This is a genomic window from Microbacterium sp. Root61, assembly GCF_001427525.1.
Lineage (GTDB): Bacteria > Actinomycetota > Actinomycetes > Actinomycetales > Microbacteriaceae > Microbacterium.
In genome coordinates this window covers 1,015,415-1,071,041 of sequence record NZ_LMGU01000001.1, presented here as the reverse complement: position 1 = coordinate 1,071,041, position 55,627 = coordinate 1,015,415, and the positions used below count along the sequence as shown (strand labels likewise).

The 55,627-nt window shown below is 69.6% G+C and carries 61 protein-coding genes and 1 tRNA gene (2 of these 62 cut by a window edge); 39 read left to right on the top strand and 23 right to left on the bottom strand.

Annotation, left to right across the window (positions count from 1 at the left end):
- A protein-coding gene (locus ASD65_RS05265) for a gamma carbonic anhydrase family protein (protein WP_056219434.1) crosses the window boundary here: on the top strand, positions 1-257 show its end. The gene continues 343 nt to the left of window position 1, outside the view; the window shows 257 of its 600 coding nt (coding positions 344-600); its start codon lies off the left edge, out of view; its stop codon occupies positions 255-257.
- Between the two features lie 61 nt (positions 258-318).
- Here the strand turns inward: ASD65_RS05265 and gdhA are convergent, their stop codons facing one another.
- Together gdhA and ASD65_RS05255 are read right to left on the bottom strand one after the other, a co-directional pair.
- A complete protein-coding gene (gene gdhA, locus ASD65_RS05260) occupies positions 319-1,668 on the bottom strand; it encodes an NADP-specific glutamate dehydrogenase (protein ID WP_056224503.1) in 1,350 nt (449 codons plus the stop codon).
- 109 nt (positions 1,669-1,777) lie between these two features.
- On the bottom strand, positions 1,778-4,450 hold the full coding sequence (locus tag ASD65_RS05255; protein WP_056219431.1) for a phosphoenolpyruvate carboxylase: 2,673 nt from the start codon (positions 4,448-4,450) through the stop codon (positions 1,778-1,780).
- A gap of 157 nt (positions 4,451-4,607) precedes the next feature.
- On the opposite strand from ASD65_RS05255, the gene ASD65_RS05250 reads away from it, so the two are divergent.
- The 3 genes from ASD65_RS05250 to hisS all read left to right on the top strand — a co-directional run bounded on the left by ASD65_RS05250 (position 4,608) and on the right by hisS (position 7,817).
- On the top strand, positions 4,608-5,771 hold the full coding sequence (locus tag ASD65_RS05250) for a Na+/H+ antiporter NhaA (protein ID WP_056219428.1): 1,164 nt from the start codon (positions 4,608-4,610) through the stop codon (positions 5,769-5,771).
- The gene (locus ASD65_RS05245; protein WP_056219425.1) at positions 5,768-6,460 is read left to right on the top strand and encodes a MazG family protein; all 693 of its coding nucleotides are present in this window, start codon (positions 5,768-5,770) and stop codon (positions 6,458-6,460) included. Before ASD65_RS05250 ends, ASD65_RS05245 begins: the two co-directional genes overlap by 4 nt.
- A 91-nt stretch (positions 6,461-6,551) precedes the next feature.
- Positions 6,552-7,817, top strand: a complete 1,266-nt coding sequence (gene hisS / locus ASD65_RS05240; RefSeq protein ID WP_056224501.1) for a histidine--tRNA ligase — start codon at positions 6,552-6,554, stop codon at positions 7,815-7,817.
- Between the two features lie 112 nt (positions 7,818-7,929).
- On the opposite strand, the gene ASD65_RS05235 is transcribed toward hisS, so the two are convergent.
- Positions 7,930-8,433 carry a VOC family protein gene (locus ASD65_RS05235; protein ID WP_056219421.1) on the bottom strand — a complete coding sequence of 168 codons (504 nt, stop codon included), beginning with the start codon at positions 8,431-8,433 and terminating at the stop codon, positions 7,930-7,932.
- A gap of 88 nt (positions 8,434-8,521) precedes the next feature.
- Between ASD65_RS05235 and ASD65_RS05230 the strand changes: the two genes are divergently transcribed.
- A complete protein-coding gene (locus ASD65_RS05230; RefSeq protein ID WP_056224500.1) occupies positions 8,522-9,298 on the top strand; it encodes a helix-turn-helix domain-containing protein in 777 nt (258 codons plus the stop codon).
- 12 nt (positions 9,299-9,310) lie between these two features.
- Here the strand turns inward: ASD65_RS05230 and ASD65_RS05225 are convergent, their stop codons facing one another.
- On the bottom strand, positions 9,311-9,781 hold the full coding sequence (locus ASD65_RS05225) for a PaaI family thioesterase (RefSeq protein WP_056219418.1): 471 nt from the start codon (positions 9,779-9,781) through the stop codon (positions 9,311-9,313).
- Positions 9,782-9,895: 114 nt separating this feature from the next.
- Here ASD65_RS05225 and ASD65_RS05220 point away from each other — a divergent pair, with 114 nt between their 5' ends.
- The 9 genes from ASD65_RS05220 to ASD65_RS05180 all read left to right on the top strand — a co-directional run bounded on the left by ASD65_RS05220 (position 9,896) and on the right by ASD65_RS05180 (position 17,505).
- Complete coding sequence (locus ASD65_RS05220; protein ID WP_056219415.1) at positions 9,896-10,246, top strand: GntR family transcriptional regulator; 351 nt, start codon at positions 9,896-9,898, stop codon at positions 10,244-10,246.
- Entirely contained in the window at positions 10,243-11,244 is a 1,002-nt protein-coding gene (locus ASD65_RS05215; protein ID WP_056219412.1) for a DUF1648 domain-containing protein, read from the top strand. The genes ASD65_RS05220 and ASD65_RS05215 overlap by 4 nt, the downstream gene beginning before the upstream one ends.
- Positions 11,245-11,303: 59 nt before the next feature.
- The gene (locus tag ASD65_RS05210) at positions 11,304-12,044 is read left to right on the top strand and encodes an O-methyltransferase (RefSeq protein ID WP_056219410.1); all 741 of its coding nucleotides are present in this window, start codon (positions 11,304-11,306) and stop codon (positions 12,042-12,044) included.
- 97 nt (positions 12,045-12,141) lie between these two features.
- The gene (eno, locus tag ASD65_RS05205) at positions 12,142-13,422 is read left to right on the top strand and encodes a phosphopyruvate hydratase (protein ID WP_056219408.1); all 1,281 of its coding nucleotides are present in this window, start codon (positions 12,142-12,144) and stop codon (positions 13,420-13,422) included.
- 45 nt (positions 13,423-13,467) lie between these two features.
- Positions 13,468-14,004, top strand: coding sequence for a septum formation initiator family protein (locus ASD65_RS05200; RefSeq protein WP_235566609.1), 537 nt, complete (start codon positions 13,468-13,470; stop codon positions 14,002-14,004).
- A 52-nt stretch (positions 14,005-14,056) separates the two neighbouring features.
- Positions 14,057-14,575 (top strand): DUF501 domain-containing protein, encoded by a 519-nt coding sequence (locus ASD65_RS05195; RefSeq protein WP_056224498.1) that lies wholly within the window; start codon positions 14,057-14,059, stop codon positions 14,573-14,575.
- A complete protein-coding gene (locus ASD65_RS05190; RefSeq protein WP_235566608.1) occupies positions 14,572-15,885 on the top strand; it encodes a S8 family serine peptidase in 1,314 nt (437 codons plus the stop codon). The genes ASD65_RS05195 and ASD65_RS05190 overlap by 4 nt, the downstream gene beginning before the upstream one ends.
- A gap of 20 nt (positions 15,886-15,905) precedes the next feature.
- A complete protein-coding gene (locus ASD65_RS05185) occupies positions 15,906-17,303 on the top strand; it encodes an NAD(P)/FAD-dependent oxidoreductase (RefSeq protein ID WP_056224493.1) in 1,398 nt (465 codons plus the stop codon).
- A gap of 128 nt (positions 17,304-17,431) precedes the next feature.
- Positions 17,432-17,505, top strand: a tRNA-Leu gene (locus ASD65_RS05180).
- Positions 17,506-17,507: 2 nt separating this feature from the next.
- Here ASD65_RS05180 and ASD65_RS05175 read toward each other — a convergent pair.
- Entirely contained in the window at positions 17,508-17,951 is a 444-nt protein-coding gene (locus ASD65_RS05175) for an ester cyclase (protein ID WP_056219402.1), read from the bottom strand.
- Positions 17,952-18,034: 83 nt separating this feature from the next.
- Between ASD65_RS05175 and ASD65_RS05170 the strand changes: the two genes are divergently transcribed.
- The 6 genes from ASD65_RS05170 (at position 18,035) to ASD65_RS05145 (ending at position 23,945) form a co-directional block, all read left to right on the top strand.
- A complete protein-coding gene (locus tag ASD65_RS05170; protein WP_056224491.1) occupies positions 18,035-18,646 on the top strand; it encodes a TetR/AcrR family transcriptional regulator in 612 nt (203 codons plus the stop codon).
- 61 nt (positions 18,647-18,707) lie between these two features.
- Entirely contained in the window at positions 18,708-19,943 is a 1,236-nt protein-coding gene (locus ASD65_RS05165; protein ID WP_056219400.1) for an amino acid deaminase/aldolase, read from the top strand.
- Positions 19,940-21,253, top strand: a complete 1,314-nt coding sequence (locus ASD65_RS05160) for a D-arabinono-1,4-lactone oxidase (protein ID WP_056219397.1) — start codon at positions 19,940-19,942, stop codon at positions 21,251-21,253. Before ASD65_RS05165 ends, ASD65_RS05160 begins: the two co-directional genes overlap by 4 nt.
- A gap of 82 nt (positions 21,254-21,335) precedes the next feature.
- Positions 21,336-21,905 (top strand): LemA family protein, encoded by a 570-nt coding sequence (locus ASD65_RS05155; RefSeq protein WP_056219392.1) that lies wholly within the window; start codon positions 21,336-21,338, stop codon positions 21,903-21,905.
- 8 nt (positions 21,906-21,913) lie between these two features.
- The gene (locus ASD65_RS05150; RefSeq protein WP_056219391.1) at positions 21,914-22,804 is read left to right on the top strand and encodes a M48 family metalloprotease; all 891 of its coding nucleotides are present in this window, start codon (positions 21,914-21,916) and stop codon (positions 22,802-22,804) included.
- Positions 22,805-22,853: 49 nt separating this feature from the next.
- Positions 22,854-23,945, top strand: a complete 1,092-nt coding sequence (locus ASD65_RS05145) for a DNA glycosylase AlkZ-like family protein (RefSeq protein ID WP_056219388.1) — start codon at positions 22,854-22,856, stop codon at positions 23,943-23,945.
- Positions 23,946-23,947: 2 nt separating this feature from the next.
- Here the strand turns inward: ASD65_RS05145 and ASD65_RS05140 are convergent, their stop codons facing one another.
- Both ASD65_RS05140 and ASD65_RS05135 read right to left on the bottom strand, forming a co-directional pair.
- A complete protein-coding gene (locus ASD65_RS05140) occupies positions 23,948-24,865 on the bottom strand; it encodes a hypothetical protein (RefSeq protein ID WP_056219385.1) in 918 nt (305 codons plus the stop codon).
- Complete coding sequence (locus tag ASD65_RS05135) at positions 24,862-26,154, bottom strand: winged helix-turn-helix domain-containing protein (RefSeq protein ID WP_056219382.1); 1,293 nt, start codon at positions 26,152-26,154, stop codon at positions 24,862-24,864. Before ASD65_RS05135 ends, ASD65_RS05140 begins: the two co-directional genes overlap by 4 nt.
- Positions 26,155-26,228: 74 nt before the next feature.
- Here ASD65_RS05135 and ASD65_RS05130 point away from each other — a divergent pair, with 74 nt between their 5' ends.
- Positions 26,229-27,416 carry an AI-2E family transporter gene (locus tag ASD65_RS05130; protein ID WP_056219380.1) on the top strand — a complete coding sequence of 396 codons (1,188 nt, stop codon included), beginning with the start codon at positions 26,229-26,231 and terminating at the stop codon, positions 27,414-27,416.
- On the top strand, positions 27,413-28,639 hold the full coding sequence (gene ilvA, locus ASD65_RS05125) for a threonine ammonia-lyase (RefSeq protein WP_056219377.1): 1,227 nt from the start codon (positions 27,413-27,415) through the stop codon (positions 28,637-28,639). The genes ASD65_RS05130 and ilvA overlap by 4 nt, the downstream gene beginning before the upstream one ends.
- A gap of 72 nt (positions 28,640-28,711) precedes the next feature.
- On the opposite strand, the gene greA is transcribed toward ilvA, so the two are convergent.
- Both greA and ASD65_RS05115 read right to left on the bottom strand, forming a co-directional pair.
- The gene (gene greA, locus ASD65_RS05120; protein ID WP_056219373.1) at positions 28,712-29,200 is read right to left on the bottom strand and encodes a transcription elongation factor GreA; all 489 of its coding nucleotides are present in this window, start codon (positions 29,198-29,200) and stop codon (positions 28,712-28,714) included.
- A gap of 88 nt (positions 29,201-29,288) precedes the next feature.
- The gene (locus ASD65_RS05115; RefSeq protein ID WP_056219370.1) at positions 29,289-29,681 is read right to left on the bottom strand and encodes a DUF4307 domain-containing protein; all 393 of its coding nucleotides are present in this window, start codon (positions 29,679-29,681) and stop codon (positions 29,289-29,291) included.
- A gap of 85 nt (positions 29,682-29,766) precedes the next feature.
- Here ASD65_RS05115 and ASD65_RS05110 point away from each other — a divergent pair, with 85 nt between their 5' ends.
- Positions 29,767-30,090, top strand: coding sequence for a hypothetical protein (locus ASD65_RS05110; RefSeq protein ID WP_056219366.1), 324 nt, complete (start codon positions 29,767-29,769; stop codon positions 30,088-30,090).
- 11 nt (positions 30,091-30,101) lie between these two features.
- Here ASD65_RS05110 and trhA read toward each other — a convergent pair whose 3' ends face one another.
- Complete coding sequence (gene trhA / locus ASD65_RS05105) at positions 30,102-30,806, bottom strand: PAQR family membrane homeostasis protein TrhA (protein ID WP_056219363.1); 705 nt, start codon at positions 30,804-30,806, stop codon at positions 30,102-30,104.
- Positions 30,807-30,931: 125 nt separating this feature from the next.
- Here trhA and ASD65_RS05100 point away from each other — a divergent pair, with 125 nt between their 5' ends.
- From ASD65_RS05100 to ASD65_RS05085, 4 genes are all read left to right on the top strand, one after another.
- Positions 30,932-31,717, top strand: a complete 786-nt coding sequence (locus ASD65_RS05100) for an isoprenyl transferase (protein ID WP_056219361.1) — start codon at positions 30,932-30,934, stop codon at positions 31,715-31,717.
- 44 nt (positions 31,718-31,761) lie between these two features.
- Positions 31,762-32,898, top strand: a complete 1,137-nt coding sequence (locus ASD65_RS05095; protein ID WP_235566607.1) for an aminotransferase class V-fold PLP-dependent enzyme — start codon at positions 31,762-31,764, stop codon at positions 32,896-32,898.
- 191 nt (positions 32,899-33,089) lie between these two features.
- Complete coding sequence (locus ASD65_RS05090; protein WP_082561576.1) at positions 33,090-34,439, top strand: PhoH family protein; 1,350 nt, start codon at positions 33,090-33,092, stop codon at positions 34,437-34,439.
- Between the two features lie 154 nt (positions 34,440-34,593).
- Positions 34,594-35,172: a hypothetical protein gene (locus tag ASD65_RS05085; protein WP_056219352.1), complete on the top strand. Its 579-nt coding sequence runs from the start codon at positions 34,594-34,596 to the stop codon at positions 35,170-35,172.
- A 94-nt stretch (positions 35,173-35,266) separates the two neighbouring features.
- Here the strand turns inward: ASD65_RS05085 and ASD65_RS05080 are convergent, their stop codons facing one another.
- From ASD65_RS05080 to xseA, 7 genes are read right to left on the bottom strand one after another with little or no spacing between them, the layout of a single operon-like run.
- Positions 35,267-35,923, bottom strand: a complete 657-nt coding sequence (locus ASD65_RS05080; protein WP_056219349.1) for a response regulator transcription factor — start codon at positions 35,921-35,923, stop codon at positions 35,267-35,269.
- Positions 35,920-37,440, bottom strand: coding sequence for a sensor histidine kinase (locus ASD65_RS05075; RefSeq protein ID WP_056219346.1), 1,521 nt, complete (start codon positions 37,438-37,440; stop codon positions 35,920-35,922). Before ASD65_RS05075 ends, ASD65_RS05080 begins: the two co-directional genes overlap by 4 nt.
- Positions 37,441-37,480: 40 nt before the next feature.
- Entirely contained in the window at positions 37,481-38,875 is a 1,395-nt protein-coding gene (locus ASD65_RS05070) for a class II fumarate hydratase (RefSeq protein ID WP_056219343.1), read from the bottom strand.
- Between the two features lie 33 nt (positions 38,876-38,908).
- Positions 38,909-39,568: a carbonic anhydrase gene (locus tag ASD65_RS05065; protein ID WP_056219341.1), complete on the bottom strand. Its 660-nt coding sequence runs from the start codon at positions 39,566-39,568 to the stop codon at positions 38,909-38,911.
- The gene (locus ASD65_RS05060; protein WP_056219338.1) at positions 39,561-40,205 is read right to left on the bottom strand and encodes a DUF4245 family protein; all 645 of its coding nucleotides are present in this window, start codon (positions 40,203-40,205) and stop codon (positions 39,561-39,563) included. The genes ASD65_RS05065 and ASD65_RS05060 overlap by 8 nt, the downstream gene beginning before the upstream one ends.
- Positions 40,205-40,447 carry an exodeoxyribonuclease VII small subunit gene (locus ASD65_RS05055; protein ID WP_056219336.1) on the bottom strand — a complete coding sequence of 81 codons (243 nt, stop codon included), beginning with the start codon at positions 40,445-40,447 and terminating at the stop codon, positions 40,205-40,207. Before ASD65_RS05055 ends, ASD65_RS05060 begins: the two co-directional genes overlap by 1 nt.
- Before the next feature lies 1 nt (position 40,448).
- The gene (gene xseA, locus ASD65_RS05050; RefSeq protein ID WP_056219334.1) at positions 40,449-41,789 is read right to left on the bottom strand and encodes an exodeoxyribonuclease VII large subunit; all 1,341 of its coding nucleotides are present in this window, start codon (positions 41,787-41,789) and stop codon (positions 40,449-40,451) included.
- Between the two features lie 82 nt (positions 41,790-41,871).
- Here xseA and ASD65_RS05045 point away from each other — a divergent pair, with 82 nt between their 5' ends.
- Together ASD65_RS05045 and ASD65_RS05040 are read left to right on the top strand one after the other, a co-directional pair.
- Entirely contained in the window at positions 41,872-42,933 is a 1,062-nt protein-coding gene (locus tag ASD65_RS05045; RefSeq protein WP_156378782.1) for a 4-hydroxy-3-methylbut-2-enyl diphosphate reductase, read from the top strand.
- Positions 42,930-43,601, top strand: coding sequence for a DUF6264 family protein (locus ASD65_RS05040; RefSeq protein WP_200948623.1), 672 nt, complete (start codon positions 42,930-42,932; stop codon positions 43,599-43,601). The genes ASD65_RS05045 and ASD65_RS05040 overlap by 4 nt, the downstream gene beginning before the upstream one ends.
- Before the next feature lie 90 nt (positions 43,602-43,691).
- Here the strand turns inward: ASD65_RS05040 and ASD65_RS05035 are convergent, their stop codons facing one another.
- Complete coding sequence (locus tag ASD65_RS05035; protein ID WP_235566606.1) at positions 43,692-44,252, bottom strand: DUF2231 domain-containing protein; 561 nt, start codon at positions 44,250-44,252, stop codon at positions 43,692-43,694.
- 29 nt (positions 44,253-44,281) lie between these two features.
- Here ASD65_RS05035 and ASD65_RS05030 point away from each other — a divergent pair, with 29 nt between their 5' ends.
- The 3 genes from ASD65_RS05030 to ASD65_RS05020 all read left to right on the top strand — a co-directional run bounded on the left by ASD65_RS05030 (position 44,282) and on the right by ASD65_RS05020 (position 46,079).
- Positions 44,282-44,788 carry a sigma-70 family RNA polymerase sigma factor gene (locus tag ASD65_RS05030; RefSeq protein WP_056219328.1) on the top strand — a complete coding sequence of 169 codons (507 nt, stop codon included), beginning with the start codon at positions 44,282-44,284 and terminating at the stop codon, positions 44,786-44,788.
- The gene (locus ASD65_RS05025) at positions 44,785-45,489 is read left to right on the top strand and encodes a zf-HC2 domain-containing protein (RefSeq protein ID WP_056219326.1); all 705 of its coding nucleotides are present in this window, start codon (positions 44,785-44,787) and stop codon (positions 45,487-45,489) included. Before ASD65_RS05030 ends, ASD65_RS05025 begins: the two co-directional genes overlap by 4 nt.
- 95 nt (positions 45,490-45,584) lie before the next feature.
- Positions 45,585-46,079 (top strand): COG4315 family predicted lipoprotein, encoded by a 495-nt coding sequence (locus ASD65_RS05020; protein WP_056219323.1) that lies wholly within the window; start codon positions 45,585-45,587, stop codon positions 46,077-46,079.
- 103 nt (positions 46,080-46,182) lie between these two features.
- Here ASD65_RS05020 and fbaA read toward each other — a convergent pair whose 3' ends face one another.
- A complete protein-coding gene (fbaA, locus tag ASD65_RS05015) occupies positions 46,183-47,211 on the bottom strand; it encodes a class II fructose-bisphosphate aldolase (RefSeq protein ID WP_056219321.1) in 1,029 nt (342 codons plus the stop codon).
- A 186-nt stretch (positions 47,212-47,397) separates the two neighbouring features.
- On the opposite strand from fbaA, the gene glpX reads away from it, so the two are divergent.
- Both glpX and ASD65_RS05005 read left to right on the top strand, forming a co-directional pair.
- Complete coding sequence (gene glpX / locus ASD65_RS05010) at positions 47,398-48,387, top strand: class II fructose-bisphosphatase (RefSeq protein WP_056219318.1); 990 nt, start codon at positions 47,398-47,400, stop codon at positions 48,385-48,387.
- A gap of 115 nt (positions 48,388-48,502) precedes the next feature.
- On the top strand, positions 48,503-48,712 hold the full coding sequence (locus ASD65_RS05005; RefSeq protein WP_056219315.1) for a hypothetical protein: 210 nt from the start codon (positions 48,503-48,505) through the stop codon (positions 48,710-48,712).
- An 18-nt stretch (positions 48,713-48,730) separates the two neighbouring features.
- Here the strand turns inward: ASD65_RS05005 and ASD65_RS05000 are convergent, their stop codons facing one another.
- Both ASD65_RS05000 and ASD65_RS04995 read right to left on the bottom strand, forming a co-directional pair.
- A complete protein-coding gene (locus ASD65_RS05000) occupies positions 48,731-50,044 on the bottom strand; it encodes a DNA recombination protein RmuC (RefSeq protein WP_056219312.1) in 1,314 nt (437 codons plus the stop codon).
- Positions 50,045-50,097: 53 nt separating this feature from the next.
- Positions 50,098-50,718, bottom strand: coding sequence for an exonuclease domain-containing protein (locus ASD65_RS04995; protein WP_056219309.1), 621 nt, complete (start codon positions 50,716-50,718; stop codon positions 50,098-50,100).
- Positions 50,719-50,875: 157 nt separating this feature from the next.
- On the opposite strand from ASD65_RS04995, the gene ASD65_RS04990 reads away from it, so the two are divergent.
- From ASD65_RS04990 to ASD65_RS04970, 5 genes are all read left to right on the top strand, one after another.
- Positions 50,876-51,628 carry a class I SAM-dependent methyltransferase gene (locus ASD65_RS04990; RefSeq protein WP_056219307.1) on the top strand — a complete coding sequence of 251 codons (753 nt, stop codon included), beginning with the start codon at positions 50,876-50,878 and terminating at the stop codon, positions 51,626-51,628.
- Positions 51,629-51,666: 38 nt separating this feature from the next.
- Positions 51,667-52,278: a dihydrofolate reductase family protein gene (locus ASD65_RS04985; protein ID WP_056219302.1), complete on the top strand. Its 612-nt coding sequence runs from the start codon at positions 51,667-51,669 to the stop codon at positions 52,276-52,278.
- A gap of 67 nt (positions 52,279-52,345) precedes the next feature.
- Entirely contained in the window at positions 52,346-53,419 is a 1,074-nt protein-coding gene (ychF, locus tag ASD65_RS04980; RefSeq protein WP_056219298.1) for a redox-regulated ATPase YchF, read from the top strand.
- Between the two features lie 348 nt (positions 53,420-53,767).
- Complete coding sequence (locus ASD65_RS04975; RefSeq protein ID WP_056219296.1) at positions 53,768-54,121, top strand: DUF1801 domain-containing protein; 354 nt, start codon at positions 53,768-53,770, stop codon at positions 54,119-54,121.
- A 307-nt stretch (positions 54,122-54,428) separates the two neighbouring features.
- Positions 54,429-54,992 (top strand): alpha/beta fold hydrolase, encoded by a 564-nt coding sequence (locus tag ASD65_RS04970; RefSeq protein WP_056219293.1) that lies wholly within the window; start codon positions 54,429-54,431, stop codon positions 54,990-54,992.
- Positions 54,993-55,042: 50 nt separating this feature from the next.
- Here ASD65_RS04970 and ASD65_RS04965 read toward each other — a convergent pair whose 3' ends face one another.
- Positions 55,043-55,558, bottom strand: a complete 516-nt coding sequence (locus ASD65_RS04965; protein ID WP_056219289.1) for a hypothetical protein — start codon at positions 55,556-55,558, stop codon at positions 55,043-55,045.
- Between the two features lie 49 nt (positions 55,559-55,607).
- Positions 55,608-55,627, bottom strand: partial view of a LysR family transcriptional regulator gene (locus ASD65_RS04960; protein ID WP_056219285.1) — the 3' portion only. Its footprint extends 931 nt past the window's final position; the window shows 20 of its 951 coding nt (coding positions 932-951); the start codon falls outside the window, past its right edge; the stop codon is at positions 55,608-55,610.

The following is a 55,627-nucleotide window of genomic DNA, read 5'->3' as shown; positions in this document are numbered from 1 at the left end:
GGATCAACGCCGTCGTACACCTGCGCACACACCTCGCCGAGGAGACGGTCGTGCCGATCGCGTGGGTCGCCGTCGGCGAGCCGGTGCGCCTGCTCCCGCCCGACCGGCACGAGGAGATCTGGGCCGCGCAGCAGGAGCTGGACTTCCCGGGCTACGTCTTCGGGCTGGACCGGGAGACCCCCGACCTCATGGTGCAGCTGACCGAGCGCTACGGGCGCAGTCTGGCGCGGCACGCCGAGGACCGCCGGCTCGACTGACCCCGCCGCACGCACGACGAAGGGCCGGTCGCAGCAGCGACCGGCCCTTCGTGCGGACTGGCTAGATGACGCCCTGGGCGAGCATCGCGTGTGCTACCCGCTCGAAACCGGCGCAGTTGGCACCGACGACGTAGTCGCCCGGATGTCCGTAGCGCGCGGCGGCGTCGAAGGCGGACGCGTGCACGTTCGCCATGATGTGGCGCAGCTTCTCCTCGCTGTCATTGAAGCCCCAGCGCTGACGCGCGGCGTTCTGGCTCATCTCGAGGGCGGAGGTCGCCACGCCACCGGCGTTGGCCGCCTTCCCGGGGGCGAACAGCACGCCGGCCTGCTGGAACACCAGCACGGCTTCGGGGAGGCAGGGCATGTTCGCGCCTTCGGCCACGGCGCGCACACCGGAGGCGACCAGCGCCCGCGCGTCGTCGCCGTCCAGCTCGTTCTGGGTCGCGCAGGGGATGGCGATCTCGCCCGGAACCTCCCACACGCGCGCACCCTCGACGAAGCGCGCGCCGGGCTTGCGCGCGGCGTACTCCGAGATGCGTGCGCGTTCGACTTCCTTGACCTGCTTGAGCAGGGCGACGTCGATGCCGTCCTCGTCGATGATGTAGCCGGACGAGTCGGATGCCGTGATCGGGATCGCGCCGAGCTGCGTGGCCTTCTCGATCGCGTAGATCGCGACGTTGCCCGAGCCCGAGACGATGACGCGCTTGCCGGCGAGCGACTCGCCGTGCACGCCGAGCATCTCCTCGATGAAGAACACCGAGCCATAGCCGGTCGCCTCGGTGCGGACCTCGGCACCGCCCCAGCTGACGCCCTTGCCGGTGAACATGCCGGACTCGTGGCGGTTGGTGATCTTGCGGTACTGGCCGAACAGGTAGCCGATCTCACGGGCGCCCACGCCGATGTCACCCGCGGGGACGTCGGTGTGCTCGCCCAGGTGTCGGTACAGCTCGTTCATGAACGACTGGCAGAAGCGCATGATCTCGCCGTCGCTGCGGCCGTGCGGGTCGAAGTCGGACCCGCCCTTGGCGCCGCCGATGCCCTGACCGGTGAGCGCGTTCTTGAAGATCTGCTCGAAGCCGAGGAACTTGATGATCGACAGGTTCACCGACGAGTGGAAGCGCAGGCCGCCCTTGTACGGGCCGAGTACCGAGCTGAACTGCACGCGGAAGCCGCGGTTGACCTGCAGCACGCCCTGATCGTCGATCCACGGTACGCGGAACATGATCTGGCGCTCGGGCTCGACGAGGCGTTCCAGGATGCCGGATTCGGCGAATGCCGGGTGCTGCTCGACGACCGGAACGATCGACTCCAGCACCTCGTGCACGGCCTGGTGGAACTCAGGTTCGTGCGGGTTGCGCTTCAGGACCGCGTCGTAGACGGGGCGGACGGTTTCGGGCAGGACGGAGTCCATGAGGACGGTGTCGGTCACGGTGTGGCTTTCTGTGACGAGGGAGACGTTGAGCGGCTTCGAGATCGTCGCGCCTGAACTCAATCGCCTGCCAGCTTACCGCGCCCGGAGGTCACCCCGTGTTCTGCAGGCCGGCTGCGACTCCGCTGACCGACAGCAGCAGCAGGCGCTGCTGCTCGACATCGGGCTGTTCGGCGGCGCGCAAGGCACGCAGCGCGCGCAGCTGCAGCAGCGAGAGCGCGTCCACGTACGGGCTGCGCATCTTGACCGCTCGCTGCAGGACGGGCTTGTTCTCCAGCAGCTCGGTGCCGCCGGTGAGGCGGATCACCCACGAGCGCGTGAGGGTCATCTCGTCCATGACGAGCTGGGCGAGGTCTTCTCGGTCGCCCAGATCCAGGTAGCGCCGTGCGATGCGGCCGTCGGCTTTCGCCAGGCTCATCGCCACGTTGTCGATCATCGTGCGGAACAGCGGCCAGTCGGAGTAAGCCCGGATGAGGCGCTCCTCGTCGCCGACCGCATCCAGCGCCGTGCCCAGTCCGAACCAGCCGGCGAGGTTGATGCGGGCCTGCGTCCACGCGAACACCCACGGGATGGCGCGCAGATCCTCGAGCGATTCGACGGACAGGCCGCGTCGTGCCGGACGCGAGCCGAGAGCGAGGAGGCCGACCTCCTCCATCGGCGTGACGCGTGCGAACCACGCGGCGAAGCCGGGGGAGTGCACCAGGGCGAAGAAGCGGTCGCGGGATGCGGTGTCCATCGTCGCCGCGACGTCGGCGTAGCGCCCGGCGGCGTCACGATTGCGGTTCTGGATGGAGGGCGCGGAGGCCATCAGGATCGCCGCGGCCACCTGGTCGATGTGGCGCATCGCGATCGCCGAGTCGCCGTACCGGGCGAAGATGACCTCGCCCTGCTCGGTGAGCTTGAACCGGCCGTCGACCGAGTGCGGGGGCTGCGCCAGTACGGCGGAGTTCGCCGGGCCGCCGCCACGGCCGAGTGCGCCGCCGCGGCCGTGGAAGAGGGTGAGCTCGATCCGGCTCTCCTGAGCCCAGGCGGCGATGGCGGCCTGCGCCTCGTACAGCGCGAGGTTCGCGGCGACGGGACCGACGTCCTTGGACGAGTCGGAGTAGCCGAGCATGACCTCGAGGCGGCGCCCGGTGGCGTCCAGACGGGCAGCGAACTGCGGGTGATCCACGATCTCGGCGAGGATGCCGGGCGCGGCGCGCAGATCGGCGAACGTCTCGAACAGGGGCACGACATCGAGCACGGGCGGGGTGCCGTCCGGGCCGACCGCGTAGCGTGCCAGACGGTGCACGGCCGCGAGATCCTCGGCGGAGCGCGTGAACGACACGATGTAGCGTCCGGCGGCGCGCGGTCCGAACCGCTCCTGGATGAACGCGACCGCGCGGAAGACCTCCAGCACCTCGGTCGCGAGTTCGCTGGGCTCGGTGCCGGGAGCAGCCGTGTCGAGTTCGGCGAGGACCTTGGCGTGCACGGCCGAGTGCTGCCGCACCTCGAGCTCGGCGAGGTGGAACCCGTACGTCTCGACCTGCCACACGAGCTGCTGCAGGTGACCGTAGGCCTGGCGTGCCGCACCGGCCTGTGCGAGGGAGTCCTGCACCACGCGCAGATCGGTGAGGAGGTGCTCGGGGTCGCGATAGGCCAGGTCCGCGTCGCGCGTGCGGGTGGCGGTGATCTTGCGTGCGATCAGCAGCAGGATGCGGCGGTGCGGCTCGTTGGGCGAGCGCTTCGCGATCTCGGTCGCGGCATCCTCGTCCGCCGCTTTCAGGCGCTGCCAGAGCGCCAGCAGGGCGTCGCTGGGCGGGGTCGTGGTCGCGTCCAGCGTGAGGCCGCGGCCGATGCGGCTCGCCGCGTGCTCCAGGCCGAGCAGCACGTGCTCGCTGGCGATCGCGGCCGCCTTGCGGGTGACGGATGCCGTCACGAACGGGTTGCCGTCGCGATCGCCGCCGACCCACGAGCCGACTCGCACGAACGGCTGGACGATCGGCGCGCGGGCGCCGGCCGCCGGTCCCTGGAGGGCATCGTCGACCCGGCGGTAGACGTGCGGGACGGCCGTGAACAGCGTGTCGTCGAAGACGGCCATGATGGCGCGCACCTCGTCGGTGGGGGACGGCTTCTCCGGACGCAGCGGCGCCGTGCGCCACAGCCCGTCGACCTCTTCGAGCATGCGTCGCTCGGCACGGCGCTGGTCGGCGCCGCCCTGGCGGGAGTCGTCGTACTCCTGCAGCAGCGTGGCGAGGCGACGGATGCTGGTGGACACCGCGCGACGGCGCGCCTCGGTGGGGTGCGCGGTGAAGACCGGGTGGAAGCGCATCTCGCGCAGGCGGCGCAGCGCGGTGTCGTCGCCGACCTCGGCCGCGAGGGTCATGAAGGCCGCCGCGACCGAATCAGCGGCATCCTCCTTGTCGGGGCGTCCGTCGCGCTCGCGCAGGACGCGCACGCGCTGGTGCTCCTCGGCGAGGTTCACGAGGTGGAAGTAGCAGGTGAACGCCCGGGCGACCTCGTCCGCGCGTTCGATGGTGAAGCCGTCGGCGATGGCCGCCGCGCGCTCGAACGCCTCCGGCGTCTCGTCGGTGTAGGCCTGGATCGTCGCGGTGCGCAGGCGCTCGACGTCGTCGAACAGTCCTGCCGAGCCGCTCTCGCGCAGCACGCGACCGAGCAGGGCCCCCAGCATCCGGACGTTCGCCCGCATGTGCTCGGGGATCTCTTGGCCTGCTTCGAACCGTCCGACGAGGTCGATCGCTTCGGTGTTGGTGAGTTCGTGCATGACTCCAACGGTAGCCCGACCGTGTTTCCTGAAAGTGACGCGGGAGGGGTGCAGGTCGATACGATGGGCGGCGGAGTGCCGGGAAGTCTGGTCGGCGTCGGCGATCGTCGCCGTCTTGGCGGCGTCGAGATTGCCCGCCGATCGAGGAGGTCCTTGGATGTCACTGCTGCGCTCCGCCCGATTCCCCGCCTTCCTGCTGCTGGGAGCGGCCATCGCGGGACTCGTCGTCGCGAATTCGCCCATCGGCGCCGCGGTCCTCGACTTCTCGCACACGCACGTGGGGATCCCGGGCACGGCCGTCGATCTCTCGCTCGCACACTGGGTCTCGGACGGCCTGCTGGTGGTGTTCTTCTTCGCCGTCTCGATCGAGCTGCAGTACGAGCTGACGCGGGGCGAGCTGCGCAGCTTCCGCCGGGCGATCCAGCCCGCGATCGCCGCGGCCGGCGGCGTGATCGTGCCGATCGCGATCTACCTCGCGATCGCCGCCGGCAGCGGCGTCGAGCAGGGCTGGCCGATCCCGACCGCGACCGACATCGCCTTCGCGCTGGGTGTGCTGGCCGTCTTCGGCCGTGGCCTCCCGCCCGCGGTGCGCATCTTCCTGCTCGCGCTCGCGATCCTCGATGACATCGTCGGCATCATCTTCATCGCCGTGCTGTTCGCCACCGACGTCAACTTCGGGCTGCTCGCGATGGCGCTCGTCGCGGTCATCGCGTTCGCCATCCTGAGTCGCAACCTCGACACCCGGGCGCGTCCGCTGGTCATCGCGCTGCTGTTCGTGCTCGCGATCACGACATGGGTGCTGGTGCTGGCCTCGGGCGTGCACGCCACGATCGCCGGCGTCGCCCTCGGCCTGGCGATGTCGCAGGGTCCGGCGCTGCGCGTGCGGCACGCGATCGAACCGTGGGTCAACGCGGTGATCCTGCCGATCTTCGCGTTCACCGCGGCGCTGGTGCCGATCCCGATGGTCGGCGGATCGGGCCTCTCGCCCGCGTTCTGGGGCATCCTGATCGCCCTCCCGGTGGGCAAGGTGATCGGGATCGCCGGTGCCGGCTGGATCGCCCAGCGCGTGGCCAGCGGCGAGCATCCCAAGATCCCGCTGCCGGATCTGCTGGCCGCCGGCGCCCTCGGCGGTATCGGCTTCACCGTGTCGCTGCTGCTGTCCGACCTCGCCTTCGCGGGCGAGGGGCTGGTGCGCGACGAGGCGGTGCTCGGCGTACTGGCCGGCTCGCTCGTCTCCATGGTGCTCGCGGGCATCCTGGTGTCGGCGCGCGCACGGCACTACCGGCGCCTCGCGCCGACGGCCCCTGTGGAGTCCGCATGACCGAGCAGGACCCGCTGCGCGAGGCGGCCGAGACCATGCGGGCCGTGCGCGACCGCTGCGTCTGGTCGCAGGCGATCGACCACCGTGCGCTTGTGCCGTACCTCGTCGAGGAGAGCAGCGAGCTGATCGACGCCGTCGAGGAGGGCGACCGCGCCGAGCTTCGCGAAGAGCTCGGCGATCTGCTCTGGCAGGTGCTGTTCCACGCCGAGATCGCCTCCCGTGACCCGGATGATCCGTTCGACATCGACGACGTCGCCCGCGGGCTGACCGACAAGATGGTGCGCCGGCATCCGCATGTCTTCGCCGGCGAGGTGGCGAACACGCCCGAAGAGGTGCTGGTGCTGTGGAACGCGGCCAAGGCCGCGGAGAAGCACCAGCGCACCAGCGTCCTGGACGGCGTCTCCGAGCGGATGCCGTCGCTCGCGCTCGCGCAGAAGCTCCTCGGCAAGTCGGCACAGGTGGGGGTGCAGCCCCCGGTCGTTGAGCGAGTCGCAACGCCCGCCACCGAGGCCGAGCTCGGCGATGCCCTCCTCGCGCTCGTGGTCCACGCCCGCACACAGGGCTGGGATGCCGAGCGCGCGCTGCGCGAGCGGCTGCGGGTGCTCACGACCGAGGTGCGCAGCGCGGAAGCATCCGCGAAAACAGGACAAGACGCGGAAACAGGACCCTCGGGCCGGGAATCGTCCTGATCTCGCACGATCTCCTGCATCCGTTTCGTCCGTCTGCCCATGACGAACCTGGAAAGATGGTGCCGTGGCATCCGTGAACCCGCCGCGCGGCATGCGCGACTTCCTCCCCGCCGAGAAGGCCCGTCGCGAGCGCGTGCTCGCCGTCATCCGTGAGCGCTACCGCGCGCACGGGTTCGACGAGATCGAGACCCCGGTGATGGAGGACTACGACCGTCTGCACGCCGGCATCGGCGGCGACAACGAGAAGCTCGCCTACAACGTGCTGCGCCGCGGCCTGGACGCCGCGGCGATCGCGGCGGCCGGTGACGACCCGTCGGCGCTCGCGGACCTGGGTCTGCGCTACGACCTGACCGTGCCCCTGGCGCGCTTCTACGCGAGCCACCGCGCCGAGCTGCCGACCGTGTTCCGCTCGGTCCAGGCGGCGCCGGTATGGCGCGCGGAGCGGCCGCAGAAGGGTCGCTACCGCCAGTTCGTGCAGTGCGACATCGACGTCATCGGGGATGCCTCGACCCGCGCCGAAGCCGAGTTGATCGTCGCGACGCTCGATGCCGTCGATGCGCTCGGGCTCGAAGGGGCGAGTGTGCGCATCAACGACCGTCGCGCGCTGGACGCGATGCTCGACACGTTCGGTTTCGCCACCGAGGAGCGCCCCGGCGTGCTGATCACGATCGACAAGCTCGACAAGATCGGGCCCCAGGGCGTCGTGGACGAGCTGCGCGAGCGCGGGGCCTCCGGCTCGGCCGTCGACGCGTTCCAGTCGTTCATGTTCCGCCCGCAGACCATGGAGTACAACCCGTACGGCGAGCGCCAGATCCGCAAGGCGCTGCCCGACGGCGTGCCCGACGAGATCGTCGCAGACCTGGTCGCGATCGGCGAGGCCGTGGCATCCGTGCGTCCGGGCGAGACCGTCAGTGGCCCGCCGCTCGTGTTCGACCCGTTCCTCGTGCGCGGCATGGGGTATTACACCGGCACGATCTTCGAGCTTGCGCACCCCGACGTGTCGTACTCGCTCGGCGGCGGTGGCCGTTACGACGGCATGATCGGCCGCTTCCTCGGCACCGACGTACCGGCGGTCGGGTTCTCGATCGGCTTCGAACGGCTGGTCGACCTGCTGGAGACGACGACAGCGGATGCCGCGGCATCCGTCGTCCTCGTCCACGACGCCGACGTGCCGCTCGCCGAGCTGCTCACGCTCAAGTCCGCGCTCATCGGCGAGGGCACCCGCGTGCGCCTGGAGCGCCGCACGAAGAACCTCAAGGCCCTGCTCGAGCGCGCCGCGGCCGACGGCTTCGGCGCCTTCGCGACGGTCTCGGCGGGCGCCTCCCGCGACTCGCTCGAGATCAAGCCGCTCGGCTGACGCCCCGCCTGTTTGCGCGAGACTGCACCGGCGCGTCGAGACGGCGGGCAATACCCGCAGTCTCGACCACCGGGTGCAGTCTCGCGGTCGAGAAGAGCGCGCGAGCGCCGGGTCAGCTCGGGCTGTACGACGCGGCCCACTCGGCCACGCGGGCGGCGCTCTCCTCCTCGGAGAGGTCTTCGACGCGGGTCATGATCGACCACCGCACGCCGAACGGGTCGCGGATGCTGGCGAAGCGATCGCCCGACACGAAGGTGGACGGCTCCTCGCGCACGGTCGCGCCCGCCGCCACGGCGCGCGCGGTGACGGCGTCCACGTCGGAGACGTAGATGCCCATCGAGTAGCAGTCGTCATCGCCCTCGCGCGCGGGCACGAGGCCGTAAGCGGGCGAGGGCTCGCCGATCTGCAGCAGGCCGTTGCCGAAGTCCAGGCCGGCGTGGGCGACGAGCCCCTCGAACTCGGTCACATCGGTCACACGGGCGCCGAAGACGTCGCGGTAGAAGTCCAGGGCTTCCTTCGCGCCGCGGATCGCGAGGAACGGAGTGAGGCTCGTCGCGGAGTTCGGGCGGCCGTCGGTGGTGTGGGCGCCGGTCGCGCCCGTCGTGTTCGTGGTCATGCATCCAGCGTCGCGCCACCCGTGCATCGCGGACTTGAAGATTCGCGACAATCTGTCGAGGTCAGCGGCCCTCGCTAGCGTGGAGCCCGTGACCGATACGACGCGCGGCGTGCTCTTCCCCGAGCGTCTTCCTCGGTTGACGCGTCTCGCGCCGCCACCCGCGGCTGCCGAGCTGACCGCGTGGTTCTGGATCCCGCAGTGGGACCTGCCCGAGGGCATGGAGTCGCGGCAGCAGGTGCTCAGCTACCCCGCCGCCAATCTCGTCATCGAGCCCGACGGCGTCACGCTGTGGGGTGCGACGACCCGCGCGACCGAGCGGGTGCTGCGGGGGAGCGGCTGGGCGGTGGGCGCGCTCCTGCGTCCGGCAGCGCTCGCGCGGCTGTCGAGCGCGCCGAGCGACCTCGTCGACCGATTCATCGCGCTCGACGAGCAGAGCCTGCTGGCGGCGGTGAGTGACGCAATGCCGGACGGCGCTGCGGCGGCGGCCGTGGTCGCGCGCTGGTTGGTCGATCGTGTCGGCCCGGTGACCTCGGAGGGCCGGCTCGCCAACACCATGGCGGATGTGCTGATGGGTGTTCCGGCGCCGACGTCGCCCGCCATCCTGAGGCTCGATGACGCGGCCGAGCACCTGCGCGTGTCGGTGCGCACACTGCAGCGTCTCGCCCACCGCACGGTCGGACTCTCGCCCGCGGCCATGATCCGGCGGCGGCGCCTGCAGGAGGCGGCCCAGCGGGTCCGCGAAGACACCGACGCGTCGCTGGCCGATATCGCCGCCGAGCTCGGCTATGCCGACCAGGCCCACCTCGCGAACGACTTCCGTACCGTGCTCGGACTCAGCGCGTCGGAGTATCGGTCGCGCTCCTGACGGCGTCGCGCCTCACACCGCGGCATCCGTCACGCGCTTCTTCTCGCGCACGTACACCTCGCGGCGCACGTGGGCCACGACATCCCCTGTCGCATCCGTGATGTCCGTCTCGAACCACTCGAGCACTTTCGCGCCACCGCGGGCGCGCTCGCGCAGCTCCTGCGCCTTCGCCGAGGGCACCGAGAAGTGGGCGGTCAGCACACCGCGTCCTGGCTTGACGAACTCGATCTCGCCGCGGGTATCCCACACCACGTAGTCGCGGCCGAGCTGGTGCATCACGAGCATGAAGAAGTACGGATCGGTCATCGCCGACATCGATCCGCCGAACGCGGTCTTGACGAAGTTGCGGGTGATGAGGTTCACGTGCAGCTCGACCGTCGCGGTGGTCCAGTCCTCCGTGAAGCGCTTCACGCGGATGCCGCTCCAGAGATTCGGTGCCCACAGGCTCATGCCCCAGGCGAGGCGGCGGGGAGTGATTCGCATGCTCAGCAGTGTGTCGGATCCTCCGGTGGTGACCGGTAATCGGTTGTGTGATCTCGACAAGGGACGGCGGTCGCCGGGCCGAGCAGAGTGTTCTAGTTGTTATAGAATCAAACCATGCTCGTCAAGATCGATCCCACCAGCGATGTGCCGCTGTTCGCGCAGATCGCCGCGTCCGTGCGGGCGGATGCCGCGGCCGGGCGCCTGCGCCCCGGCGACCGTCTCCCGGCGGCGCGCGATGTCGCGGCATCCCTCGGCATCAACCTGCACACGGTGCTGCGCGCCTATCAGGAGCTGCGCGACCAGGGCCTGGTCGACATGCGTCGCGGCCGGGGCGCGGTGCTCACCGCGGCGGCCGCGCCGCTCGCACAGCTGGCCGATGACATCCGCGCCCTCGTGGTGCGGGCACACCACCTCGGCGTCACCACCGACGCCCTCGCCTCTCTCGTGAAGGAGACCTCCGTATGACCATCGACCGCGGCCACGCCGCCGCCATCTCGCGCTTCATCTGGGTGGGGCTGATCGTCCCGATCGTCGTGCTGGCCGTCGGCGTCACCCTCCAGCTGCTCTGGCTGCCGGAGCTGCCCGATCCCGCGGCGACGCATTGGAACGGCGTCGGCCAGGTCGACGGATTCGGTCCGGCGTGGATGTACCCGCTGCTGACCGGCGTGCTCGGCATCCTGATCGTGGCGCTGATCGCCCTGCCGGCACTCGCGGTCATGCGGCGCGGCGATCGCGGCCCGTACTTCCGCTTCATCGGTGCATTCGCGCTGGGGTTCGCTGCGTTCCTGTCGATCGCGCTGACCTGGTCGGTCGCGATCCAGCGGGGACTGACGGATGCCGCGACCGCGCCGAACGTGCTGCCCGGGCTGATCGTGGGGGCCGTCGTCGGGCTCGCGCTCGGGTTCGTCGGCTGGCTCGTCTCGCCGCGCGAGGAGATGCGCACGCTCGCCGCCGACCGGATCCGCCCGATCGAGCTGGACGCCGGGCAGAGCGCCGTCTGGCTGCGGACCGCGACCCTGTCCCGGGGCGCGGCCGTGCTGATCGCCGGCGTCCTGATCCTGCTCGTGGCCACCGCCATCGGCATCGGCTTCACCGGATCCGGATCGGTGTGGGTGCTCGGGATCGTGGTGCTCCTGGTGCTCGTGCTGGCAGCCACCACCACCGTGTTCCATGTGCGGGTCGACGCGCAGGGTCTGACGGTCCGCAGCATCCTCGGCATCCCGCGCTGGCAGATCCCGCTGACCGACGTCGTGTCCGTCTCCTCCGTGGAGCTCTCGCCCCTGGCCGAGTTCGGGGGATACGGCATCCGATTCGGCGCCGGCGGACGCTTCGGCGTCGTGCTGCGCAAGGGCGCGGCGATCCAGGTGGAGCGTGCCGACGGCAAAGTGTTCGTCGTGACGGTGGAGGACGCCGAGACCGGGGCCGGCCTGCTCGCGGCCCTCGCCGACCGCGTCCGCAGCTGACGGGGGTTCGCGCCCACCTCGCCCTTGACGCGCTCGCGTCGGCGGGTGAGAGTGGGCGCGTGCCCACACCCACTCCGGACGCGTGGCGACGCGTCGATGCGTACCTCTCCGAGACCCTCGTCGGTCACGATTCCGGGCTCGAGTCCGCGGTCGCCGAGCAGAACGCCGCCGGGCTTCCCGCGATCGAGGTGTCGCCCGTCTCGGGCAAGCTCCTGCACCTGCTGGCGCGCATCAGCGGCGCCCGTCGCGTGCTCGAGATCGGCACGCTCGGCGCCTACTCGACGATCTGGATGGCACGCGGGATCCCCTCCGACGGCCGGGTCGTGACGATCGAAGCGGAGCCGGCGAATGCGGCGATCGCCCGGGCCAACCTCGATCGCGCGGGTGTCGGCGACAAGGTCGAGATCGTGGTCGGGCGGGCCGCCGACGTGCTGCCGACGCTCGAGGGACCGATCCGCAGCGGCGACACGGCGCCGTTCGACCTGGTCTTCATCGACGCCGACAAGGAGTCCAACACGATCTACCTCGACTGGGCCGCGCGCCTCGGGCATCCCGGCACCGTGGTCGTGGTCGACAACATCGGGCGCGGGGGAGAGGTCGCCAACCCGGCGACAGTCGAGTCGAACGTCATCGGCACCCAGCGCGGGCTCGAGATGCTCGCGCGGGATCCGCGCTTCGACGCGACGGCGTTGCAGACCCTGGATCTCAAAGGCTGGGACGGCATCGCGATCGCCGTGGTGACGGATGCGGCCGCCACCGGCGACGGCACGTCCGAGCCCGGTCCGCACCGCGCCGCGTGACGATCGACTCTCACCGGCGGCATCCGCGTCGATAGACTGACCGGCGGACCGATGTCGCTCCATCCGCACCACCTCTTCACCAGCAAGGAGCACTCCTGTGGCACTCATCGAGGCAGTAGGCGCGCGCGAGATCCTCGACTCGCGCGGAAACCCGACCGTGGAAGTGGAGGTGCTCCTCGACGACGGAATCGTGCAGCGCGCCGCCGTTCCTTCCGGCGCATCGACCGGCGCCTTCGAGGCGTACGAGCTGCGTGACGGCGACAAGACCCGTTACAGCGGCAAGGGCGTGCTCAAGGCCGTCGCCGCCGTCATCGACGAGCTCGGCCCGGCCCTGGAGGGCATCGAGGCGAGCGAGCAGCGCATCGTCGACGAGATCCTGATCGAGGTCGACGGCACCGAGAACAAGAGCCGCGTCGGCGCCAACGCCATCCTCGGCGTCAGCCTGGCCGTGGCCAAGGCCGCCGCCGACAGCGCCGACCTGCCGCTGTTCCGCTACCTCGGCGGAGCCAACGCGCACGTGCTGCCCGTCCCGGCGCTCAACGTCATCAACGGTGGCGCACACGCCGACACCGGCGTCGACATCCAGGAGTTCTTCCTCGTGCCGCTCGGCGCCGAGACGTTCGCCGAGGCGATGCGCTGGGGCACCGAGACCTACCACGTCCTCAAGGGCGAGCTGAAGGCGGGCGGCTTCGCCACCGGTCTCGGCGACGAAGGCGGCTTCGCTCCCGACCTGCCCAGCAACCGCGGCGCGCTGGACTTCCTCATGGCGGCCATCGAGAAGGCCGGCTACAAGCCCGGCGTCGACATCGCCGTGGGCCTGGATGTGGCGGCGACGGAGTTCTACTCCGACGGCGTCTACCGCTTCGAGGGCAAGGAATGGTCGGCCGCCGACCTGACCAAGTACTACGAGGAGCTCCTGGCCAACTACCCCCTCGTCACCATCGAAGACGCGCTCAGCGAGGACGACTGGGACGGCTGGAAGGCCCTCACCGACGACATCGGCTCCAAGGTGCAGCTCGTCGGCGACGACCTGTTCGTCACCAACCCGGCGCGCCTCGCCGACGGCATCAGCCGCGGCGTCGCGAACTCGCTGCTGGTCAAGGTCAACCAGATCGGCACGCTGTCCGAGACGCTGGATGCGGTCAACCTCGCGACACGCTCGGGCTACACCTCGATGATGTCGCACCGTTCCGGTGAGACCGAGGACACGTTCATCGCCGACCTTGCGGTCGCGGTCAACTGCGGTCAGATCAAGACCGGTGCGCCTGCTCGCAGCGAGCGCATCGCGAAATACAATCAACTCCTGCGCATCGAAGAGGAACTGGGCGACGCCGCGGTCTTCGCGGGGCGCTCGGCATACCCGCGCTTCAAGGGCTGAGGACCGTCCGGCGCAGCCGTGACGTAGAACGAACGAGGGGGAGCCGTGGCACGACAGACGGCTCCCTCTCCTCGTCCGCGCCGACAGGGCGCCGACGGCGGGCGCCGCAGTGTGGACGTGCGCGCCTGGCTCGGCGGCCTCCGTCTGTCCGGCTTCATGGTGATCATGATGGGGCTCGTCGTGCTGGCCGCCTTCGTCCTGGTCCCGACGGTCGGGCTGTACGTCGATCAGCGCCAGCAGATCGCGGCACTCCGGCAGGCGGTCGAGGTCAGCCAGGACGAGGTCGACGCCCTCGAGGCCCAGCGCGAGCGCTGGAAGGACCCCGCCTACATCACCACGCAGGCGCGTGAGCGCCTCTACTACGTCAAGCCGGGCGAAGTGGTCTACCTGGTCGACAACGACCTGACGGCGGCGCAGGAGCCGCACGAGCCGGGTGAGGTCAGCGACACCGTCGAGCAGACCCGCACCGATTGGATGCGCCAATTCGTGCGCACGCTCACCGAGGCGGGGCTTGCGCAGACCGTCACCGCGCCGACGATCGGTGTCCCCGATCCGCCGGCGACCCCGCCGCCGACTCCGTGACGCGGATGGCCCGGTCCAGCGGCGTCCCAGCCGCTCCCGGTACCCTGGCGAGGTGACGACCCCGCCATATCCTCCCGTGACCGCCGCCGATCTGGCCGTGCTGCAGACGCAGCTCGGACGCCCCGCGCGAGGTGTGCTGGGGGTCGCGGCGCGCTGCGTCTGCGGCAACCCGACAGTCGTGGCGACCGCGCCGCGGCTGCCCGACGGCACGCCGTTCCCGACGTTCTACTACCTCACGCATCCTGCCGCGACGATCGCGATGTCAGTGCTCGAGGCCGACCACGTGATGCGCGAGCTGTCCGATGAGCTTGCCGCCGACGAAGAGATCGCGGCCGCGTACCAGCGCGCGCACGAGGCCTACCTGCGCGACCGTGAGGCGTACGGCGATGTGCCGGAGATCGCGGGGATCTCGGCCGGCGGCATGCCCACCCGGGTCAAGTGCCTGCACGCGCTCGCAGGGCACGCACTGGCCGCGGGGCCCGGCGTCAACCCCATCGGCGATCTCGCCCTGGAGCGGTCCACCTGGTCCCCGATGCGGTGCGTCTGCGCAGAGCCGGGAGCCTCGGGGTGAGCCGGCGGTGGGTCGCCGGAGTCGGTGCCGTGCTCGTGGGCGCGCTGGCCTCGACGCTGCTGACCGGTGCGACCACGCCGACGCCGCCCGCACCCGGTGCGGATCCGGTCCGCGCCGCCCAGTACTGGCTGGACGACTACGGCATCCGTGACGCCTGGAAGACCAGCAAGGGCGCCGGCGTGCGCATCGCGGTGATCGACACGGGCATCGGCAAGGGGCCGGTCGAGTTCAACGGTGCCGTCGTCGGTGGAACGGACGTGTCGGGCTCCGGCACGCCCGACGGCCGCACCCCGGTCGGTGCGGTGGACGCGAACCACGGCAGCTGGGTCGGATCGCTCGCCGGATCCCGGGGCACGGGACCGGGCACCGGCATGATCGGCGTCGCGCCGGAGGCCGAGCTGCTCTCGATCTCGGTCGGCTTCGGCACCTCGGCGAAGGTTCCGTTCGCGGAGCAGATCGCCGACGCCATGCGCTGGGCCGTCGACCACGGCGCCGACGTGATCAACCTGTCGCTGACGACCAACATGCCGGACTGGGACACGAGCTGGGACAGCGCATTCCTGTACGCCTACGAGCACGACGTCGTCGTGGTCGTAGCCGCGGGCAACCGCGGGAGCGGCACCACGAGGGTCGGAGCGCCGGCGACGATCCCCGGCGTCCTGACCGTCGCCGGAGTGGACCCCCAGGGCAAGGCCAGCGTCGAGGCCTCGACGCAGGGCATCACGATCGGCGTCGCCGCCCCCAGCGAGGACCTGCTCGGAGTCTCGGCGGACGGGCGGCTCGTGCAGTGGGACGGCACCAGCGGTGCGGCCCCCATCGTGGCGGGCATCGCCGCACTCGTGCGATCCGCACATCCGGACATGGACGCGAACAACGTCATCAACCACATCATCCGCACCGCGCGACCCGCCGCCGGCGCGAAGACCGTCCCCGATCCTCTCTACGGGTACGGATTGGTGGATGCGGCGGCCGCCGTGACCGCGGATCTCCCCACCGTCGCCACCAACCCGATGGGCAGCCTCAAGGACTGGATCCGGCTGTATCGCCGGGCAGCCGTGGAGCCGGCGCCCGAGACCACCCGTCCGCCGGTCACGATCCCGCCGTTGCCGCGCGCCGATTCCGTCACACGTGCGACATCCCCCCTGCTTCCGTCGACCGACACCCTGCTCTACGGGAGCCTGCCGCTCATTGCACTCACCCTCAGCGCTATACTGGTGGCGCTCGGCGTCACCGCAGCTGTCCGACGCATCCGATCGGCGCGCACGTCTCGCGCCGAGCCGTTGATCCGCAAGGAGACCTCCCCATCGTGACCACCACCGTCACTAATGCTGTGCCCAAGATCCTCATCGTCGGTGGTGGGTATGCCGGGTTCTACACCGCCTGGAAGCTCGAGAAGCAGCTTCGCAAGGGCGCGGCCGAAGTCACCGTCGTGGACCCGCTGCCGTACATGACGTATCAGCCCTTCCTCCCCGAGGTCGCGGCCGGCTCGATCGAGGCGCGTCACTCCGTGGTCGCGCTGCGCCGTCACCTGAAGCGCACGACGGTCCTGGCCGCGAAGGTCACCAAGATCGACCACGCGCACAAGGTCGCCACGATCACCCCGAACGAGGGCGAGCCGTGGGAGCAGGAGTACGACCAGATCGTCGTGACCGCCGGCGCCGTCTCGCGCACCTTCCCGATCCCGGGCATCGCCGACAACGCGATCGGGCTCAAGACCATCGAAGAGGCCGTCGCGATCCGTGACCGCCTGATGTCGAACTTCGACCGCGCATCGACCATTCCTCCGGGACCGGCACGCGACCGCCTGCTGACCGTCGTCGTCGTCGGTGGCGGCTTCGCCGGCATCGAGGTGTTCGCCGAGCTGCGCTCGCTGGCCTCGTCGCTGGTGAAGAACTACCCGCAGATCACGTTCGACGACACGCACTTCCACCTCATCGAGGCGATGGGCCGCATCATGCCCGAGGTGTCGCTGAAGACGAGCGAGTGGGTGCTGAAGGATCTCGCCAAGCGCGGAGCATCCGTGCACCTGGACACGCAGGTCACCGGGGCCGTCGACGGCGTCGTCGAGCTGTCCACCGGCGAGGCGATCCCGACCGACCTCATCATCTGGACGGCCGGCGTCATGGCCAACCCGACCGTGGTGCGCGGCGGCGACCTTCCCGTCGAGGAGCGCGGCCGCATCCGCACCCGCGCCGACCTCCGTGTCGGCACCGCGGACGAGGTCGTCGAAGGCGCCTGGGCCGCCGGTGACGTCGCGGCCGTGCCCGACCTGACCGGTGGAGGCGTCGGCGGCTACTGCGTGCCCAACGCCCAGCACGCCGTCCGTCAGGCCAAGCTGCTGTCGAAGAACATCATCGCCGTCATGCAGGGCGAGGTGCCGCGCGAGTACTTCCACAAGAACATGGGTGCCGTCGCAGGCCTCGGCCTCTACAACGGTGTCTTCCAGTCCGGTGGACTGGCGCTGAAGGGCTTCATCGCCTGGCTCGCGCACCGCGGCTACCACGGCCTGGCGATGCCGTCGTGGGAGCGCAAGTGGCGCGTGCTGTGGGGCTGGTGGAACAACCTGTGGCTCGGCCGTGACATGGTCAATCTCGAGGCCGTGCAGAACCCGCGCTACGTCTTCGAAGAGTTCGCCGCACGTCCGCGTCCGCCGCAGCCCGTCGAGGCGGCAGCACCGGTGGCCAAGGCCGCCGAGCCCGTCGTCGAGAAGACGGCAGCCGCACGCTGATCTGAGTGACTCTCGAGCGGAGACGGCTTCGGCCGTCTCCGCTCGTTCTCATTTCCCGGTCGTTCGCCGCGGAGCGGTGATCGATGCCCGGTATCGTGGGGCGACGAGCCCCGCATGCGCTGGCGCTCGCCCCCGTAGCCCAACCGGCAGAGGCAGGCGACTTAAAATCGCTTCAGTCCGGGTTCGAACCCCGGCGGGGGTACATCACTCGGCGGCAGGTTGCGGCATCCGCCCCAGGCGCATCAGGATCGCGAAGCGATCCGGCACGCCCCAGTGCTCGACGATGCGCCCGTCCCGCACACGGGCGATGTCGATGACGGTGAAGTGCACGGCGTTGCCGGTGGGGGGACCGAAGAACGGACCGGTGTTGGTGCCTTCGCCTTCGGCGCGGACCCACACGATGTCGTCGTTCTCGGCCCAATCGCCGATGGTGAACCGGAGGTCGGGAAAGCCGCGGTGGACATCGCCGATGCCGCGCTTCACCTTCGCGATGGCGTCCGGACCCGTGCCGGAGAGGCCGAACTGATGCTCGATCAGATCGGGGGAGCACAGCTCGTCGACGATGTCCTGGTTCCCGGTGGCGAACCCTTCGTGCAGCATGCGCTCGAGCACGCGCAGCGCGTCGGTGGCGACTCGTTCAGTCTTCATGGCAGCTCCTGATTCACGTTCGACAGTGATAATGCACTGACTGCAGTGACACTGCACCCAATGCACTGGCTAGTGTGATCTCCGTGGACCACGACGTCAAGACCCCGAAGTCGTCGTACCGTCAGGAGCAGGCCGAGACGACGAAGCTGCGCATCGCGGATGCCGCGCAGCTCAGGTTCGCGCGTGACGGCTACAGCGTCACCAGCATGGAGTCCATCGCGCGGCAGGCCGGCGTCGGGACCCGGACGGTGTACGCCGCGTTCGGCGCGAAGCGCGAGATCCTCAACGTCATCTGCGAGCGCTGGCTGGAACGCGCCGGTGCGCGCACCCTCGCCCGCGAGATCCTGGCAGCCCCGGAGCCGCGCGCACGTCTGCGGGGTGCGGCCACATGGCTGACCACCCTGTACTCGGCGGGGTTCGACGTCGTCCGCATCCTGGATGCGGCGATGGACGAGGATGCCGAGACGCGGGAGCTGCTGCACTCCAAGCTGCGCGGGCGCAATCGCATCATGGATGCGCTGATCGCCTCCGTCGACACCGAGCTGGCGGTACCGCTCGAGGACGCGCAGGCGATCTACCGCGCGTTCGCCGCGGTGGGCGTCTACGGAGCACTGGTCATCGACGCGGGGTGGTCGCCGAAACGCTTCGAGGAGTGGCTCGCCGACACGCTGAGTGCACAGCTCCTGGCCGTGTGACGGACAGGCCTGTCCGGAGTCGTAGGCTGTACCGCATGTGTGCTGACGCACGGCGGGCCCGATGAGCCTCGACCTCCTGACCACCCCGCAGGCGGGGACATCCGAGCCATGGCGCTCACCGGCCGCGTATTGGCACGGGATGACGAAGGCGCTCGCCGATGTCTCCGGTCCGGTCGCCGCCCTGAACCTCCCGGCACTGCGCTACAACGCGCTCGACATGGTGGTGCGCTCCAGTGGCGTGCCGATCCGGGTGGCGAGCAAGTCCGTGCGCGTGCGCGAGGTCATCGACGCGACCCTCGCGTTGGCCGGCTACCAGGGCATTCTGGCGTTCACCCTGCCGGAGGCGCTGTGGCTCGCCGAGACGCACGACGATGTCGTGCTGGGGTACCCGACGGTCGATCGCGCGGCCCTCGCGGCCCTGGTGAACGACCCGGTCGCGGCCGCCCGCATCACGCTCATGGTCGACGACCTGGCGCAGCTCGACCTGGTGGATGCCGTGCTGCCGCCGTCGCAGCGCGAGGTCATCCGCCTCGCCATCGATGCCGACGCCTCCTGGCGTGCGCCCGGACTCGGGCACATCGGCGTGCACCGGTCGCCCGTGCACGACCCGGCCGAGGTAGCGACCCTCGCGCGGGGCATCGCGGCCCGCCCCGGCTTCACCCTGGTCGGACTGATGATGTACGAGGCCCAGATCGCCGGGCAGGGGGATGCCACCGGGTCGGGCGACGCGGTCATCCGTTGGATGCAGCGCCGTTCCGGCCACGAGCTGCTCGAGCGTCGCGCCGCCATCGTGGCGGCCCTACGCGACATCGCTCCGCTCGAGTTCGTCAACGGCGGCGGTACCGGCTCGCTCGAGCTGACCGCATCCGACCACGCCGTCACCGAGGTGACGGCCGGCAGCGGGCTGCTGGCAGGGCACCTGTTCGACGGCTACCGGGCGTTCGACCTCGCTCCGGCCGCGGCGTTCGCGCTCGAGGTTGTGCGTAAGCCGCAGGCCGATATCGCCACCGTGCTGGGCGGCGGCTGGATCGCCTCCGGCCCGCCGGTCGCATCACGTCAGCCGCTGCCGGTGTGGCCCCCGGGGTTGAAGACGAACTCCCGCGAGGGCGCCGGTGAGGTGCAGACCCCGCTGCAGGGCGAAGCGGCCCGCAGCCTGAAGGTGGGGGACCGTGTCTGGTTCCGCCACTCCAAGAGCGGTGAGCTGGCCGAGCGGGTGGAGAACTATCACGTGGTCGATGGCGACCAGATCGTCGGCACGGTGCCGACGTATCGCGGTGAAGGAAAGGCGTTCCTGTGACACGACCCGGTGGACAGTGGCAGAACTGGGGTCGATCGGCGAAGGTCCGTCCTCAGCGCGTCGAATTCCCTTCCAGCACTGCGGCCGTACAGCGTGCCGTGCTCGCCGCGGGAGCGCGAGGCATGCGGCTCAAGGCGGTCGGCGCGGGCCACAGCTTCACCGGGATCGCTGTGGCGCCCGGCGTGCTGCTGGATCTGACCGAGCTCACCGGACTGGTCGAGGTCGACCGCGAGCGGCAGCGCGTCCGCCTGCGCGCGGGCACGCGGCTGCACCAGATCCCGCACATCCTCGCCCCGTACGGCTTGGCCATGCCCAACCTCGGCGACATCGACCGTCAGTCCATCTCGGGCGCCATCTCCACCGGCACGCACGGCACGGGCGCGAACTTCGGCGGCATCTCCACGCAGGTAGTCGGCGCGACGCTGATCACCGCATCCGGTGAGCTGCTCACCGTGAGCGAGACCGAGAATCCGGAGCTGCTGCCCGCCGTCGCGCTCGGCCTCGGCGCGCTCGGCGTGCTCGTCGACGTCACGCTGCAGTGCGTTCCCGCCTTCGTGTTGGAGGCCATCGAGCAGCCGGAGCCGCTCGCCGCTGTGCTCGCGACGCTCGAGGAACGCGTCGCGGCATCCGATCATTTCGAGTTCTACTGGTTCCCGCACACGGACGTGGCGCTGACCAAGGTCAACAACCGGCTGCCCGAGAGCGCCGTGCGCAAGTCGCTGCCCAAGGTGGGGAAGTGGATCGACGAGACACTGCTCTCGAACGGCATCTACCGGGTGCTGTGCGGAGCAGCCACCGCCGCGCCTGCGATCGTGCCGCCGTTCTCCCGGCTCGCGGTGAAGCTCACCGGCAACCGGGAGTACACCGAGATCTCGACGCGGGTGTTCACACAGTCCCGCACGGTGCGCTTCCGCGAAATGGAATACGCACTGCCCGCCGAGAACGTCCGTCCCGCCTTCGAGGCCGTGTGTGCGCTGATCGAGGAACGCGGCTGGAAGATCTCGTTCCCGATCGAGGTGCGCTTCGCCGCCTCGGACGACCTCTGGCTGTCCACCGCGCATGGCCGCGCATCCGGGTACATCGCCGTGCACCGCTACTGGCGCGAGGACCCGACAGAGTACTTCGAAGCCGTCGAGCGGATCATGCTCGCCCACGGCGGGCGCCCGCACTGGGGCAAGATGCACACGCTGGATGCCGGCATCCTGCGCGAGCGCTACCCCCGCTTCGACGAGTTCGTCGCTCTGCGCGACCGACTCGATCCGCAGCGTATGTTCCAGAATCGGTATCTGGAGCGCGTCCTCGGTGAGTAACGGCTGAGAGTCCCCGCCTGAGCCTCATCCCGCCGGGTGCCGCTCGCTAGGATGAGGTTAAATCTCGAACGGAGTCGCACGCATGTGGGAATGGCTGATCCCGGTACTGATCGTCGTCGCGCTGATCCTCATCGTCGGCATCTACCTGTGGGCGACGTACAACTCGCTGGTGCAGTTGAATGTCCGCGTCGATGAGGCGTGGAGCGACATCACCGTTCAGCTCAAGCGTCGAGCCGACCTGCTGCCGAACCTCATCGAGGCCGTCAAGGGCTATGCCGCGCATGAGAAGGCGGTCTTCGAGAACGTCACGCGAGCCCGAGCGGAGACTCTGACGGCGGGAAGCCCTGCCGATGCGGGCGTCGCCGAGGGGCACATGCAACAGGCGCTCAAGTCGCTGTTCGCCGTGGCGGAGGCCTACCCGCAGCTTCAGGCGAGCCAGAACTTCCTGCAGCTGCAGCAGTCGATCGTCGACACCGAAGACAAGATCCAGGCATCCCGCCGGTTCTACAACGGCGGCGTGCGCGAGCTCAACACGAAGATCAAGGTGTTCCCGAACAACATGTTCGCGCGCAACCTCGGCTTCCACGAGCGTGAGTTCTTCGAGGTCGTCGACGGCGCCGCGATCTCGGAGCCGCCGCGCGTCCAGTTCTGAGCTGACGCGTGTACAGCGCCATCGCGAGGAACAAGCGCAACACCTGGTTCATCCTCCTGGCATTCGTGCTGCTGCTCGGCGCGATCGGCCTGCTCGCGGGCTGGCTCGCCGGCAACAACTGGTGGATCACCGCATTCATCCTGGTCTTCGCGGCCGGATACGCGACGTTCCAGTACTTCTTCGCCGACCGTGAGGCCATCGCCCTCTCCGGCGCGACCGAGGTGACGAAGGCCGATGCGCCGCGGTTTTACCGTCTGGTCGAGAACCTGTGCATCACGACGGGCACCCCGATGCCGCGCCTCTACGTCGTCGAGGACGCGGCGCCGAACGCATTCGCGACCGGCCGGAAGCCTGAGGAAGCCTCGATCACCGTCACGACCGGGCTGTTCGAGTTGATGACCGACCGCGAACTCGAGGGTGTGCTCGGCCACGAGCTCGGACATATCCGCAACTACGACATCCGCGTCTCGCTCATCGTGTTCGGACTCGTCGTCGCCGTCGGCATCCTCGCCGACATGCTCATGCGGGTCGCCTTCTTCGGCGGCCGCGGCCGGGGCAACGGCAATGGTCAAGCCCAGCTGTTCCTGCTGATCTTCGGCGTCGTCGCCGCGTTGGTCGCCCCGCTGCTGGCGGGGGCCGTGCAGGCCGCGATCTCGCGGCAGCGCGAATACCTCGCCGACGCGACGAGTGCGATGACCACCCGCGACCCCGAGGGCCTCGCCTCCGCCCTCGGCAAGCTCGGCGAGTACGGCCGGCCGTTGCAGCGCGCCAACACCTCGATGGCGCATCTGTGGATCGCCGATCCGCTCCAGCCGAACGCGCTGGCACGCATGTTCGCCACCCACCCGCCGATCCCGGACCGCATCGCGCGGCTCGAGAAGATGGGCGGCACGTTCTAGCGACCGGATGCCGCGGCCCACGTCGGCAGCGGTCGGTACTCTCGCAACCATGGTCCTTCGCCTGAGTCCCCAGGACGCGCGGCGCATCGCCGTGCGCGCGCAGCTGCTGACGGCGCAGCGGCCGGGCGGCATCGTCGAGACGATCGACGAGCTCACCGTGCTGAACATCGACCCGACCGTCGCGATCGCGCCGAGCGCTGATCTCATCCTGTGGAGTCGGCTGGGGTGGCCGTACCAGCCGGCGGACCTCCGCCAAGCCGTCGAGGTGGACCGCTCCGTGTTCGAATGGGGTGGCTTCTACCGGCCGATGACCGACCTCGCGCTCTATCTGCCGGATATGGCCGCCTGGCCGTCATGGGAGAAGCAGCGCGCGTGGATGGTGGCGAACGACGGGTTCCGCGTGGAGGTGCTGGATCGGCTGCGCGCCGACGGACCGCTGCGCACGGGCGAGATCCCGGATACGAGCCGGGAGCCGTGGCCATCGTCGGGATGGACGAACAACCGCAACGTGACGCAGATGCTCGAGTTCCTCACCGCGCGAGGCGAGGTGGCGATCTCGGGCCGCGAGGGCAAGGAACGGGTCTGGGATGTCTCGGACCGCGTCTACCCGCAGGACGTGGCCGCGCTGACCGCCGAGGAGGCGCATCAGCGTCGTTCGGAGCGCCGCCTCGGCGCGCTCGGCATCGCCCGGGCCAAGGCGGTCGCGCAGCCGGTGGAGCAGCTCGGCGTCGGTCTGGTGGGGGAGGAGGCCGTCATCGACGGCGTGGAGGGCATCTGGCGGGTGGCGCCCGGACTGGTGCAAGGGCTCGACGACTTCGCACCGCGCACCGCCCTGCTCTCGCCCTTCGATCGGCTGGTGTTCGATCGGGACCGCACGCGGGACCTCTTCGGGTTCGAGTACATCCTCGAGATGTACAAGCCTGCGGCGAAGCGGCGCTGGGGGTATTTCGCGCTGCCTATCCTGCACGGCGACAGTCTCATCGGAAAGCTCGATGCGAGGGCCGACCGCAAGGAGGGCGTGCTGCGGGTCACGGCCATCCACGAGGACGAATCGTTCCGTCCGGAGGCGGCCGACGCGGTACGCGCCGAGATCGCCGATCTCGCGGACTGGCTGGGGCTCGGCGTCGTCGGTCTGGACTGAGGTCAGTGGACGGCGAGGTCCATGCCGCCGTCGTCGAACGACACCCTGCCGCGCAGCGCCCAGTCATCCGCCCGATAGGTGAATGACGCAGCCGCACCGGCGCGGTCGGTGCCGGAGGCGGTCGCGACGATCACTCCGTCGGTCGCGGCGAACGAGGTGCCGTCCTTGCCGAGAGCCACCGTCGGGTACTCCTCGATCCGGAATGAGATCGAGGTCAGCGCGGCGAGATCGGCCGCCCACGGCACGCGCAGGCCGCAGTGGGCAGGTACCGATGCCGCGGTGGCTGCGCAGGCGTCGGCGTAGGCGTCGAGCTGCGTCTGCGCCTGCGCGGTCGCCTCCGGTGCGACGGATGCCTCGACCAGCACCTCCACAGGAAGATCGGGCAGGGCAAGGGCCTCGGCGGTACCGGAGAGCAGCGCTTCGGGCGCCGCACGAACCGGGTAGACCGAGGGAAGGACGCCCACCGGTTTGCCGGCGGGTACGACGGCGGCGCCGATCTGCACGACGTCGCCGATCGTGGTGTCGACGGTGACGGTCGCGAGTGTCTCTCCGACGAGCTGCCAGCCGTCCGGTCGCGGGGTCAGGGCGAAGTCCATCCGCCGACGTTCGCCATCCAGCTCCGCCGTCGCACGCACGACCTGCGTGCGCTTGACGGTCGTGATCTCCTCGATCCGCGCCTCGGACGGCAGCTCGGTGGCCCCATCGAAGGCGGCCTCGATCGCGGCGACGTGATCCGGGTCGAGCGTGGGATCGAGCATGTCCTCGATGGTCGCGAAGTCACCGGTCGACAGGGCGTGCAGGTACCGCTGCGCCGCATCTTCCGCACTCGGCGTGCGGGTCATCGACCACCACAGGCCCAGACCGCCGGCGATCAGGACTGCCGCTACTGCGGCGACCGCAATGACCGCTCCGCGTCTCACGCGACGAACTCGCTGACGCCTTCGCCTTCGACGGGTGCCGGGTCGCCGACGCCGGGACGCGCCTCGTGGCGGACCGCGTCCGGCATCACGACGGCCAGGTCGGCGACGGCGTCGCCCCAGCCGGAGATCGAGATGTGCTCCAGCCCCTGCCACTGCGCGGCAGTGCGCAGCTCTGCCGCGACCCTGGCCGCGGCATCCGCCGGTCGTCCGTGCTCCCACCACGCCGACTGCACGCGCAGCGTCGAGTTCGCCCGATCCGCCTTGAGGTCGATGCGGCCGACCAGGTCGTCGCCGACGAGGACGGGCAGGGAGTAGTACCCGAACCGCCGCTGCGGCGCGGGGGTGTAGATCTCGATCCGGTACGCGAAGTCGAACAGGCGCTCGGCGCGGTCGCGGAACCAGACGACGGGGTCGAACGGCGTCAGCAGGGCGGTGGCGTCGATGCGGCGGGGAAGCGCCGCGTCGCGGTGCGCCCAGGCGCGCGCGGGGCGTCCGGCGCTGGTCCAGCCCGCGACCGTGACCGGGACGAGCTCGCCCGAGTCTTCGAGCTCGCCGATCGCCGCCGTCACTCCGGCGCGGTCCTTGATCCGGAAGTAGTCGGCCAGGTCGGAGGCCGTGGCCACTCCGTACGCCTGTGCGGCGCGGCGGATGAGCTCGCGGATCGCGTCGTCGCGCGGCACCGGGTTGGCGAGGGCGTGGGCGGGGATCACATGCTCGGCCAGGCCGTAGCGCCGCTCGAATCCGCGGCGGCCGGCGATGGCGACGTCGCCGAAGAGCCAGAGGCGCTCGAGGGCGTTCTTGACCACATCCCAGTCCCACCAGGGGCCGCGTGCGGCCTGCTTGGCGTCGTGCTCGATCTGCGCCGGCCGCAGCGGACCGCGGGCGGCCAGCTCGGCGAGCACCCAGTCCACGATCTCGCGGTGCTGCTGGAACCACGTGTCCGACGCCGTGCCGTACTTCGCGCGGTTGTCGTCCATCCGGAAGCGGAACAGTCCCCAGTCGGCGGCGGGGATGAAGGCCGCCACGTGGGCCCAGGACTCGACATAGGCGGGCTTCGGGGTGAACAGGAGACGATCCAGAGCGGTCGTGTCGTACGCGCCGAGCCGCGAGAACAGCGGCATGTAGTGCGACCGTGCGAACACGTTCACGGAGTCGATCTGCAGCGTGCGCATCCGGGACAGCGCGAGGTTGAGCTGTCGCGTGCCGGGATCGGCCGGGCGCGCGCGGGCGAAGCCCTGCGCGGCCAGCGCCATCCGACGCGCTTCTGCGGCGCTGAGGGTCTCCTTCACGCGGGCAAGCCTAGCGGCGGACTCCGACACCCGATCGGCCTCGAGCCCGTGCACCGCGCACCTAGACTGGCGTGATGAGCGGCCCCGACGAGAAGCCCCGTGCCTCGTTCCTCGACACCATCCGCAACCGCACGGTGTCGACCGAGCTGTCCGGTTCGATTCCGCACGGTCTGCGTGTCGCCACCGCCTATTCCTGGCGCATCCTGGTCATCGCGGCAGCGATCGCCCTGGCTGTCTGGCTGGTCATCCAGCTGAAGCTCCTCGTCATCCCGCTGATGGTCGCCATCCTGATCACCGCGCTGCTCTGGCCGGTCTTCTCCTGGATGCTGCGGCGCCGGGTGCCGCGCTGGCTCGCCATCGTCATCTCGGTCGTGGGCACGTTCGCCATCGTGGGAGGCCTCCTATGGCTCGCGATCTGGCAGATCACGCGCCAGTGGAGTTCGGTGCAGGCGAGCACGGCGGAGGCGCTCGAGCATTTCCGTCAGTACCTGATCGACGGACCGCTGCAGCTCACCGAAGCGCAGATCGACGGCTTTCTCGGCCAGACGTGGACGTTCATCCAGCAGCAGGCCGAGCTGCTCTGGTCGGGCGCCCTGGCGATCGGCTCGACCGTCGGCCATGTCGCAACGGGCGCCGTGCTGGCCCTGTTCATCCTCCTGTGCATCCTCGCGGACGGCGCCGGCATCTGGCGCTGGACCGTCCGACTCTTCCCGAAGCAGGCGCGTCCGGCCGCCGATGGCGCGGGCCGTGCCGGCTGGGTGACCGTCGTCAACTACGCACGCACCCAGCTGCTGGTGGCCTCCATCGACGCCGTCGGCATCGGGCTCGGCGCGTTCCTGCTCGGCGTGCCGCTGGCCATTCCGGTAGCTGTGCTGGTGTTCCTCGGCGCGTTCGTGCCGATCGTCGGTGCCGTCGTCACCGGAACCGTCGCCGTGTTCCTCGCCCTGGTCTACAACGGGCCGTGGATCGCACTGTGGATGCTCGTGGTCGTGCTGGGCGTCCAGCAGCTCGAGGGCCACGTCCTGCAGCCGCTGCTGATGGGATCCGCCGTGAAGGTGCACCCGCTCGCGGTCGTGCTGGTGGTGGCCGGCGGCGCGATGATCGCCGGCATCCCGGGCGCCCTGTTCGCCGTACCTTTGGCCGCGTTCGTGAACGTGGTCGCCGTCTATCTGGGTTCGCGGTCGTGGAAAGAGGGCGCAGCCCCACCAACGGGCGACCTCATCTGGAGCACCGTCCCACGTCCGAGGAGGACCACCGCGTGACCATCCCCACACTGGCCGAGTTCGAGGATGCTGCGGCCACGCTGCGAGGCGTGATCTCGCACACTCCGCTCGAGGAGTCGCAGCACCTGTCCGAAGTGCTCGGCGTGCCCGTCTCCCTCAAGCTCGAGAACCTGCAGCGCACCGGATCCTTCAAGATCCGCGGAGCGACGTATCGGCTGTCCCGGCTGACCGCCGAGGAGCGCGCCCGCGGCGTCGTGGCGGCGTCGGCCGGCAACCACGCCCAGGGCGTCGCCCTCGCCGCACAGAAGCTCGGGATCGCGGCGACGATCTTCATGCCGCTCGGGGTTCCGGTGCCCAAGCTCCTGGCCACGCGCGGGTACGGCGCCGAGGTCGTGCTCGAGGGTGCGACCGTCGAGACGCCGCTGCGCCTCGCGGCGGAGTTCGCCGAGCGCACCGGCGCGGTACTGATCCACCCGTTCGACCACCGCGACATCATCGTCGGCCAGGGCACGCTGGGTCTCGAGCTCTTCGACGACCTGCCCGAGGTCGAGACCGTCCTGGTCGGGATCGGCGGGGGAGGCCTGGCTGCCGGAGTGGCGGCCGCCGTGCGCGCCCGCGCCGCCGCCGTCGGCCGCACCGTGCACATCATCGGCGTGCAGGCCGAGAACTCGGCGGCGTACCCCAGCTCGCTGGCGGCAGGTCGTCCGCTCGAAGTGGCGACCCGTCCGACGATCGCCGACGGCATTGCCGTCGCGCGCCCCGGTGATCTGCCGTTCGAGATCATCAGCCAGCTGCTCGACGACGTCGTCACGGTCACCGAGGACGACATCGCGCGCGCCCTGCTGGTGCTGCTCGAACGTGCCAAGCAGGTCGTCGAACCGGCAGGAGCCGTCGGCACCGCCGCCATCCTGGCGGGCAAGGTCCCCGCGCTCGGCCCGACGATCTCGATCCTCTCCGGCGGCAACATCGACCCGTTGCTGCTGCAGCGCGTCGTCGCACACGGGCTGGCGGCATCCGGTCGCTACATGTCGCTGCGCATCCCGCTGCCTGACCGTCCCGGTCAGCTCGCGCGTGTGTCCGAGCTGCTCGCGCAGGCGGGGGCGAACGTGATCGAGGTGCTGCACACCCGGCATGGCCAGGGGATGCAGATCAGCGAGGTCATCCTGCAGCTCAGCGTCGAGACCCGCGGCGAGGACCACCGCGCGCATGTCATCGAGACGCTGCGGGCCGCCGGCTTCGAACCGTCCGTCGTCGTCGACTGACACCGTCGACCGCACGCGAAACGCCCTGCCGGATCGGCAGGGCGTTTCTGCGCCGTCTGGCGGCGTGCGGGCTCAGCCCAGGTATGTGTCGACCTTGACGATCTCCACCGCGATCTCGCGGCCGTTGGGGGCCGTATAGGAGGTCTTCTCGCCCACCTTGAGGCCCAGGATGGCCGAACCGAGCGGGGAGGCCTCGCTGTAGACGTCGAGATCGGTGCCGACCCCGATCTCGCGGTTGCCGAGGAGGAAGCGCTCTTCGCCGCCGGCGACCAGCGCGGTCACGACGGTACCGGGCTCGACGATGCCGCGGCTGGCGGGCGCCTCGCTCACGGTGGCGGTCTTCAGCAGGTGCTGGAGGGTGCGGATGCGCGCCTCCTGCTTGCCCTGCTCGTCTTTGGCTGCGTGGTAGCCGCCGTTCTCCTTGAGGTCGCCCTCTTCGCGCGCGGATTCGATCTTCTTCGCGATCTCTTCGCGCCCCGTCGTGGACAGGTGCTCGAGTTCGCCGGCGAGGCGGTCGTACGCCTCCTGGGTGAGGAACGTCACCGGGGCATCGCTGGACACGTCGGTCTCCTTCGGTCGGCAGGTCGTCGATATGTCAAAACGCCCCGGCTAGATGCCAGGGCGTAGATCGACTGAGGTTCCGGCCAGACTACGTCACCCAGCAGGAGTTGACCAAACCGTTGGTCGCGGCTGCGATCGTGGGGATCGTCTCGCGGAAGGCCCGCGCGTGCAGGTCGGAGGCCTCGATCTCCACGATCCGCCAGCCCACGACGCCGTGCTCCTCGTCCTGCGCCTCGAGCGCGCACGCGACGGTCGCGCCGCGCGGAGCGCTGATCTGGAAGTTGACGGTCACCGAGTGCTCGTCGTTGATGCTGTAGGCGGTGTCGTCGACGCCGACGTCATCCATCGCGTTGGAGACCGTGAGCCAGGAGAAGCCGCCGACCGCGAGCACGGCCAGGGTGCCGAGCACGCCGATGGTCCACCGGCGCGCCGCAGAGCCGGTGCGCCCGTAGCGTTCGTCGAGCTGGTCCTGAGTGGTCATGTCGCCCCATCGGCAAGTGCGGTGTGTCGGGAAGATTAGGCTGGAGACTCCAGGCTATGCGCTTCTGCGCGGAACGAGGACATCGATGCACGCAGTGTTCGGCGCGCTGACGGCTTTCGCGGCCACCGCGACTCCCACCCCGGAGCAGACGGTCGACCCGCAGCTCGTGACCCCGGGTCCGTGGGGCTTCGTGGCGATCGCGCTCGTGGCGCTCGCCGTGGTCCTGCTGGTCTGGGACATGCTCCGCCGGATCCGGCGCGGACGCTACCGCGACGAGGTGCGTGAAGAGCTGGACGCCGAGGAGCAGGCCGCGCGCGCCGTCGCGGCGACCGAAGTCGACGACGAGAATGCGGATGCCGCGGACGACGTCGCCGGTCAGGACGACGGCCCGGAGACGCCCCGGCAGTAGCAGGGTTCGGCTCAGCCGGGGAGGCCCAGCGACGGGCTCAGCGGCTGCAGCGCGATCAGCAGGCACGCCGTCCAGTGGCAGAGGAACGCCAGCAGCGTGCACACGTGGAAGATCTCGTGGAAGCCGAAGTGGCCGGGCCACGGGTTGGGCTTCTTCAGCGCGTACACGATCGCGCCGCCGGTGTAGAGCAGTCCGCCGACGGCGACGAGGATCATCATCGCCGCGTTCGCGGCGAACAGGTCGCCGAAGTACATCACGGCCGCCCAGCCCATGACGAGGTAGAGCCCGACGTACAGCCAGCGCGGTGCGTTGATCCAGAAGACACGGAACAGGATGCCGAGCAGGGCGCCGCTCCACACCAGGATGAGCAGCAGCGTGCCCTTCTCGGGCGGGAGCGCCAGGACGGCGATCGGGGTGTAGGTTCCGGCGATCAGCAGGAAGATGTTGGCGTGGTCGATGCGCTTGAGCACCGCTTTGGTCGTCGGTCCCCAGTTGAAGCGGTGGTAAAGAGCGGAATTGCCGAACAGCAGGATCGAGGTCGTCATGAAGACGGCCGACGCCCACTTCGCGGGCGTGCCCTGGGCGAGCACGATCAGGACGATGCCGGCCGCGATCGCGACCGGGAAGGTCGCTGCGTGGATCCAGCCGCGCCACGTCGGTTTGACCTCGACCTGCGCGTCGGCGGCGGCGTCCTCCATGAGGGGGAGCTCGGGCATCTCGACGCCCTCAGCGGGCTTTGCACGGCGGGACATGGTCAGAGCATATGTCCCTGCGCATGCCCCCGCGGGCACGTGAACGCCCGCCTGAGCGAAGCCCAGGCTGGGCGCGGTACGTTAGGCGTGTGACGCGCGTCCAGTCGAACGAGGGAAGAGGGCCCCTCTACCGGCTCTACATCAACCGGCTGCGCCGCCGGCTCGACCCCGATGCCGTGCCCCACCACATCGCGATGATGATCGACGGCAACCGCCGTTGGGCCCGCCAGCTGGGATATGAGACCGCGGCCCACGGGCATCGCGCCGGCGCGGCGAAGATGCGGCAGTTTCTGGAGTGGTGCGACGAGATCGGCATCAAGGTGGTCTCGCTCTACCTGCTCTCCACCGACAACCTCTCCAAGCGCGACTCGCGCGAGCTGTCGGATCTGATCGAGATCATCGCCGAGCTGGCGGATGAGCTCTCGCACGACCGGGACTGGCGTGTGCAGCACGTCGGCCGGGCAGATCTGCTGCCGCCCGACCTGGCGCGCTGCCTCGCGGAAGCGGCGGAACGCACGCGGGAGAACACCGGCATGCACGTCAATCTCGCGGTCGCCTACGGCGGGCGCAGCGAGATCGTCGACGCCGTGCGCAGCATCATCGCGCAGCACGATCGTGACGGCGGGTCGCTCGAGGAGCTCGCCGCCAGCCTCACCCCGGAGCAGATCGGCGAGCACCTGTACACGGGCGGTCAGCCCGATCCCGACCTCGTGATCCGCACCTCGGGGGAGCAGCGCCTGAGTGACTTCCTGCTGTGGCAGAGCGCGCACAGCGAGTTCTACTTCGTGGAGGCCCTCGGACCGGATCTGCGCGAGGTCGACTTCCTGCGCGCGGTCCGCGACTTCACGTCGAGAGACCGTCGCTACGGCAGCTGAAGCCCGACACTCCGGGGGCGTCGCCGTCATGCCAGACTATGACGGTGTCAGACAGTGCTGTAACGGATCTGGATCCCTATTTCGCCTCGTTCGACGGGGAGCCGGGATACCTCGACTGGGCTGCATTCGGCCCCCTGTCGCCGCTGGTCCGCAGCGAATCCGCCGCGGATGCCGAGCTGCTCGGCTCGGGTCGCAGCTCCAGCATCGACCTGGTCGCCGACCACCTCCGTGAGGCGCGGGTGACGCTGGCGGCACTGCTGGACGGTCAGGAGGACCAGGTCGTCCTGCAGCCCTCGACGACCTACGGTCTGATGCAGGCGATCTACGGACTGTCCGGCGGACTGATGCTCTCCCGTGCCGAGTTCCCGAGTCTCACGATCGCGGCGACCCGCGCCGAAGAGGCGCTCGGCGCGATCCAGGTGCAGTGGTTGGAACCCGACGACGGCTGCGTGACGCCCGAGGCGGTCCGCGAGGCGCTCACCGACGACACGCGCGCCGTGGCGGTGAGTCTGGTGGATTTCCGCACCGGTTACCGGGCCGACCTGTCGGCGCTGCGCGACGTGATCGGCGATCGTCTCCTGATCGTCGATGCCGTGCAGGGTTTCGGCATGGTGGAGGCCGACTACGCCGCCGCCGACGTCGTCTGCGGCAACGGCTACAAGTGGCTGCGCGCCGGGCGCGGCACCGGCTTCGCGTGGTTCGGTGAGCGTGCACTGGAGCGGATCACGCCGGTGCTCTCCGGCTTCGCGGGTGTGGAGGGTGACCTCCCACTCGACGTCGTGCCGCTGCCCGCGGCATCCGCTCGCGCATTCACCGTGAGCGGCTTCGATCCGCTGGCCGCAGCGCGCCTGGCCACGGGCCTGCGTGAGGTGCACGATGCCGGCGTCGCCGCCATTGAAGCCGAGCTGAGCGAGCGCACGCGCGACGTCATGTTCTTCGCTGACCGCTACGAGGTCCCGGTCATCACGCCGCGTGATCCCGCTCGCCGCGCGGGCATCGTGACGCTCGCCCCCGCACCGCAGGACACCGCACCACTGGCTGCCTCGCTGGCCAACCACGGACTGACCGTGACCGTGCGCGGCGGCCGGGTGCGCATCTCCCCGCACGTGGGCACCGGCGCCGACACGTTGCGTCTCTTCGGCGACGCGCTGGCGGCGTTCTCATCGACGCGCGTTTGGTGAAACCCACCCGAATCACAGAGTTCATCGACGCTTAACGTCGATGTCGCGTGTCTCGCGCGATTCTGTCGGTGCCCGGACGTACCTTCATCTCATCGGGCAGAGCGCCCGGTCGGGTCGGCCTTTCGGACCACGACTCGTGACCCCCTGGTCGACTCGAGACTGCCGGGATACACCCGGGTCGGGAGTGGGTTGTGACCACACGAGCACCAGAGCAGTTGCACAGCCAGGACATCCAGGACGAGAGCGCGCAGGATCTGCGCACCTACGTGCTGGACACGTCGGTACTGCTGAGCGATCCGCGCGCGTTCTTCCGCTTCGCCGAGCACTCCGTCGTGATCCCCCTCGTGGTGATCACGGAGCTGGAGGGCAAGCGGCACGATCCGGAGATCGGGTACTTCGCGCGTCAGGCTTTGCGGTTCCTCGACGAGCTGCGCATCGAGCACGGCCGACTGGATTTCGCGGTCCCGGTCGGCGAGGGCGGCACGCTCCGCGTCGAGCTGAACAACACCGATTCCGGCGTCCTGCCCTCGGGCATGCGACTGGGCGACAACGACAGCCGCATCCTCGCGGTGGCGATGCATCTGGCGCAGGACGGACAGGAGGTCACGGTCGTCTCCAAAGACCTGCCGATGCGGGTCAAGGCGGCCTCGCTCGGCGTGACGGCCGAGGAGTACCTGGCCGAGCAGGCGGTGGATTCCGGATGGACCGGCATCGCGCAGCTGGATGTGTCCGGCGACGACCTCAGCGACCTGTACGAGAGCGACGTCGCGACCAGCGAGCAGGTGCGCGGGCTGCCGGTCAACACCGGGCTGATCATCCACTCCGAGCGCGGTTCGGCGCTGGGCAGGGTCACGGGTGACGGCGCCTACCGCCTGGTCCGCGGCGACCGCGAGGTGTTCGGCCTGCACGGTCGTTCGGCCGAGCAGCGCATCGCGATCGATCTGCTCATGGACCCCGACGTCGGCATCGTGTCGCTCGGCGGCCGTGCCGGCACGGGCAAATCGGCTCTCGCTCTGTGCGCGGCGCTGGAGGCCGTCCTCGAGCGCCAGCAGCAGCGCAAGATCATCGTCTTCCGCCCGCTGTTCGCGGTCGGCGGGCAAGAGCTCGGCTATCTGCCCGGCGACCAGGGCGAGAAGATGGGGCCCTGGGGGCAGGCGGTGTTCGACACGCTCGGATCGGTCGTCTCGGGCAATGTCATCGAAGAGGTGATGGCCCGCGGCATCCTCGAAGTCCTTCCGCTCACCCACATCCGCGGACGGTCACTGCACGATGCGTTCGTCATCGTCGATGAGGCGCAGTCGCTCGAGCGGAACGTCCTGCTGACGGTGCTGAGCAGGATCGGGCAGAACTCCCGCGTCGTGCTGACCCACGATGTCGGGCAGCGCGACAATCTGCGCGTCGGCAGGCACGACGGCGTGGCCTCGGTGATCGAAACGCTCAAGAACCACGAGCTGTTCGGACACGTGACGCTGATGCGCTCCGAGCGTTCGGCGATCGCGGCACTCGTGACCGAATTGTTGGAAGCAGGGGAGCTGGCCTGACCTGACGATGAAGGGCCGGGATGCCGCATCCCGGCCCTTCATCGTCGCTCCCGGGTGCGTATGAGAAGAGTCTCATCAGATCCTGCACCCCTTCTCAGAGAGCTCTGCCACGATTGTCTCTGGGCCGGATACAGGCCCCATGAGATAGGTGGACATGGACGGGCGCACGAAGCTTGCCATCGGTGGCGTCGCCACGCTGGCGATGAGCGTCGCTGTCGTGTGCGCGGTCGCTGTCAGCAATGCTGCCGCCCTCTCCGACACGGCGGGTGCGCCCCTGGCGCGGGCTACGGTTCAGCTGCCGCCGGCGGCCTCGCCGACGGCCAGCAGCACCCCGCAGAGCACCGCACACGGTACGACGGCCCCCGAGACGGTACCCGCCGCCGAACCCGCCGTGATCCCTCCTGTCGCGCCCGCACTCCCGGCCGCCCCGGCAGCGCCCCCCGCACCCGCACCCGCCCCTGTCGCGGATGCCGACGAGTCGAAGATCGCCGCGGACGCGGTGGCCTCCGGTCGGTGGGCGGATGCGCTCGAGTGGGCGCGCAATCACGGGTGGAGCGAGGCCAAGGCCCAGGCCTGGGCCGCCTGGCTCAAGGCCCAGATCGACGACAAGTCCGGCTACGACCGGCATCAGCCACCCGCGAATGCGGGTTCCCCATCCGACGACGACCAATGGTCGAGCGTCGGATCGAAGAAGGACCAATCGCGCGACGTCCCCCCGCGCTGGCGCGATTGATACGGCCGGAGTCCCCGCTCCGAGCCCTTCCCAGCCCCCGGCGTTTCCCCCAACGCCGGGGGCTTCTTCGTGCCTTCGGTGCGGCGGGCGCGGGTCACTCCCAGCGGTAGCCGGCGCCCCGAACGGTGCTGATGTGGTGCGCGCCGAACTTGCCGCGGAGGTAGCGCACGTACACGTCGACGACGTTGGACCCGGGGTCGAAGTCCATGCCCCAGACCCTGCTGAGCAGCTGCTCCCTGCTCAGCACCTGCCCCGGGTGGCGCAGGAACTGCTCGGCGAGGGCGAACTCGCGCGCGGACAGATCGATGTCGCGGCCGGCCACGCTGGCTCTGCGGGCCAGCACGTTCAGACTCACGTCTCCCCATGTGATCGTCATCCCGGTTGAGGCGGTGTTCTCCCGCAGCCGTGAGCGCACGCGTGCAAGCAGCTCCTCGAACTTGAAGGGCTTGGCCACGTAGTCGTTGGCCCCGGCATCCAGTCCGTCCACCGTGTCACGAGTGCTCGTGCGCGCCGTCAGCATGATGACAGGCACCGATGAGCCCTGCCCACGCAATCGTGACAGCACCTCGAACCCGTCCATCGTCGGCAGGCCTACGTCCAGGAGCACGAGGTCGACACCACCCTGCAGGATGACCTCCAGTGCCTCGGCGCCATCCTCGACGATGACGGTAGCGTACCCGGCCGTCTCGAGGCCGCGGCTGATGAAGGACGAGATGCGGCTCTCGTCTTCGACAATGAGGATGCGGTTCACTCGGCGGCCTCTCGTTGGAGTACGACATCGCCGGCCCGCACGGGAGCGGGCAGCGTCTCAGGGGTGCCGATGGGCACGTGGATGGTGAAGGTCGCACCGCCGCCCGGGGTGTCCGTGACCGCGCAATGCCCGCCGTGGGCCTTGCTGATCGCATCCACGATCGCCAGGCCGAGCCCGGAGCCGCCGACCGAGCGTTTGGTCTGTGCCCGGTCGAAGCGCCGGAAGATGCTGTGTCGCGATGCCGGGGCGATGCCCGGCCCATGATCGCGCACCCACAGGCGTACCTCGGTCTCGTCGGCGGCGCTCCCGATCTCGATCGGAGATCCCGCCGGGGTGTACTTCGCCGCATTGTCGGCGAGCTGCAGCCAGGCCTGCAACAGTCGATCCTCGTCGGCGGCCACCTGCGCCTGCCCGTGCGCCTCGATGCGCCACGAATGGTCCGGGATCACGGCGACGAGTTCGCCGACGCGGTCGGTGAGCATATCCACCTCGACGTCTGCCATCGAGAACTGGTCGCCCTCCGCGGCGGCGAGCAGGTCGATGTCTTCGACGAGTCGCGTCATCCGATCCAACTCAGCGATGCCGATATCGCGAGTGTTGGCGACGTCCGCGGCATCCTGGGGATCCATCAGCTCGAGATGGCCGCGCACGATCGTGATGGGTGTCTTCAACTCGTGGCGCACGTCATCCAGCAGCTGACGCTGCACGTCGACGGAACCCTCCAGGCGGTCCAGCATCGAGTTGACGGTGCGGGTCAGGTCGGTGATGTCGTCGTTGCCCTGTGCCGGCAGTCGCGCGCCGAGATCGGCGAGCGTGATCGAGTCGGCGGTGTCGCGCAGCTGTCGGATGGGGGAGAGCAGCCGACCCGCGACGAACCACCCGACGATGCCGATCGCGACCAGCACCGCACCGGCGGCGAGCGAGTAGGTGATGATCGACGTCGTCACCGGTTCCAGCGCCGCGCCGAGGTCGACGGCGCGGATGTAGATGCCCGTCGCGTCGTCGCCCTCCATCGTCACCGGAATCGCGATGTAGCGCAGCGAGCCGTCGTCGGTCATCGCTGTGCCGATCACCGTCTCGCCGGTGAGGGAGGTCTCAGTGATGGCGCGGTCGATGAGCTGGCGATTGGTGGAGATGTCGAATCCGGACAGCGTCTCCGGTCGATAGCGCGCGTGACCGTCCACCACGGCGACCGAGCCCTCGTTCCGCGCGGGCACCAGACGAGCGACGACCGCCTTCAGATAGTCCGCAACGGTGTCGTACTCGGCGGCGATCAGTGGTTCGGTGGCCGTCGTCGTACCCGTCTGCGCCGGGTCCGACGTCTCGTTCTCCGCCCCCGCCACATCGCGCAGGCTGGAGACCTGCGCGTGCAGCCGCTCATCGATCTCGCCCAGCACCCGTTCGCGCTGTACGAGGAAGGTGACACTGCCCACGATGGCCATGCCGATGCACGCCACGGCCAGGATCGCCCCCAGGATCCGGACGCGCGCCGACACAGGTCTGGGCGAGCGAGTCACACGACGATTATCGCGCCGTAATGCTGTGGATACGGCGTGATCAGCCCGGACGGGTCATCGAGAGCAGATCGAGCTTGTCATCCAGCTGCTCGAGAGTCAGATCGCCGCGCTCGATGTAGCCGAGGTCGATGACGGCCTCACGGACCGTGATGCCCTTCGCGACGGAGTGCTTGGCGATCTTGGCGGCCGCCTCGTAGCCGATCAGCTTGTTCAGCGGTGTGACGATCGACGGCGACATCCCGGCGAAGGCGGCGGCGCGCTCGAGGTTGGCCTCGAGCCCGTCGACGGTCTTGTCCGCGAGCACGCGCATCGCGTTGGAGAGCAGTCGGATCGACTCCAGCAGGGCGGTTCCCATGACCGGGATCGCGACGTTCAACTCGAACGAGCCGGAAGCGCCTGCCCACGCCACGGTGGCGTCGTTGCCGATGACCCGTGCGCACACCATGAGGACGGCTTCGGGGACGACCGGGTTGACCTTGCCGGGCATGATCGAGGAGCCGGGCTGCAGATCGGGGATGTGCAGCTCGCCCAGGCCCGTGTTGGGGCCGGAGCCCATCCAGCGCAGGTCGTTGTTGATCTTCGTCAGCGACACCGCGATCGTGCGCAGGGCACCGGATGCCTCGACCAGGCCGTCACGGTTGGCCTGGGCCTCGAAGTGGTCCTTGGCCTCGGTGATCGGCAGCTCGGTCTCGGCGGCCAGCAGCGAGATGACCTTCTGCGGGAATCCGAGCGGCGTGTTGATGCCCGTGCCGACGGCCGTTCCGCCCAGGGGCACTTCGCCGACGCGGGGGATGACGGACTGCACGCGCTCGATACCGAGGCGCATCTGGCGGGCGTAGCCGCCGAACTCCTGGCCGAGCGTGACCGGGGTGGCATCCATCAGATGGGTGCGGCCGGACTTGACGGCGTCTTTCCACAGCTCGGCCTTCGCCTCCAGCGCGACCGAGAGGTGATCCAGCGCGGGGATGAGGTCGTCGATGAGCGCCTGCGTGACGGCGATGTGCACGGAGGTGGGGAACACATCGTTCGAGGACTGCGACGCGTTCACGTGGTCGTTCGGATGCACTGGGGCGCCGAGCTTGCGGGTCGCGAGTGCGGCCAGCACCTCGTTCATGTTCATGTTCGAGGACGTGCCGCTGCCGGTCTGGTAGGTGTCGACCGGGAAATGATCGTCGTACGCACCGGTGACGACCTCATCGGCGGCCGCCGCGATCGCGTCCGCGATGGCGCCGTCGAGCGTGCCGAGCTCCTTGTTGGCGAGGGCCGCGGCCTTCTTGATACGCGCGAGGGCGGCGATCTGCGTCGACTCCAGCCCCTTGCCCGAGATCGGGAAGTTCTCCACGGCGCGCTGCGTCTGAGCGCCGTACAGCGCGTCCTTGGGGACGCGTACTTCGCCCATCGTGTCGTGTTCGATGCGGTATTCGGTGTCGGTCACGTCTGTGTTCCTCCTGAGTGAGACGGCTGAGCGTCAGGCGTACGCGTCCGTTGCGTCGCCCACGATGATGTCGGGTACGGCGGTTCCCTCATCGAGCCGGTAGTTTGCTCCGACGATGGCGAGGCGGCCTTCGGCCACGGCCTCGCTGATGAGTTCTGAAGAGTGCAGCAGTTCGCCCACGGTGTCGCGCAGGTGCTCGCGACCGACGGCCTCGGAGTCGATGCGCTCGGGCACGACACCGTCGACGGTGGACTCGCGCATGACCCGGCGCACGGCCGGCACGATGGGGGAGATGAGCCGCCAGATGTGCGGGGGCAGGACCGGTGCATCGGCGCGGGTGCTCTCGATCGCGGCACCCACCGCACCGCACTCGTCATGGCCGAGGACCACGATGAGGGGCACGTTCAGAACGGCGACGGCGTACTCGAGGCTGCCGATGACGGAGTCGGAGATGACCTGCCCGGCGTTGCGCACGACGAACAGGTCACCCAGGCCCTTGTCGAAGATGATCTCGGCGGCCAGTCGCGAGTCGGAGCAGCCGAAGAGCGCGGCGCGCGGCGTCTGTGCCGCGGCCACCAAGTGGCGGCGCTCGACGTCCTGACGCGGGTGATCGGGTTCGCCGGCCACGAATCGGGCGTTACCGCGCTGCATCTCATCCCACGCCTTGCGGGGGGACGGGCGCTCTTCACTCATTCGACTCCTCGCGCAGTGCGCGTACATCATCGGCGACGGCGGATGCGGCGGTGCGCAAGGTCGCGTCGGAGGCGGATCCGTAGATGAGGACCACGTCGGTGCCGGCCGGGGTGCTGAGGGCAGCGCTGACGTTGCCGGCACGTTCCGGGTCGGAGATCTGGTAGCTGTCCCATTCGATCCCGTCGATCGTGACGGTTTCGTGGACAGCGGCACCGTTCAGCACGCGCGCCGGCCACGCGGCATCCGCATCGAACCCCTGCGCGATGCGCAGGAAGCCGGTCTCGCCCTCCGGGGCGTACACGATCGTCCATGCTCGGGAGGCATTGCCTTCGACCGCGGCGCCGTTGACGGACCACTCGGCGGGTGCGTCGGGGACGATGACGGTGCGGTCGAGTGCGGATTCGACGGATGCCGCGACCGCGGTCACGTCGATCGCTGCGCGCGGCGGTGGGGTGCCACGGGGGACCGCGAAGATCACGACGGCCACGACGGCGACCGTCACCAGCAGGGCGGCGATCAGGTTGCGGGTGGTCTGACTCCCGCGGTACACGCGGGAGGACTCGGCCTTGCGCGCGGCGGTCTCATCCGGGGTCTCGGGGCGGCCGAGTTCGGCTACGACGCGAGGCTCGACAGCCATCACTGCTCCTGACCGGTGGCGGACGTGCGGGCGGCATCGAGGCGGCGCTTGGCGCCGAGCAGCCAGTCTTCGCAGCGGGCCGCGAGGGCCTCGCCGCGCTCCCAGAGCGCCAGGGACTCCTCGAGGGTCGGTGCGCCCTGTTCGAGTTCGGCGACCACGCGGACGAGCTCGTCGCGGGCCTGCTCGAACGACAGAGTCGACACGTCAACGACGTTCTCGTGCGACACGGTCATGCCTTCCATCTTAGAGCGGGCTCCCGGTCGCTCCGGTCGCCGCAGAGTCCTGCGGCGACCCATCGTCGGGTCCGGACGCCGATTCGAGCAGCTCGCCCTCCGAGCGGGCGGCGAGCGATCCGCGGCCGACGGTGACGATGAGGGGGGTTCCGGCGGGGGCCTGCGTGGCATCCCGCACGATCACGCCGCCCGGCATGTGCGCGATCGCGTAGCCGCGCGCCAGCGTCGAGGCGGGGGAGAGCGCGCGCAGGGTGGCCCGCAGCTCACCGGTGCGGCGGGTCTGCACGTCGAGGCGCCGGTCGATGATGTCGCGGCCCCGAGCCACGAGCAGCCACAGCTGCTGCGCACGGGCGTCGAGCATCGACTCGGGCGCGCGCAGCGCCGGGCGGGAGCGCAGCTGCTCGAGCTGGGCGATGTCGTGCGTGACGCGATGAGTGAGCCGCATCGTCAGGCGGGAGCGCAGCTGTCCGACGAGCGCGCGCTGCTCGGCGACATCCGGCACGACCCGCTTCGCGGCATCCGTCGGGGTCGATGCGCGCAGGTCGGCGACGTCGTCGAGGAGAGGGTGGTCGTTCTCGTGTCCGATGGCGCTCACCACGGGGGTGGATGCCGCCGCGACGGCGCGCAGCAGGCGCTCGTCGCTGAACCCGAGGAGCGTCTGCGGATCACCGCCGCCGCGGGCGATGACGATGACGTCGACCTCGGGGTCGGCATCCAGCGCCTTCAGCGCACCGATCGTCTCGGGCACGCAGCGATCGCCTTGCACGGCGGCGTACGCGGTGCGGAACCTCACCTGGGGCCAGCGCAGCTCGGCGTTGCGATGCACGTCCTTCTCGGCATCCGACTTCTCACCCGTGATCAGGCCGATGACCTGAGGGAGGAAGGGGAGCGGCTTCTTGCGGGCGGCGTCGAACAGGCCTTCGCCGCGCAGCTGAACGCGCAGCTTCTCGAGCTTCTCGAGCTGATCGCCGAGACCCACGTGGCGCATGGCGGAGACGGCGAAGGTGAAGTCGCCGGTCTTGACGAAGTAGTCGGCCTTGACGCACGTCACGACGTGGTCGCCGACCTTGAGGTCTTCGGGCAGGCGCTGTCGTGTGCTCGACCAGATGCGGAACGAGATCGTCGCGTCGCTGGAGCCGTCCTTGAGCCGGCCGAACACGTTGCCGCCTCGCACGTTCCAGGACGTGACCTCGCCCTCGACCCAGACCGAGCCCCACTTCTCGACGAACCCGCGGATCGTCTCGTTGAGCCGGGAGACCGACGTCGGCGCCGCTTGGCTCGACTCGCGCGGATGCACGGAATCCGGCGGAGGGGCCTGACCGGGCTGTACGTCCGGCTGGAACGTCGTCATCGGATCCTCTCGGGGGACGGTGCGCGGGGCGCGCGGTGGCCGCTCACGGCCTGCTCACGGCGCCGACGCCTAGACTCAAGGGGTGAGTACACCGGCTGTTCGACTGCCCGTTCCCCGCGTTCCGCGGCGGCGCGAGCGCCTCCAGGATATCGCTGTCGATGGATCGAAGCGGGTGCTGCTGGCCTCCCCACGTGGGTATTGCGCCGGAGTCGACCGCGCGGTCATCGCTGTGGAGAAGGCGCTGGAGCGCTTCGGCGCTCCCGTCTACGTCCGCAAGCAGATCGTGCACAACATCCACGTCGTCACGGAGCTCGAGCAGAAGGGCGCGATCTTCGTCGAGGAGGTCGACGAGGTGCCGCCGGGCTCGCACATCGTCTTCAGCGCGCACGGGGTGTCTCCGGCCGTCGTGGGCGCGGCCTCCGATCGCGGACTGATGGCGATCGACGCGACCTGCCCGCTCGTGACGAAGGTGCACCGCGAAGCCGTGCGCTTCGCGCGCGACGACTTCGAGATCCTGCTCATCGGCCACGAAGGACATGAAGAGGTCGAGGGGACGGCGGGCGAGGCGCCCGATCACGTCACGATCGTCAACTCTCCCGAGCATGCTGATGTCGTCGAGGTCCGCGACCCCTCGAAGGTGGTGTGGCTCTCGCAGACCACGCTGTCGGTCGACGAGACCATGGAGACGGTCCGTCGCCTGCGTGAGCGGTTCCCGCACCTGCAGGATCCGCCGTCGGACGACATCTGCTACGCCACCCAGAACCGTCAGGTCGCGATCAAGAAGGTCGCGAAGGATGCTGATCTCGTGATCGTGGTCGGCTCGGCGAACTCCTCCAACAGCGTGCGCCTGGTCGAGGTCGCGCTCGAGTACGGCGCCAAGGCCGCGTACCGCGTCGACTACGCCGACGAGATGAAGCAGGAGTGGCTCGAGGGCGTCCAGACCGTCGGCGTCACCAGCGGCGCCTCGGTGCCGGAGATCCTCGTGCAGGAAGTGCTCGAAGAGCTCGCCGGTGCCGGATACCGCGACGTCGAGCAGGTGCGCACCGCTGAGGAGGACCTCATCTTCTCGCTCCCCAAGGAGCTGCGTCAGGATGCCTCGGGCAAGCGCGACGAGCGTGCGCTCGGCGGCCGGGGGAACGCGTGACCGAGGAGACGCACGGCTCGCGGGGGAGTGACTCCTCCGGGGACGAGCCCCGGTCGTACGGTACGGATGAACCACGGCCCCGCCCGCAATATGGCGAGTACGCGACTCCCGAGGAGCAGCGGGCCCGGATCCAGTATCCGGATGCGTCCTATGCGATCGAGACCGGGCAGGCGCCCGACCCTGTGGCCAGGGCTGCCGCCGCGGAACAGCTGGCGGCCGGTCGACCCAGTCCCGCGCCGGACTGGATTCCGCTGCCGCCACACGTCGATGCCGCAGCCAAGACGAACCCGGGTCGACGCCGCGTCGATCTGATCATCGCGCTGGCACTGCTGGGCTACGGCCTGGTCAACGTCATCCTGACGATCGTGCAGATCCTGGACTTTCCCGCGTTCGCGCAGCAGTTCATGTCGATCTCGGGCATCGATGGCGAGTTCACCAACACCGCCGCCGGGCAGCTGTGGGGCGGGATCGCCGCGGTCGTCTTCGCCGTCGGCTGGCTGGTGACCGCCCTGTTCGTGTACCTCCGCGCCCGCCGCGGCAAGCGCGTGTGGTGGATCCCGATCGTCGGTGCCGCCGTCACGTTCATCCTCTTCACCGTGTGCGTCACGGTTCCGCTGATGGGCGACCCCGTGATCTTCTCCTTCTTCTCCACCCCTCAGCAGCCCTGACCCTGCCCCACTCCCGCGCCCAGGCCCGCGAGACGGAGCGCGGCTCGCAGACTGCGGGATCGGTTCGCCGAGCCGGCCGCAGCCGACCGCTCAGCCCGTCAGTAGGCCGCCCCACACGGCGCGCGCGCCCGATTCGCCGATCAGCAGCAGCACCGTCATGGTGCCCGCACCGACGACGACGCTCAGTACGGCCAGGATGACGGATGCCGCGCGCGCGGCCCCGGGCGCCCGCGTGCGCACATCCTCGGCGAAGAACCGGAACCACACCCACTGCGCGGCCGTGACGATGAACAACGCGATCGTCCAAGGGAGGAGCATTCGGCCCAGCGCCTCGTGGTGCAGGACCGCGGGGATCGGCCCCACCTCGTCGCGCAAGGACTCGCCGGCGAGCACCGTGATCGGCACCAACACGAGCACGGCGAGTGCGGCGAGTGGTGTGACGAGGCCGAGCCGTCGGCGAGCCGCGGGCCAGAACGTGCCGAGCAGCAGAGCGAGGACGGTCAACGGCGTCAGGACGACGACGACGTGCACGATCAGCGGATGCAGCGGCAGGCCGGCGATCTGGAAGAGGTCGGTGTGTGGCGTCATACTCTGAACAACGGCGGCGGGCATCCGCGGGTTCACCCGCACGGTGAACCGATCGTGTTCCATCGTCGTTCTCCTCATGAGGAGGTGGTCGGATGCCACCCGACGACGATGCGCGCCTGGGCGCTCTGTACGACGCCCACGCGGCACCGATCTGGCGATACGTCGTGCGCCTCACGGGCGACCGTGCGGCGGCCGATGACGTCGTGCAGGAGACGATGCTGCGCGCCTGGCGAAGCCCTCGCATCATGGAGCAGGGGCCGAGCTCGACCCGATCATGGATGCTGACTGTGGCGCGCCACATCGTGATCGATGAGGCACGCAGCGCCCGGCGCCGGCACGAGATCGTCGTGGAGGAGACCCCCGAGGTCGCCCGCGACGATGGCTCCGACGCGCTGTTCTCGGCCATGATCGTCGAGGACGCGCTCGCGGCACTGACTCACGAGCACCGCGAGGTCATCGTGCGCGCATACTTCGGCGCTCGCAGCGTCGCGGAGGTCGCCGAGGAACTCGGCATCCCCGAAGGGACCGTCAAGTCCCGGCTGCACTACGGACTGCGTGCCCTGCGGCTCGCCCTGCAGGAGAAGGGAGTGACGCGATGAATCCCGATCACGCGCATTTCGCGGAATGGGACGCCGCATACGTCCTGGGTGCCCTGTCATCCGCTGACCGCCGCGCATTCGAGCAGCACCTGGAGACGTGCGACACGTGCCGCCGCGCTGTCGCCGAGGTGGCACCACTGCCCGGGCTGCTGTCGCGGGTCGATGCCGACCGCGCGCGCTCGCTGACGGGCGACGAGCCCGATGGGGTTGGTCTGCCGTCGCCGACGGGGCGCGCCGACGTGGTTGCCGCCGCGCGGCGGGCGCGGCGTATCCGGCGTAGCCGTACCTGGTGGATCGCGGGCGTCGCTGCGGCGGCGGCCATCGCCCTCGCCGTCGCCATTCCGTTCGCAGTGGTGCAGTCATCGTCCACCGACACGCGCGACTTCGCGCTCGCCGCTGTGGGAGACATCCCGCTCACCGCTGACGTGGCGCTGACCGGAGTGGGATGGGGCACGCGCATCGAACTGGACTGCGCGTACCCGGAGGTCGAGGGGCTGGACGTGCCCGATGGCGGTTGGCCCTACGTCCTCGTCGTGACCGACGAAGACGGCGTGAGCGAGACGGTGTCGAGCTGGCGTGCGTGGCCGGGGGCGTCGGCGCGCCTGAGCGCCGCCACGGCGCTCGACGTCGACGACATCCGCTCGATCGAGATCCGCGCCGCGGCGACGGGAGCGGTGCTGATGCGCACCGATGTCGGCTGACGCGTGAACCTTGCCCGCCGCTGCGTCGTGTTCCCTTCGACCGCATTTCGCGATCACTGGACACCGGGGCCGCGGTCCCGGGGAAGGGATGCGCCATGTCCTCGAAATTCACCGTCGGGGTGGCCGCCGCCGCGCTGCTGTTGATCCTGTCGGGCTGCACCGGAACGACGGGCGGCTACACCGGGCCGGTCGATACGCCGTCGGCCAGTGAACCCGCCCCATCGCCCGCGGCTGCGGACGCCGAGCTCACGACCGCCGACTCGTCGCTGGGCGAGATCGTCGTCGACGGAACCGGGATGACGGTCTACATGTTCGACAAGGACACGCAGGGAGCCGGCGCCAGCACGTGCGCCGGTCAATGCGCTGCGAACTGGCCCGCGGTCACGACCGACTCGACCGAACCGGTGGTCGAGGGCGTCACCGGCGAGATCGGCACGATCACCGGCCTTGACGGCTCGACGCAGGTCACGCTGAACGGCTGGCCGCTGTACTACTACGTGGGCGACGCTGCCGCAGGCGATGTCAACGGCCAGGGCGTGCAGGACGTGTGGTGGGTGCTGACACCCGCGGGGGAGCGCATGGCCGGCTGAACGCGGCCCGCGTCTCGCCAGAGGGCGCGACGCACAAGGGCCGAAACAGCGGATGCCTCGACCCGTGGGGGTCGAGGCATCCGCTGTTTCGCAGCAGAAGCGATCAGCCGAGCGACTTGCCGGCCGAGCCGAGCTGGCGGGTCGCCTCGACGACACGCACCGCCATGGCGGATTCGGCGACCTTGCCCCAGGCGCGCGGGTCGTAGGCCTTCTTGTTGCCCACCTCGCCGTCGACCTTGAGCACGCCCTCGTAGTTGGAGAACATGAAGCCGGCGACGGAGCGCGTGAACGCGTACTGCGTGTCGGTGTCGATGTTCATCTTGATGACGCCGTTCGCGACCGCCAGGGCGATCTCTTCCTGCGTCGAGCCGCTGCCGCCGTGGAAGACGAGGTCGAGCGGCTTCGGACCGGTGCCGAAGCGCGCCGCAATGCCGGCCTGGATCTCGCCGAGCAGTTCGGGGCGCAGCTTGACGTTGCCCGGCTTGTAGACGCCGTGCACGTTGCCGAAGGTGAGGGCCGAGATGTAGCGGCCGTTCTCGCCGAGTCCGAGGGCCTCCACGGCCTTCGTCACATCGGCGACCGTCGTGTAGAGGGCTTCGTTCGAGCCCTCGTGCTCGACGCCGTCCTCTTCGCCGCCGACGACGCCGATCTCGACCTCGAGGATGGCGTTGATGTTGCGCAGGCGGGGGAGGAGGTCCTTGGCGATCTCGATGTTCTCATCGAGCGGGACCGCCGAGCCGTCCCACATGTGGGACTGGAAGATCGGGTTGCGGCCGGCCTTGACCTCTTCTTCGGATGCTTCGATCAGCGGCATCACGAAGCCGGGAAGCGCGTCCTTGGGGCAGTGGTCGGTGTGCAGGGCGACCGTGATCGGGTAGTTCTTGGCGACCTCGGTGGCGAACTTGGCGAAGGCGAGAGCGCCGGTGGCGCGAGCCTTGACGCTCTGGCCGGCGAAGTAGTCTGCGCCGCCGGTGGTGACCTGGAGGATGCCGTCGGATCCCGCCTCGGTCAGGCCCTGGAGGACGGAGTTGATCGTCTGCGAGCTCGAGACATTGATCGCGGGGTAGGCGAATCCGCCTGCCTTCGCGCGGTCCAGCATGTCGGCATATTGCTCTGGGGTAGCGACGGGCATGTCTGCTCCTAAGTCGTGGCGGGCTTCGTTCTCCAGTCTACCGAAGGGCGTCAGACGGGTCGGATGCGGCGATCGGCGTGCACGTTTCGTCCGCGTTCTTCGTCTCTGTAAAGAACGTCGATTCCTTCGGGCCGAGATGCCCTTAAGGCGCCGGTGAAGCGCATCGCCGTGGCTACTGTGGGACGTATGGTGAGCATCACGGGGGACATGAGCCCTCTGCATCCCGACCGAAACCTCGCACTCGAACTCGTTCGTGCGACTGAAGCGGCCTCGATCCGCGCCGTACCCTTCATCGGGCGCGGAGACAAGAACGCCGCCGACGGCGCCGCCGTCAACGCGATGCGCGCCTTCCTGTCGACGGTGAACTTCGACGGAACGATCGTGATCGGCGAGGGCGAGAAGGATGACGCCCCGATGCTCTTCAACGGGGAGAAGGTCGGCAACGGCAAGGGCCCCCGGTGCGACGTGGCCGTCGACCCGATCGACGGTACCTCGCTCACCGCGGCGGGGCGCCAGAACGCACTGTCGGTCATCGCCGTCTCGGACGCCGGGACGATGCTGGATGCCTCGACCGTGTTCTACATGGACAAGCTCGTGACCGGCCCGGCGGGTGTCGGCGTCGTCGACATCCGGCTGCCGATCGGCGAGAACATCCGCCGCCTGGCGAAGGCGCTCGGTAAGCCGGTCGACGAGATCGTGGTCTCCGTCCTGAACCGCCCGCGTCACGAGAAACTCATCGAGGACATCCGCGAGGCGGGCGCCGGCACCCGCCTGATGTCCGACGGCGATGTCGCCGGCGGCATCAACGCCGCACGGCACAACGCCCGCACCGACATGTGCGCCGGGATCGGCGGCAGCCCGGAGGGCATCGTCACGGCATGCGCGATCAAGGCGCTCGGCGGGCACATCCAAGGGCGGCTCTGGGCGCGCGACGACGACGAGAAGCAGAAGGGCGTGGACTCCGGGCTCAAGATGGACGGCTACGTGTATGAGGCCGACGAGCTCGTGACCGGCAAGAACACGATCTTCGTCGCGACAGGTGTCACCGATGGCCAGCTCGTCGCCGGCGTCAGCCGCGAGGGCGGCTACGTCTACACGGAGAGCGTCGTGCTGCGCGCCGCCTCGGGGACCCTGCGACGGATCTCGTCCGAGCACCTCGTGTCGAAGTGGCTGTAACGCGCTGAATCCCTCGGGCGAGCCGATCTGTGATCGCCCAGGCTTCTCTGGCACAATCGAAGGCGGAGTCAACGGCGACGCAGTCAATCAGTTCGAAGCCCAAGGGGGATGACCGATGTCCGCACAGGTGGGTGGCTCTGCGCCGCAGACCGGCGCGCATGCAGTGATCGCCGATGCGGTGGATCCGGCGCGACGGCCCGATGTTCTCTTCCGCGTACGCCGCGATGAAGGACACCAGATCAGCGCGTGGTGGATGATCGGCGCGTTCGTCGGCGTGTCCGCCGCGGTGATCCTGCTGTTGAGCTTCGTCCCCGGCGGCGCGTGACCGAACCCTCCTTCGGCGCTAGTCCGGCGGAGGCGTGAGTCGATCGCGCAGATCGCCCACGTCTGCGGTCAACGGCGTCTCATCGTCGGTAGCGAGATCGTCGGTGTCGAGGCCTGACAGCAGCTCCGGAGCGGTGAAGCGCCGCGGAGCGCTCTGGATCAGCGACGGCGCGGCGAGGGCGTCGAGCTTGGTCTCATCGATGCCCGGGAAGCGGCGCGCCGTGACGAGCACGCGGGATTCGAGCGAGCCGACGAACCGGTTGTAGCTGTCGACGGTGCGCTCCAGCGCGCGCCGCAGGTCGTCTGCGTGACCGGCCAGGCCGCCGAGCCGTTCGTGCAGCTGCGTGCCGAGTTCGAACAGAGCACGTGCCTCCTGAGTGACGTCCTGCTGCGTCCACGTATAGGCGACGGTCTTCAGCACCGCCCAGAGGTTCACGGGGGAGGCCAGGGCGACGCGCTTGCCGAACGCGTAGTCCAGCAGCGACGGGTCCTCCTCCAGCGCGGCGGCCAGGAGGGACTCGCTCGGGATGAAGCAGACGACGAATTCCGGGCTCGAGTTCAGCCCGCGCCAATACGTCTTCTTAGCCAGGGCATCGACGTGGGCGCGCACGGCCTTGACGTGGCGCTCGAGCAGGAGCTTGCGCCGCGCGCCCTCCTCGCCCTGCGCGGTGAGCGGAATGGCGGACGCCTCGAGGTAGGCGTCCAGCGGCACCTTCGCGTCGATCGCCAAAGACTTGTCGCCGGGCAGTCGCACCACCATGTCGGGACGGCCGGCTCCGGCATCCGAGGTCACCGAGGTCTGGGTGTCGAAGTCGACATACCGCGTCAGGCCGGCGGACTCGACGACCCGGCGCAGCTGCGTCTCGCCCCAGACGCCCCGGGTGCTGCCCGACCGCAGCGCGCCGGCGAGCGACTCGGTGGTAGCCCGCAGCGCCTCGCCGGACTCGTGCGTGCGCCGCAGCTGTTCGCTGACCGCTCCGAACTGGTTCTGGCGGTCGCGTTCGAGGTCGTCGACCTTCTGCTGCATGGTCTGCAGCGTCTCCTGCACGGGTGCCAGGGCCCGCAGCACCGCCTGCTCGCGTCGTTCGCGCTCCTCGCGCGCGGCTTGGTCGGTGCGCGCCTGGCCGACGAGCTCGCGGTACAGCGCCACCTGTCGATCGAGCTCGAGCCGCAGCGCGTGCCCGGCGGCGTTGGAGGCCGCCAGCTGGGTCGCCAGCTCGGTGCGGTCGTTCGCGGCGCGGGCCGCAGCTCGGGCGCCGCCGGCGAACCACCCGGCGAAGACGCCGAGGACGAGGCATCCGATCACGACGGCGGAGAGTGCGAGTGGGTCCATGCGTCCAGGATGACGCCCACCCCCGACATCGCGCGGGAGACCCGCGGTCGGCGTCAGGCGACGGCGGCGACCGGCAACGCGGGCACCGGCATCCCCTCGACCTCGGACACGCGGATCTGGGAGACCCGGATGCCGAGGATCTCGGCCATCGAGGAGATGTCGGCCGCCCCGACACGGCGGGCGGCGTCGATCATGATGTGCGCGCAGGCGAGGGCGTCCGCGGTCGCGTCGTGGTGCGGGAAGTCGGTGAAGCCCGCCTCGGCGGCGACCGACGGCAGCCGGTACGAGTCGAGGTCGTAGACCTTGCGTGAGACCTGCAGGCTGCACGCGTAGCGGTACGGTGGGCAGCTGTCGCCGGTGGCCTCGCATGCGCGGCGCAGGACGGTCATGTCGAATCCGGCGTTGTGCGCCACGAGGATGTCGGCGCCGGCGAATGCGGCGATGTCGCCGAGCTGTTCGCTCCAGGTCGGCGCGCCGACGACGTCCTCGGCGTACAGGCCGTGGATGCCGCTGTTCAGCTCGAAGAAGCGATCGTGTCCGGGCGGCGGCTGGATGAGCCAGCCTGCGGTGGCCACGACCCGACCGTCGCGCACGCGCGTCAGTCCTACGGCGCAGGCGGAGGCGCTGCTGGAGTTCGCCGTCTCGAAGTCGATCGCGGTGAAGTCCAGTGGCACAGTTCGAGCTTCGCCCGCCTGCGCCGCGGCCCGCCTGAGGCGCGCCGCGCGGAGCGGAAGCAGTCGGTCCGCCGATCGCGCGCGTGCCGCCTGAGCTGGTGCACGGCCGCGTGAAGCCGCGCGCCTGCGTCCGAAGGCAGCGTCGTAGGCTCGAGCCATGGTCAGCCGCGAAGACATGTCGACGTCGTTCGGACGCGCAGCCGAGGAGTACCAAGCCGGACGGCCGGAATACCCCGCAGCGGCAGTCGAATGGATGCTGCAACCCGTCGTCCGCGCCGACCATCGCCCGCGCGTGGCCGACGTCGGTGCCGGGACGGGCAAGCTCACCCGCGCGCTCGTGGAGGTCGGGACCGAGGTCGTCGCGGTCGATCCGGATGCCGAGATGCTCGCTGCCCTCCGCACCGACGTGCACGGCGTGCCGACGTTCGTCGGGACCGCGGAGAAGCTGCCGCTGCCGGACGCGTCGCTCGATGCCGTCGTGCTGGGGCAGGCATGGCACTGGGTGGATCCCACCGCAGGGTCCGCGGAGGTGGCTCGTGTGCTGCGCTCCGGCGGTGTGCTCGGGCTGATCTGGAACATCCGCGACGACCGTGTGCCGTGGGTCGCGCGCATGACCGAGATCATGCACGGCAGCAACGCCGAGATCATGATCGCCGAGGGCGGCCCGCACATCGAGGCTCCGTTCGGCGATCTCGATGCAGCGAAGTTCGAATGGTCGCGGCCGATGACGGCCGAGCGACTCCTGGCCATGGCGCGTTCGCGCAGCTACCTCATCACGGCGGCCGACGCCGATCGCGCGCGCATCGAGGGCGCGCTGCTGACGCTGTTCGCCGAGCTGCCGGAGCTCGCCGACGGCGGTTCGATCGATCTTCCGTACATCACGCACGCGTTCCGCGCGGTCCGGCCGTAGGGCTGACGCCAGCGCCTTCGCGGGCTAGCGTGTCGGGCATGCGCACGCTCACCGTCTGCAACTTCGTCACCGTCGATGGCCGGTACGAGGACGACGACCATGACATCGCGTCGTTCTTCGAGCACCATCATCCGGACTACGACGGTGCCGACACATTCGACCATTACACGACCGGACTGCTGCGCGAGTCCGACACCGTGCTGCTGTCGGGGCGGCGGTCTGCGCTCGGCAACCTCGGATACTGGGCGGGGGTGCGGACCAACCCGGATGCCACAGCCATCCGTCGCGAGTTCGCCGAGCTGTTCCTGACCGTCGAGAAGATCGTCGTGTCCGACACGATCACCCCGGCCGATCTCGAGCCGTACCCGAATACGCGGATCCTCCCGGTCGCGGAAGCCCGCGCCGAGGTCGCAGCGCTCAAACAGGGTGCGGGTCGCGGCATCCTGATCCTCCTGGGCCGGCTGCTCTGGAATCACCTGATGCGCGCGGGGCTGGTCGATGAGCTGCATCTCGTGACGTTCCCGCTCATCGGAGGTGGGGGAGTGTCCCTCTTCGACGGGCGGCCCGCGGTCGCGCTGAAGCTGGTCGAGACCCGCACGTGGGAGGAGTCCGGCAACGTGCTGATGCGCTGGCGCGTCGACCCCGATTGACTGCCACTGCTCGTGCGCCGGGTCGAGCCTCCGGGTGAGGGCGCCCACCCACGTAGACTGGCTTCCCGTGGCTCTCACTATCGGCATCGTCGGCCTGCCCAACGTCGGCAAGTCCACCCTGTTCAACGCTCTGACCAAGAACGACGTGCTCGCCGCGAACTATCCGTTCGCGACGATCGAGCCCAACGTCGGGGTGGTCAGCCTGCCCGATCCGCGGCTCGAGAAGCTCGCCGAGGTGTTCGGCTCAGAGCGCATCCTGCCCGCGACGGTGTCGTTCGTCGACATCGCCGGCATCGTTCGCGGTGCGAGTGAGGGTGAGGGGCTCGGCAACCAGTTCCTCGCGAACATCCGTGAGGCCGACGCGATCGCGCAGGTCGTCCGCGGGTTCGTGGACGAGGACGTCGTGCACGTCGAGGGTGCGATCAACCCCAAGAACGACCTCGAGACCATCAACGCCGAGCTCATGCTCGCCGACCTGCAGACCCTCGAGAAGGCGGTCCCGCGTCTCGAGAAGGAGGTCAAGGGCAAGAAGGCCGACCCGTCCGTGCTCGAGGCGGCCGTCGCGGCGAAGGACGCGCTGGAGCGCGGGATCCTGCTCTCGCACTCCGGACTGGACCTCGCGCCCATCAAGGAGCTCGGTCTGCTCACCGCGAAGCCCTACATCTACGTGTTCAACGTGGATGAGACGGTGCTGACGGATGCCTCGGCGAAGGCCGCTCTCGAAGAGTTGGTCGCTCCGGCACATGCCGTGTTCCTGGACGCGAAGATCGAGTCCGAGCTGATCGATCTGGACCCCGAGGACGCGGCCGAGCTGCTCGCCTCGACCGGTCAGGAGGAGTCCGGCCTCAACCAGCTCGCACGCATCGGCTTCGACACGCTCGGGCTGCAGACCTACCTCACGGCGGGTCCGAAGGAAACGCGTGCATGGACGATCCCCCAGGGCGCGAAGGCGCCGCAGGCGGCCGGCGTCATCCACACCGACTTCGAGAAGGGCTTCATCAAGGCGGAAGTCATCTCGTTCGCCGATCTGATCGACGCGGGGTCCGTGCTGGAGGCACGCCACCGCGGCAAGGCCCGCCTCGAGGGCAAGGAATACGTGATGCAGGACGGCGACGTCGTCGAGTTCCGCTTCAACGTCTGACGTACTCCCCGGTCGGCTGTCACGTCCGGCGTACCGGCCCCCACGATCGGCACCCCGGTCCCACGACCGGCATACGGCGTCGGCGGCGAAAAGACTGCTCTGTTTCGCACCTGGGTCGGTGAGGTCGACGAGTCGCCAGGCGGCGTCGGGACTGGTGGCACACGGCGGTGGAAGGCAGCTACTCTGGCACCGGTGGCTCGCGCCACCGATCGCACTTCCACATGCAGACCATGTGAATCATTGCGGAGAGGCCTGAGCTGATCAGGACATGTCCGGGTGGGGTGCGGCGCATCCATGCGCCGACTTCGCACCGCCGATACTCGAGATCGGCTGACGGAAGGACCTGACATGTCAGTGAAGGACGAAAAGAACCTCGCCCAGGTGATCGACAAGATCGCGACGATGGAAGAGCCTCGACGATCGACCATGCACCGCGTGCACGAGGTGATCCTCGCTGCGGCGCCTGTGCTCAAACCGAGGATCTGGTACGGGATGCCCGCCTACGCGACGTCCGCGAGCTCGCCGGCGCTGGTGACCCTGCGCAACGACGAACGCCTGAATCTGGCGATCACCGAGAAGGCCGATTTCAGACCCGCGGGCGGTCAGGACGGGGCGTTGATGCCGGCGGCCTGGTATTTCGAGTTCCTCGATGACGATACCGAGCGCCGTATCGTCGAGATCATCCGTTCGGTCATGCTCTGACCATCGCGCGGCGGGCTTCCCCGACGACGACGCTCGGGAGCGCGCCGTCGGGGAGTTCGCCGCGAGACCCGCTCACGACCTATCGAGTCCTTGCGAGCGATCGGGTGATCAGCGGCGACGGCGAGGTCTGCGGTATTCAGGTCGCCGGACTGGATGATTCCGGGTACGGCGGGCGCATTGTCTATTCTTGAAACCTGGCCTTTCGGCGCCATGGGTCTGCGCGATCGCGCGCCGAGACGCCACCATCGCCGCGACGTCGTCGAGGCGAGATGCGCCGTCTGAATCCGTACGTGAGAGGACTCCCGACATGACCGAACCCCAGATTTTCGAGCCCGAAGGCCGTGCCATCCCGTTCGTCGTCGAGGGAGAGGGGCCGGTGTCGTTGGTGCTGCTGCCCGAGGGAGAGATCAGGGCCGACGGGCTGGGAGTCATCTCGCACTACCTCGTCGAGGAGGCGGGGTTCCACGTCGTGCTGATCGGTGCCCGAGCGGCGTCGGCCGGTGCGGACGAGCAGGTTGACGACGTGGTCGCCGTGTTGGATCACCTCGGTCTAGAGCACACGTGGATCGGCGGACACGGCGCCGGCGGAACCGTGGCCCGCGCGTTCGCGGCCGCCCACCCCGAACGGTCTAACGGGCTCCTGTTGTTGGGCGTCGAAGAGACGCAGACGCCCCTCACCCCGCTCATCCCGGTGTTGATCATCCAGGGCGCGGACGACGAGATCACGCTTCCGGCCAACGGCGACGCGCTGCAGGCCACGGCCCCCGAACGTGCCTCCGTCAAGACTCTCGACGGTGCCGGCCATTCGTTCCCGCTGACGCATCCGATCGAGACCGCGTTCATCATCGAGGAGTACCTCGACTGGGACTGAGCCTGCGCTGAAGTGCTGGCGGCCCGGTGTCGCACCGTGGCGGAGAGGCTTCAGTGGCCGACCATCGCGAGGCATCCGCCGTCCATGATGTAGCCGCCGACCTCGACGGTCGCCGCCTCCGCGGTGACGCCCCCGAAGATGCAGCCTCCGCCGGCTACCGCCGCGCCGAACGCGATGGCGCCCTCGGACCCGGTCGTCTGGATGTGCTCCTCGGCCACGCCCGCGGCGGCGAGTGCGGCCCGGACGGCGTCATCCGTCAGCTCGGCACCCGATGAGCGCAGACCGGTCAGGGCTGTGGTGACGGGCTCGAGCAAGGCTTCCCCGGCGATGCGGCCGGCTTCGGGCTGGGCCATGCGCTCCCGGTAGGTCTCGTTCGAGGCCATGTTCTGCTCGGGGTCGTACACGACGCAGCCGGCCGGCGGCTCGACGCCCGGCTGTGCGGCGACAGCGCACGTGGGGGTGGGTGACGCGCTCGAGGCTGTGGGCGTGTCCGCAGGGGACGCGCACCCGGCGAGGACGACCGCGAGAAGCATCACCGCGGCGCATCCGCTCAGGGCTGTGCGCATGTGTCGGCTCCGTTCGTCGGGGGAGTCAGTCCCGAGAGCGTAACCCGCCTCACGCGGGAAGGCGGGAAG

Coding starts and splice junctions, on each gene's coding strand:
- gdhA (WP_056224503.1), bottom strand. CDS start 1,668: ATGGACTCCGTCCTGCCCGAAACCGTCCGCCCCGTCTACGACGCGGTC.
- ASD65_RS05255 (WP_056219431.1), bottom strand. CDS start 4,450: ATGCACGAACTCACCAACACCGAAGCGATCGACCTCGTCGGACGGTTC.
- ASD65_RS05250 (WP_056219428.1), top strand. CDS start 4,608: ATGTCACTGCTGCGCTCCGCCCGATTCCCCGCCTTCCTGCTGCTGGGA.
- ASD65_RS05245 (WP_056219425.1), top strand. CDS start 5,768: ATGACCGAGCAGGACCCGCTGCGCGAGGCGGCCGAGACCATGCGGGCC.
- hisS (WP_056224501.1), top strand. CDS start 6,552: ATGCGCGACTTCCTCCCCGCCGAGAAGGCCCGTCGCGAGCGCGTGCTC.
- ASD65_RS05235 (WP_056219421.1), bottom strand. CDS start 8,433: ATGACCACGAACACGACGGGCGCGACCGGCGCCCACACCACCGACGGC.
- ASD65_RS05225 (WP_056219418.1), bottom strand. CDS start 9,781: ATGCGAATCACTCCCCGCCGCCTCGCCTGGGGCATGAGCCTGTGGGCA.
- ASD65_RS05220 (WP_056219415.1), top strand. CDS start 9,896: ATGCTCGTCAAGATCGATCCCACCAGCGATGTGCCGCTGTTCGCGCAG.
- ASD65_RS05215 (WP_056219412.1), top strand. CDS start 10,243: ATGACCATCGACCGCGGCCACGCCGCCGCCATCTCGCGCTTCATCTGG.
- ASD65_RS05175 (WP_056219402.1), bottom strand. CDS start 17,951: ATGAAGACTGAACGAGTCGCCACCGACGCGCTGCGCGTGCTCGAGCGC.
- ASD65_RS05165 (WP_056219400.1), top strand. CDS start 18,708: ATGAGCCTCGACCTCCTGACCACCCCGCAGGCGGGGACATCCGAGCCA.
- ASD65_RS05155 (WP_056219392.1), top strand. CDS start 21,336: ATGTGGGAATGGCTGATCCCGGTACTGATCGTCGTCGCGCTGATCCTC.
- ASD65_RS05145 (WP_056219388.1), top strand. CDS start 22,854: ATGGTCCTTCGCCTGAGTCCCCAGGACGCGCGGCGCATCGCCGTGCGC.
- ASD65_RS05130 (WP_056219380.1), top strand. CDS start 26,229: ATGAGCGGCCCCGACGAGAAGCCCCGTGCCTCGTTCCTCGACACCATC.
- ASD65_RS05115 (WP_056219370.1), bottom strand. CDS start 29,681: ATGACCACTCAGGACCAGCTCGACGAACGCTACGGGCGCACCGGCTCT.
- ASD65_RS05110 (WP_056219366.1), top strand. CDS start 29,767: ATGCACGCAGTGTTCGGCGCGCTGACGGCTTTCGCGGCCACCGCGACT.
- trhA (WP_056219363.1), bottom strand. CDS start 30,806: ATGCCCGAGCTCCCCCTCATGGAGGACGCCGCCGCCGACGCGCAGGTC.
- ASD65_RS05085 (WP_056219352.1), top strand. CDS start 34,594: ATGGACGGGCGCACGAAGCTTGCCATCGGTGGCGTCGCCACGCTGGCG.
- ASD65_RS05065 (WP_056219341.1), bottom strand. CDS start 39,568: ATGAGTGAAGAGCGCCCGTCCCCCCGCAAGGCGTGGGATGAGATGCAG.
- ASD65_RS05060 (WP_056219338.1), bottom strand. CDS start 40,205: ATGGCTGTCGAGCCTCGCGTCGTAGCCGAACTCGGCCGCCCCGAGACC.
- ASD65_RS05055 (WP_056219336.1), bottom strand. CDS start 40,447: ATGGAAGGCATGACCGTGTCGCACGAGAACGTCGTTGACGTGTCGACT.
- xseA (WP_056219334.1), bottom strand. CDS start 41,789: ATGACGACGTTCCAGCCGGACGTACAGCCCGGTCAGGCCCCTCCGCCG.
- ASD65_RS05035 (WP_235566606.1), bottom strand. CDS start 44,252: ATGGAACACGATCGGTTCACCGTGCGGGTGAACCCGCGGATGCCCGCC.
- ASD65_RS05030 (WP_056219328.1), top strand. CDS start 44,282: ATGCCACCCGACGACGATGCGCGCCTGGGCGCTCTGTACGACGCCCAC.
- ASD65_RS05025 (WP_056219326.1), top strand. CDS start 44,785: ATGAATCCCGATCACGCGCATTTCGCGGAATGGGACGCCGCATACGTC.
- ASD65_RS05020 (WP_056219323.1), top strand. CDS start 45,585: ATGTCCTCGAAATTCACCGTCGGGGTGGCCGCCGCCGCGCTGCTGTTG.
- fbaA (WP_056219321.1), bottom strand. CDS start 47,211: ATGCCCGTCGCTACCCCAGAGCAATATGCCGACATGCTGGACCGCGCG.
- glpX (WP_056219318.1), top strand. CDS start 47,398: ATGGTGAGCATCACGGGGGACATGAGCCCTCTGCATCCCGACCGAAAC.
- ASD65_RS05005 (WP_056219315.1), top strand. CDS start 48,503: ATGTCCGCACAGGTGGGTGGCTCTGCGCCGCAGACCGGCGCGCATGCA.
- ASD65_RS05000 (WP_056219312.1), bottom strand. CDS start 50,044: ATGGACCCACTCGCACTCTCCGCCGTCGTGATCGGATGCCTCGTCCTC.
- ASD65_RS04990 (WP_056219307.1), top strand. CDS start 50,876: ATGGTCAGCCGCGAAGACATGTCGACGTCGTTCGGACGCGCAGCCGAG.
- ASD65_RS04985 (WP_056219302.1), top strand. CDS start 51,667: ATGCGCACGCTCACCGTCTGCAACTTCGTCACCGTCGATGGCCGGTAC.
- ASD65_RS04975 (WP_056219296.1), top strand. CDS start 53,768: ATGTCAGTGAAGGACGAAAAGAACCTCGCCCAGGTGATCGACAAGATC.
- ASD65_RS04970 (WP_056219293.1), top strand. CDS start 54,429: ATGACCGAACCCCAGATTTTCGAGCCCGAAGGCCGTGCCATCCCGTTC.
- ASD65_RS04965 (WP_056219289.1), bottom strand. CDS start 55,558: ATGCGCACAGCCCTGAGCGGATGCGCCGCGGTGATGCTTCTCGCGGTC.